The organism is Achromobacter spanius, assembly GCF_002812705.1.
GTDB classification, from domain to species: domain Bacteria; phylum Pseudomonadota; class Gammaproteobacteria; order Burkholderiales; family Burkholderiaceae_B; genus Achromobacter; species Achromobacter spanius.
Window position 1 is genome coordinate 5,071,196 of record NZ_CP025030.1, and the last position, 55,415, is coordinate 5,126,610.

The window sequence follows — 55,415 nt, forward strand, 5'->3', positions numbered from 1 at the left end:
CCGTAGCCGGTACGTTCAAGGCGATGCCTACCGCGCCGCCGCCTGCCCGCGCAATTGCGCCAGACGCTCGATGGAAGCCTCATGCCCCTGGGCAGCGGCCGTCTCGTACCAGCGCAGCGCCTCTTTCATGTCCACCTGTTCCAGCATCAGGCCCTGCATGAACTGTGCCTCGGGGTTGCCGCGTTGCGCGTCGGCCAGCAAGGCTCGCAGGGCCTGGGCGTCTTCGCGTGGCGATTCACCATAGACGTGGGCGTTGCTGCCCACCGGGTCTTCGATCAGCCCGCGCAGTGAAGGCGCCGTGTGGGCGAACTGGTGGCGCCAGAACAAGGCAACCAGCAGCGTGAACGCAATCAAAAGCAAGGTCGAGATAAACAGGCTTTTACGTGTCATGAGTCAGAAGCACATCGGCAAGCCGCAACCGCGGCATCGCCTGGTTGAAAAACATCAGCGGGCAACCGGGGCGAACCAGTATTGCCACACGCTGCTTTCGTTGGAATACCACGGCAACATTCCGATGCTGTCCGACTCGCGCTGCACGGTCACCAGCAGGCCGCCTGCCTGCGGACGGAATATCGCCACGTGGCGCCTGACGCCCATGGATTCATGTTGGCGCCAGTCGTGCCGCACGCTGACCCACAGCCGGCCTTGCGTGCAGCCGGTATAGCGGCGGATGTCGTCCGGCATGTAGAACCCGCCCTCGCCGGACTTGGCCGCCGGATCCTCGCCGCCATCCAGCATGGGCAAGCGCGCCACGGAACGCGCACCCTGCCCGTCCAGGGCCAACACGTTCCATCCCTTGCCGTCGGCCGACAGCGACACCGTCGCGGCGGGCGTAGAGCGCCATTCCGGCAAGAGCGTGTCACGCATGCCGGGCAGCGCCAAGGGATACAGGAAAAAAGTGCGCAGATCCTTCAGCGAGTACGAGGGTTCACCCGAGCGCAACTCGCCCTGGGCGCGGTAGGTGCCCGCCAAGTCCGGGCATTGGGCCGGGTCCGACGCCAGCACCACCGGCGTTTCGCTCTTGAAAGACGGCCACTTTACCGACACCTCATCCACGCGGGAAACGCCGCAGCCGCTTAGTGCAAGCGCCATCAGCCCGGCCCCCGCATACTGGGCAAGCCGCCGCGCGCGGGGTGTGGAAATAGCGGATAGGGATGGATGCATGATGTGCCTTTCTTGCCGCCGCACGGGCGGCCTACGCAGCGTGCGGCGCGATGGGTTCGAGGCCTCGCTTGGCGACGAACTATATCTGAATCCCGCATCGCCGTTGCCAAGCCTGGCGCGGCAGAGAATAATCGGCACATCGCCACCGGCCGCTTCCCATGACACCGTTCCGAGGAAAACTCCGCATCCGGCACCTGGAAATCGTGCTGACCGTCTCCGAATTGGGCAACCTGTCCAAAGCGGCGGCGCAGTTGCACAGCACGCAGTCGGGCTTGTCGCGCGCCATCGCTGAAATCGAAGAGCTGGTTGGCGCGCGCCTGTTCGAGCGCACGGCCAAGGGCACGACCTGCACGCCGCTGGGCGACGCCATGTGCCGCCATGCCCGCCTGCTGCTTACTGACTTCCGCAAGGCCGAGATTGATCTGGCCGCCGTGTCGCGCGGCGACGAAGGCAGCCTGACGGTCGGCTGCTTTTCCATGTTCGCGGGCTGGCCGGTGGCTGAAGCCGCGCGTTCATTCCGCCAGGCCTATCCGCGCATCACGCTCACCATCGAGATCGGCACGCACGAGCGCCTGATCGAAGACCTGGACGCGGGTGCGCTGGACGTGCTGATCAGCCGCTTTTCGTCCACCGTCAACCCGCAGGTATACCGGTCCACGACCTTGCTGGAAGACCCCGTCGTGCTGGGCTGCGCCACGAATCATCCGCTGGCGGGGCTGCCGGACACCACGCTGGCCGACTATGTGGCTTACCCCTGGATTACCGCGTTGCCCGGCAGCCGCATCCGTGGCGAACTGGAAATGTCGCTGCGCCAGGCCGGTTTGGCAATTCCGGATATGATCGGCGCCCTGTCCCTGGAGTTTGGCCGCGAAATGCTGCTGGACGGGCACTACCTGTGGATGCTGCCCGGCAGCGTGGCCGCCGTCCGCCAGGCGCGTGGCGAACTGATCGTGCTGCCCGCGCGCCCCGCCATCAAGAAGTCGCCCCTTGCCGCGATATGGCGGCGCGATCGCCCCAGCACCCGACAGGCGCGCGCCTTCGCGGCGCACCTGGAGCAAGCCATCCAGGCGGATCAGACCGCGCTTGCCGCGTAAAGCACACGCTCAGGCCCCCGCGCTTACGCCTCCGCAATTAATCCTCATTGATCACGCCCCTTTTTATCGGAGCACCCATGTACGACTGGCTCAACGCACTGCCCAAGGCGGAACTGCACCTGCACCTGGAAGGCTCACTGGAACCCGAGCTGCTGTTCCAGTTGGCGCAACGCAACGGGGTTGCGCTGCCCTGGCCCGACATCGATGCCCTGCGCGGCGCCTATAACTACGGCAATCTTCAGGAATTCCTGGACCTGTACTACATGGGCGCCAACGTCTTGCGCACCGAACAGGACTTCTACGACCTGACCTGGGCCTATCTCCTGAAGTGCCGCGAGCAGAACGTGGTGCACACCGAACCCTTCTTCGACCCGCAGACGCACACCGACCGTGGCATTCCCTTCGCCGTCGTGCTGGAGGGCATCAGCCGGGCACTGGAAGACGGGCGCAAGCAACTGGGCGTATCCAGCGGGTTGATCCTGAGCTTTCTGCGCCACCTGCCCGAAGAACAGGCGATGCGCACCCTGGACGAGGCCCTGCCCTATCGCGACGCCTTTGTCGCCGTCGGCCTGGACAGCAGCGAAATGGGCTTTCCGCCGCGCCTGTTCCAGCGCGTATTCGACCGCGCCCGCGCCGAAGGCCTGCCCGCCGTGGCGCACGCGGGCGAGGAAGGCCCGCCGGAATACATCTGGGAAGCGCTGGACCTGCTGAAGGTGCTGCGCGTGGACCACGGCGTGCGCGCCGCCGAAGACCCGAACCTGATCGCGCGGCTGATCGACGAACAGATCCCCCTGACCGTCTGTCCGCTATCCAACACGCGGCTGCGCGTGTTCGAACACATGCGGGACCACAACATCCTGAAGCTGTTGGACGCGGGCGTGAAAGTCACGGTGAACTCCGACGACCCGGCTTACTTTGGCGGCTATGTGAACGAGAACTTCCATGCGCTGCATGAGCATCTGGGCATGACGCAGGAACAGGCCAAGGCGCTGGCGGACAACAGCCTGGATGCGCGGATCGTGAAGTGAAGCGGTGGCCATGCGTGTTCCGCATGGCCTTGATCAAATCCGGCATGACTGCACTGCCCCGTTCATCCCTACCATTAAGCCTTCCGGCGACGGCGCCTTTCGCGCCAGCCGCATCACAACCAGGCAAGGGGCAGATATGGGTCAACCCGTCCAGGCGGCGCTGCGAGCCGGCACGCTGACCGGCGTGCGAGAAGCCAGCGGCGTGTGTCGCTACAGCGCCATTCCCTATGCGCAGGCACCCGTGGGCAGCCTGCGTTTTGCGCCGCCGCAGCCACCAACGTGGCGCGGCGAGCGCGACGCCACCCGGGCGGGGCCGGTATCGCCACAACTGCCCTCGCGGCTGCGCGAGGCCATGGGCGATTTCGATACCCCGCAATCCGAAGACTGCCTGCACCTGACGGTGTGGACGCCAGGCGCGGGCCAACAGCGCCGGCCGGTGGTCGTGTGGTTGCATGGCGGCGCGTGGCAAAGCGGTGGCGGCGCGCTGGACTGGTACGACGGTGCTGGCCTGGCGGCGCGTGGCGACCTGGTGGTCGTGGCCGTCAACTATCGCCTGGCCGCATTGGGCTGGCTCTATGTGCCGGGGCAGACCGCCAACGTGGGCCTGCTGGATCAGGAAGCCGCCATTGATTGGGTGCTGGACAACATCCAGGACCTGGGCGGTGACCCCGAACGCATCACGCTCATGGGCCAATCGGCCGGCGCGTCGTCCATCTGCGCGATGTTGGCGCGCCGTCCGCGCTTTTCGCGCGCCATTCTGCAAAGCGCCGCGCTGGGTCGGGGGTTCCGCACCGCATCCCAAGCCGACGCGCTGGGACGTGCCTTTCTACAAGCCGCCGGCGTTGATACCCTGGAAGCCGCGCGCGCGCTTCCCGTGTCCGCATTGCTGGCCGCGCAGCAGGCGCCCGCCGTGGCCGACGCGCTACGCGCCGAAGGCAGCAGCCGCAGCCAATTCGGCCCCGTTCTGGACGGACAGGTATTGCCCGAAGACATTGCACCGGCACTGCGCCAGGCCGCGTCGCGCGCGGATGTGCTGGTGGCGTATACCCGCGACGAAATGGCCGCGTTTCCCGGCCATGCCGTGGATGCGGCCAGCAGCAAGATGGGCGACGAGGTTTTCGGCGCGCCTTCCCGCCTGTGGGCGCAAGAGGCGTTGGCCCAAGGTCGCCAAGCCTGGTTGGCGCGCTTTGACGTGGCGCCTTCCGTGCGCTTCGGCGCCTGCCATTGCATTGAATTGCCCTTCGTGTTCGGCACGCTGTCGGCCTTTGCCGATGCGCCCATGCTGGCAGGGTTGGGCCAAGCTCACGCTGAACAGCTGGTGGCGCAGACCCAGCGTGCATGGATAGCGTTCATACGCGGCGATGCACCTGACTGGCCGATGGCGCCGCATCAGCAACTGCTGGCCTGAACTATCGGGCGGCGCAGCCAAGCGAATAAGCAAAGCAAACAAACCAAGCAACACAACAAGGGGAATTCCATGTTCAAGCAAACCGTGCTGGCGCTTGCGCTGCTGGCGCCATTGGCCGTTCAGACCGCGCAGGCCGCCTATCCCGACAAAGCAGTGAAGATCATCGTGTCGAATCCGCCGGGCGGGCCGGTGGACGTGATGCTGCGCGTTCTGGCCAGCAAGCTCGGCGCGGCCTGGGGCCAGCCTGTGGTGGTCGAAAATCGGCCCGGCGCGTCCGGCATCATCAGCACCAGCGCGCTGGTCAAGTCCGCGCCCGACGGCTACACCCTGGGCATGGTGGTGGCCTCGTCGGTCACCATCGTGCCCTTCGCGGTGGACAGCCTGCCGTTCGATACCGAAAAAGATCTGCAACCCATTTCACTGGTGGCGCGCACGCCGTTCATTTTCATCGTGCCCAAGGACAGCCCCATCAAGACCTGGGACGACTTTGTGCGCGAGAGCAAAACGCGCAGCCTGAGCGTGGGCTCGTTTTCAATCGGCACAGCGTTCCACCTGGTGTGGGAACAGACCGCGCGGCGCGCGGGAATCACGGCGTTGTACGTGCCATCGTCGTCATCGGGCAAGACACAAAACGATCTGATCGGCGGCCAACTGGATGTGGGCCTGGATGCGCCCTCCAGTTCGAAGGGTTTGATCGACAGCGGCCGGCTGCGTGCGTTGGCCATCACCAGCCCGCAACGTTTCGGCGGCTTGCCCGACACGCCGACGCTGAAGGAATCCGGTTTGAAGGACTACGCGCCGCAACCCTGGATTGGCCTGATGGCGCCCGCCGGCGTGCCGCAAGACCGCGTGGCGCTGATCCAGAAAGCCGTGTCGGACATCTTGAAGCAGCCGGAGATGCGCGCCCAAATGGAAACGCTGGGGATGATACCCATCGGCAGTACCCCTGCGGAACTCGCGTCCACGATCAAGGCGGATCGCGCCGATATGGCGCCGCTGATCAAGGAGTTGGGCATCAAATTGCAGTAGCAAAAATTTCACGGCTCGGAATCAAACGGGCCGGAATTTAAGCATCCGTAACAAACGCGCCGGCCGCGCCGCGCTTGGGTAAGATCCTCAGCCAATAACAGGTTAACAACCACGAGGAGACCACCCCATGCCGTCTTGCAAACCGCTGTTCCGGCTGGCGCCGCTGGCGCTCGCCGCCCATCTTCTGATCGCTGGCCCGGCCGCCGCGCAACCGGCGCCCGGCACGCAAGGCCCGCTGATGCCCGCGCCCAATGCGGCGCTGTCCGAGCAGATCGAGCAGCGCGCCCGTGCCATTGAGGACAAACTCATCGCGTGGCGCCGCGACATTCATCAGCACCCCGAATTGGGCAACCAGGAAACGCGCACCGCCAAGCTGGTCGCCGACCATCTGCGCGCGCTGGGCATGGACGTGAAGACAGGCGTGGCCGGCACGGGCGTTGTTGCGGTGCTCAAGGGTGGCAAGCCCGGCCCGGTTGTCGCGCTGCGCGCCGACATGGATGCGCTTCCCGTCAAGGAACAGGTGGACGTGCCCTTCGCGTCGAAAGCCAAGGGCACGTATCTGGGCAAGGAAGTCGACGTCATGCACGCCTGCGGCCACGACACCCACACCGCCATCCTGATGGCCACGGCTGAAGTGCTGGCCGGCATGAAAGACCAGTTGCCCGGCAGCGTGAAATTCATCTTCCAGCCCGCCGAGGAAAGCCCCGCCGACTTCGAACCCGACGGCAAGAAGATCTGGGGTGCCAAGATGATGGTGCAGGAAGGTGTGTTGGAAAATCCCAAGGTGGACGCCATCTTCGGCCTGCACGTGTCCAGCGCCTATCCGGCGGGTTGGCTGTCGTGGCGCAGCGGCCCCGCCATGGCGGCGGCGGACCAATTCTGGATCGACGTCACCGGCAAACAGACGCACGGCGCGCGCCCCTGGTCGGGCATTGATCCTATCGTCGTCAGCTCGCAGATCATCCTGGGCCTGCAGACCATTCCCAGCCGCCAGATCAACAGCATGCTGGAGCCCGCCGTCATCACCGTGGGCGCCATCCACGGCGGCAACCGCATGAACATCGTGCCGGACAGCGTGGCCATGACGGGCACCATCCGCACCTACGACGAAGGCATGAAGAAGGACATCCACCAACGCATCGCCCGCACCGCCGACATGATTGCGCAAAGCGCCGGCGCCCGCGCGGATGTGCGCGTGGTCGAGCTCTACAACGCCACCGTCAACCCACCCGCCTTGACCGAGCAAATGGGCGCGACGCTGCGGCGTGTGGCGGGCGAAGGCAACTATGGTCTGCAACCCAAGTCCACGGCGTCGGAGGACTTTTCCTTCTATCAGGAAAAGGTGCCGGGCATGTTCTTCTACCTGGGCGTCACGCCCAAGGGCACCGACGTGGACAAGGCCGCCCCCAACCATTCGCCGCGCTTTTACGTGGATGAATCGGGTTTGATCAACGGCGTGCGTGCCCTGTCCAACCTGACCATCGACTACCTGGCCCGCGCGCAACAAGGAACCTGACCAACGCCTTGCGGCCATCCCGCATTGACGCCCGGCCAGCCCCTGGATACATTGGCCGGCAACCCTGCGCCATCGACATCGATGGCGTTGCCTTTTTTACCCCGAGTGCGTTTGCGTTTGCGTCTGCGTTTAGGTGTACGTGTACGTGGACGCCTCGGGGCCAATCCGCATCAACCCAGGAATTTCCATGAACAGCTACCGCGTCGGCATCGCCGGCTTCGGCGCCATCGGCCAGGCCGTGGCGCAATCCCTGGATGCCGGGCTACCCGGCCTGACCCTTGCCGCCGTTGCGGTACGCGACCCCAAGGCCGCGCCCGACTTTGCGTGGACCCAGGCAGCACCGGTCTTCACCACCATCGATGCGCTGCACGAGCATTGCGATGTGGTGGTGGAATGCGCGCCCGCGTCGGTGTTCCGCAACATTGCCGAACCCGTTCTGCGCGCCGGCAAGAAGATGGTGGTGCTGAGTTCCGGCGCGCTGCTGCGTAACGATGACCTGATCGAACTCGCCCGCCAGCATCACGGGCAGATCCTGGTGCCGTCGGGCGCCATCCTGGGGCTGGACGCCATCACCGCCGCCGCCGAAGGCGTCATCCACTCCGTCACGATGATCACCCGCAAGCCGCCGCGCGGCCTGATGGGCGCGCCCTACCTCACCGACAACAACATCAATCTTGAAGGCCTGACCGAACCGCGCCTGATCTTCCGGGGATCGCCGCGCGAAGCCGCCACGGGTTTCCCTGCCAATTTGAACGTGGCGGTAAGCGTGTCCTTGGCGGGCATCGGGCCCGACAAGACCACGCTGGAAATCTGGGCCGACCCGTCCTTGGAACGTAACGTGCACCGTGTGGAAGTCGTGTCGGATGCCGCCATGTTCTCGATGGAAATCCAGAACATTCCGTCCGCCAACCCCAAGACCGGCCGCATCACCGCGCAAAGCGTCATCGCGGCGTTGCGCAAGCTGACCGGGCCGTTGCGCGTGGGGACCTGAGCCGAATCACGCCGCCTCGCGCAGCGCGGCCTCGTCTTGCGGCGGCGCCATCGGACCCGTCGTCCACCCGCCCACGCCGTCCAGATGCAGCCGATGGGTATGGAACGGGTCCAGCGTGCTGCGATGCCCCACGCTGACCAGCATGCACTCAGGCAAGGCGCTGCGCAGCAAGCCGTACAGCATGTGCTCCAGCCCTTCGTCCGTGGCGGACGTGGCTTCGTCCAGGAACACGATGGCCGGGCGGTTGAACAGCACGCGCGCAAACGCCACGCGCTGCTGCTCACCAATGGACAGGATGCGCGACCAATCCGCTACCTCGTCCAGCCGTTGGCTCAGATGCCCCAGGTTGACCAGTCGCAATGCATCCGCCAGCCGCGCGTCATCTTGCGGCAGCGCTTGCCCGGGATAAGCCACCGCGCTGCGCAGATCACCCAGCGGCAGATACGGCCGCTGCGACAGGAACAGGGCCGCCGTCCCCTCGGGCCGCCGCACATGGCCTTGCGCATAGGGCCACAAGCCCGCCAGCGCACGCAGCAAGGTGGTCTTGCCGCTACCGGACGGCCCCTTGATCAGCAAGGTCTGCCCCGGACGCAAACGCAGGTTCAAGCCCTGCAGCAAGGCGTGGCCGTCGGGCCGCCTGACCGTCACGTCGTTGATGTCCAGGCCGTCGGGCAAGGGTTCCGTATCCACCGAGGGCAACGCACGCGCGGCTTCGTTGGCGTCCAGAAAACCATTCAGCCGGTCCAGCGTGGCGCGGTACTGCGCAAAGCTGTCGTATGACGTACGAAAGAACGACAGCGCGTCCTGCACCTGGCCGAACGCCTGCGACGTTTGAATGACGTCACCCAGCTTGATCGCCCCGCTGAAAAAGCGCGGCGCTTGCAGGATGAAGGGAAACACCACCGCCACCTGGCTTACAGACAGGTTGAAGCCGTCGAACTTCAGACCCCGATAGACGCGCGCCCACAGATTGGCGATGTAGGCGCTAAAGCGCGTCCACAAGTTGCCGCGCTCGACCGCTTCGCCTTGATAGAACGCCACGTTCTCAGCGTTTTCGCGCAGCCGGACCAGCGCATAGCGGAAGTTGGCGGTCAGCCGTTCAGACAGGAAATTCAACTTGATCAGCGGCCGGCCGATCTTGAAGGCGAACCACGTGGCGACGATGACGTACAGGAACACCACGAACACCATGGCACGCGGAATTTCCACGCCCGCCACCGTCAAGGGGCCGGACAAGCCCCACAAGATGCCGGTGAACGCCACCAAGGACACAATCGCGCTTAACGCGCCGATGGCGAGCGTGCGCGACCCGGTCACGAACATCGAGATGTCTTGTTCGATGCGCTGGTCGGGGTTGTCCACGGGCTCATCCACGAAGTGGCCCCGGTAGTACGCGCCCGCGCCCAGCCAGTCCCGCGTGAGTCGGTCGTTAAGCCACACGCGCCAATGGATGTCGAAGGCCTGGCCCACGTAGCTGTCGGCCAACGCGCGCACCACGTGCACACAGGCCAGCACCGAAAAAATGCCTAGAAAGCGCCAGAACGCGGTCTGGTCCAGCGCTTGCAGCGCGCTGTAAAAGCCGTTGTACCAAAACGAGAACAGCACCGTCATGCGCACGGCAGCCATGGCCAACAGCAGCAGCAAGGCCAGCGTCAGCAAGGGTCGCCAACTGCGCCGGGGCGTCAGATACGGCCAGGCCAGGCGCCAGAACTTGCGACCCCAATCGGTCGTGCGCGCCAGCACCACGGCCACCACGGCCAACGCCACTGCCGTGATGCCAAACGCGCTCGCCAGCCAGATGGCGCTGTCCACCAATTGCCGCTGCCAGTTCAGATCCATCGACACGCCCCTATCAACACCGATCCTGGTTAGACGGAGCCTTTGTTCGGGGTTCCACGAAAAATGCGGTCTTAAGCGTCGCTTAAGCGTTCTGGCTGGGTAGCTGAAGGCGGAATGAAAGCATGGGCAGCGTCAGCGCGTGCCCAGGTCCAGATTGGCGAACACATCGGCCAAGCCAGGCACCGAGCGCGCGGGCCAGATGGCGCTCAGGTCGAAGCTGGGCAGTGCCTGGCCATCGCGTACTTCGCAAAAGCGCACGCCGCCAAAGTTCATCGTGCGGATCCAACTGGGCAGCAAGGCCACGCCGCATCCACCCGCCACGCAAGACAGCACCGTCAACGTGCGATTGGCCTCTTGCGCGACTTGCGCGTCGTGGCCGCCCTTGCGCATGGCGTCCAGAATGCCCGCATAGAACGCCGGCAGTTGCGCCTGCGGATACATCACCAGCCCGGCTTGCGCGATCTGCGCCATGGATACCGTGCCGTCGTCAGCCACGTCGAACTCGTCCGGCACGGCGGCCACCAGGCGGTCGCGCAACAGTTGCCGTTCGCGCATGCGCCCGCCCACCGCCACCGGCGTGTGCATCAGGCCGATGTCGATCTCGCCCGTTTGCAGCGCGTCTGCCTGCTCGGCATTGCTCATTTCGCGCAAGATCACGCGCACGCCGGGCGCTTGCCGCCGCATTTCGCGCAGCGCGCGCGGCAAGGTGTCGAACAGCGCCGACGACACCAGGCCCACCGTCAACTGCCCTGCGCTGCCGCGCCCGATCTCGCGCGCGCGGTGCGCTGCCGCGTCGATGCGGGCCACGCTGATGCGCACGTCTTCCAGAATGGCCAGCGCGGCGGGCGTGGGCGCGGCCCCCAGCCGCGACCGCTCAAAGAGGCGCACGCCCAGATCTTTTTCCATGCGGCTTAGCGCCTGGCTCAGAGCGGGTTGCGCAATGCCCAGCCATTCAGACGCACGGCTCACGCTGCCGTGGTCCACCACCGCCAGGAAATACCGCAGGTGCCGGGTTTCCATATTGATCCGATATATAAAACGCACACTTAACCAATAGAAAACTATACCTCGACTCCCTAGAATCCGGCCTATAGAAGAGCGCGCCGCAATGCCCGCGCCACGGACAGGAGACTGATTTGCCCCCGCTTTCGATCGGCGCCGCCGTCGACACCCATGCACACGTATTCCGGCAAGGCCTGGCGCTGGCCGGCACGCGCCGCCATACGCCGGACTACGACGCCACCCTGGCCGACTACCTGGCCCTGCTGGACGCGCACGGCTTGAGCCATGGCGTGCTGGTGCAACCCAGCTTTCTGGGCACCGACAACAGCCACATGGTGCAAGCGCTGCGTGCGGCGCCGGCGCGTTTGCGCGGGGTGGCGGTGGTGTCGCCGGACATCACGGACGCGCAGCTACACGCGCTGGCCGACGCCGGCGTGGTGGGCATCCGCTTGAATCTGATCGGCCTGCCCTCCCCCGCCTTGCACACCGCCCCTTGGCAGGCCTTGTTGGCCCGTGTCAATGCGCTGGGCTGGCATGTAGAAGTCCATTTGCAGGCCGCGCGTTTGCATGAGGTCTTGCCCGCGCTGCTGGCGGCGGCTTGCCGCGTGGTGGTCGACCACTTCGGCCGCCCCGATCCGGCGCTGGGTGTGTCCGACCCCGGCTTTGCCTACCTGCTGCAACACGCCGACAGCGGCCAGGTGTGGGTGAAGCTCTCCGCGCCCTACCGCAACTGGGTGGGCACTGAATGCGCCACATCCGGCCGCCAGGCCACTCAGCTTTTGCTTCAGGCCTACACGGCCGAACGCCTGATGTGGGGCAGTGACTGGCCGCACACCGAACATCGCGACGTGGCGTCCTACCCCGCGGCAACGCAATGGCTGGACGCCTGGATCGACGACCCAACGCAACGGCGTGGCGTGCTTGCGGATACGCCGTTGCAATTATTCCAATTCCAAGGAGACAAACCATGAACGCATTCTTCAAACGACTGGCCCACCGTGGCAGCGTGCTGATGGCGGCAGGCCTGCTGGCGGGCGCTGCGGGCGCCGCATCGGCGGCCTATCCCGAACGCCCGGTCACGCTGGTGGTGACGTACCCGCCCGGCGGCACCGTGGATGTCGTTGCCCGCCTGATCGGCCCGAAGCTGGCCGCCGAACTGGGCCAACCCGTGGTGATTGAAAACCGGGGCGGCGCGGGCGGCATGATCGGCGGCGCGGTCGTGGCCAAGGCGCAGCCCGACGGCTACACCTTGATGCTGGACGCCTCCAACCACGCGCAGAATCCCGCGCTGCATTCCAAGATGCAGTTCGACACGCTGACCGCCTTCGCGCCCGTTTCCTTGCTGCTGCGCGTGCCCAATGTGCTGGTCGTGACACCGTCGTATGAAGTGAAATCGGTGGCAGACCTGATCCGGCTGGGTCAGGCCGACGCCAAGGAACCGGTGTACTACGCATCGGCCGGCCCCGGCTCGGCGCAGCACCTGGCCGGTGAGTTGTTCAACCTGCTTGCCAAGACGCATCTGCAACACGTGGCCTATAAGGGCGGCGGCCCAGCCATGATCGACGTCATGTCGGGCCAGGTGCCCGTCATGTTCGCCAGCATGGGTTCGTCGTGGCAGCACGTGAAGAACGGCAAGCTGCGCGCGGTGGCGGTTGGCGGTTCAGAGCGTTCCAAGGCCGCCCCCGATCTGCCCACCATCGCCGAGTCCGGCGTGCCGGGCTACGAAACCTATGAATGGAATGCCGTGTTCGCACCGGCCGGCACGCCGCCCGCCATCGTGGACCAGGTATCGCAAGCGCTGGCCAAGGTGTTGAAGGACCCCGCCATCGCCGCGCAGTTGGCCGGTATCGGCGCGGAACCCATCGGCTCGACCCCGGCCGAACTCGACACCTTCCGCCGCGCTGAAATTGCCAAATGGCAGCGCGTCGTCAAGGAAGCCAATCTGAAACTGGACTAACGGACCTGACGAAGGGTGCGGACTAAGAGACCGGACGAACAGACTGATTCAACAGACCTGCCGGGTCTACTCAGCGCGGTTTGCTGACAGGGCCCGGTCTGCTAAAAGCCGCCGGACTTGCGGCGTCCTCACGGGCGCCGTTTTTTTTTGGATGCGTCTTACGGGGCGCTTTTTTTTCGGATGCGCGCGCGGCGCTATCATTGCGGCTTGGCTACCGTACATCGCAGAGAGCAGCAAGATGGACAAAATTCGACTCGACAAATGGCTCTGGGCCGCGCGCTTTTACAAGACGCGCAGCCTTGCCGTGCAAGAGATCGGCAAGGGCCGCGTCTTTGTCAACGACCAGGCCGCCAAACCGTCGCGCGAGGTCTCGGCCGGCGACCGCGTCACCATCCGCAAGGAAGACCCCGCGCTACACGTGCGGGTCGTTGCGGTGAGCGGCGTGCGTGGCCCCGCGCCGGTTGCGCGCCTGTTGTACGAAGAAACGCCCGACAGCATTGCCGCGCGTGAACGCGCGGCGGAAATGCGGCGCCTGGCGCCGGAACCCGCGTTGGGCATTGAAACCGGCCGCCCCACCAAACGCGACCGCCGGCTGATCGACATGATGCGGGGTAAGTAAGCATCATGAAACGCAGCTCAAGCGGCGGCCTGGTCTATTCCACCGAAACCGGCCGCATGTGTCCGACGTGCCGCCAGGCGCTTGCGCAATGCCTATGCAAAGCCGCCGCCCGCGCCACGCCCTCCGGTGACGGCGTGGCGCGCGTATCGCGCGAAACCAAGGGGCGTGGCGGCAAAAGCGTGACGGTCGTGCGCGGGCTGGCACTGGACCCGGTGGCGCTTGCCGCCCTGGGCAAGCAACTGCGCACCGCATGCGGCTCGGGTGGCACCACCAAGGATGGCGTGATCGAGGTGCAAGGCGACCACTGCGAACGCATCATCAACGCGCTGACAAGCAGCGGCCATCGCGCCAAGCGCGCGGGCGGCTGAACCTGACGAGACACTCATGAATGATTTGCCAATAAGCAGCGTGGCCAGTTGGCACGCGCATGTGTACTTCGGCGCGGCCAGCCGCGATGCCGCGTTGGCGTTGCGCGAACGCGTGCTTGCGCAGTGGGACGGCAAGATGGAAATGGGGCGCTTTCATGAGCGCCCCGTCGGTCCGCATCCGCTTTGGAGCTACCAGATTGCGTTCGCGCCCGAGCACTTCGCCGACATCGCCACCTGGCTCACCCTGAACCACGGTGAGCTGGACGTGTTCATGCATCCGAACACGGGCGATTCGCTGCGCGACCACCGCGATTGCGCGGTGTGGATCGGGCACAGCCATGTGCTGAACCTGCACGCGCTGGGCGGCTGATTTTGCGGGCGTAAAGCGCTTGCCCCGCTGGCGCGGGGCGGCTGCCCCCTTACAGCGCGCGGCCCACAATCAGCGGGTCCAGCGCCAGGCCGGGTTCACCGCTCTTGCCCTCGTAGGGCAGGCGGTTCAGCACATAGCGCATCGCGTTCAGGCGCGCGCGCTTCTTGCAATCCGACTTCACCACAATCCACGGCGCATCCGCGGTATCCGTATGCGCGAACATCGCTTCTTTGGCGCGTGTGTAATCGTCCCACTTGTCCAAGGACGCCAGGTCCACCGGGCTCAGCTTCCATTGCTTGAGCGGATGCACCTTGCGCTGCAAGAAGCGGCGACGCTGCTCTTCGCGGCTGACCGAAAACCAGAACTTCACCAGGTGGATGCCGCTGGATACCAGGTGGCGTTCAAAGTCCGGCACCTGGCGCAGGAAGTCCTGATATTCCTGTTGCGAGCAAAAGCCCATCACGCGCTCAACCCCAGCGCGGTTGTACCAGGACCGATCGAACATCACGATCTCGCCGGCGGTCGGCAGATGCTGCACATAGCGCTGGAAGTACCACTGGCCCTTCTCGGTATCCGACGGCTTTTCCAGCGCCACCACGCGCGCGCCACGCGGATTCAAGTGTTCCATCATGCGCTTGATGGTCCCGCCCTTGCCCGCCGCATCGCGCCCTTCAAACAGAATCACCACGCGCTGCCCGGTGGCCTTGACCCAGGCTTGCAGCTTCAGCAACTCCACCTGCAACTGGTACTTCTGCTTTTCGTAATTGCGGCGCAGCATGCGGTGGCGATAGGGGTAGATGCCTTCGCGCCAGTCCATCGCCAGCTCTTCGTCGGGGTTGCGCCGCGTGGCGGGCGCCTGCGTGTTGGCCTCCAACAGCGCGCGATGCACGGCGCGCGCGTCGTCGGCCGACAGTTCTTCGATGACGGAACGCAGCGCCTCGTGGGCTTGCGCTTCCGGGCCTACGGTATAGCGGCGGGCAATGTCCGCCAGCACCGACACCGTTTCCTGCCGCGCGGCGTCTTCCCGAGCCGCCACCTGAGCCGCCTGCAGCCCTGCTGCCTGGGTTGCTGCCTGATTCGCTGACTCGGTCACTGCCGGGGTCACTGCGTGCTTGCCTCGCGCCACCCGTGCCTTGTCGGCCTTGTCAGCGGACGGGCCCGTGGCCGCGGCGCTGCGGGTCGCGGCGCTGCGTTTGGCGACGCTTGGCGACGCACTGCGGCGCTTGCGCGGCGCGGCGGCAACGTTGTCCGGGGTGGCTTGCGGTGTCTTGTCTGTCATCGATCCTGTCCTTGCTGCGCTTGTCGTCTGCCCGCCGGCCAGCCCAGGGCGAGCGGCCCGTCAGGGCAAGGCGCAACCCTACCTGCTTGCATGCGGCGTGGAATTGACGAGAATCAAAGGTTGTAACATTTTTTACAACGCCAGGCGCCGCTACACTACCGAATCCTCATCGCTCCCTGCTTCTCATGTGGTCACGCATCAAGCGCTTTCTGTCCGGCCCGCCCCCGCCTGAAGATCCTTTCCGGCAAACCGTGAGCTTCGACGAGGCCGGATTCACCCGGCACTGCGAGCTGGCGCGCGCGATGGGCTTGCAAGCGTTCTGGCCTTGGGCGGACGTGCACGAGTTCGGCTTTTCGTTCCAGCGCGCGCTCTATCCCGACCCCTGGTATGGCGACTACATGGAAAGCCTGTGGTACCTGTGGGTGCGCTGCGAAGACGGCGACATGATGCGGGTGTTCATTGATGAACGGCTGCTGGACGCCGACCACTTGCCGCCCGCGCTGCTGCGCAACCTGCCTGGGCTGGACATCGGCGTGCTGCACGCCGGGCTGGCCACCGCGCGCGGCGGGCTGCGCCATTTCAAAGGTGAAGGCGAATGGGCGGCCTGGCGCCGCGATGCCGCCGGGGAATAGCGCGGCATGCGGGTGCCTGGCACGGCACTTGCTGACGTTGAATCCTTTATTCGCCTTCATTGACGTCGTCAAACCCGCTGACTACAGTCAAGCCCAATGACCCCATTTTTCGGTGCGCCATGAACTCCCAGGAAAACACGCTCTCGCCATGGAAGCGCTTACGCGCGCACCGTGGCGGGCGCGTCGCGTTAAGTGCAGGCGTGATCGTGCTGGTAGCCATCGCGGCCACCCAGGGTTGGGACCACCTGGGCGAACGTGCACAGGAAAAGGTCGCCACCGCTGAAATCCGCAAAGTCGCCGACACGCTCAGCCAGATGGTGGCGGGCGCCGAGGGCGAGCCGGAGACGCTGCCGTCCATCGACCCCACGCCCAAGGCCACGGGTTTTTATGGCGAACTGGAACGGGCCGTGAAGACCGTGGCCAGTGAACGGGTAGCGCAGCACAAGGCCTATCTGACCGAACTGAAAGACATCGGCATGCCCCGGCTGCTGGATGCGCACCGGCTGGCGCTGGACACGGGCCTGGTGGAAAGCCGGATGATTCTTGAGCAGGCCGAGCGCCTGGTGCCGAAGTATCGCGACCAAAGCATCCGGGTGCTGCAAGACATGCCGGAGCTGATCCGATCGTTGGCCATCCGCGAACCCGAAAAGCAGAAGATGATGAGCACCCTGACCTCGACCCTGGCGCGCCGCAGCGACAGCCTGGGCAAAGTCTGGCTGCTGGAAACGCGCATCCTGCACGAGTTCGGCCAGATGATTTCACTGCTGGATGACAACCGCCAGTATTGGTACGCCGACCATGACGAGCTGATGTTTGAACGCGACGGCGACTTGAAGCGGTTTCACCAGCACATGGTGCAGATCAACAAGATGGCGCTTGAACAGGAACAGTTAGGCAAGCAGCAGTTGGCGAACCTGTTCGCGGTACTGCCTTAAGCGGGTACTTCCTTAAGCGTCTGCGGTGCCGCCCGGCGCCGCGCCGTCAAAACGGCTTGACCACCACCAGCGTCACGATGACCGCGCACGCGATCACGGTGAATGGCGCATAAAGGTCCACCAGCGGCGGGCGCTTGAGCGAGCCGTTGACCATCCGGCGCAACGACGCGCTTTGCATGCCCAACAAGGCCGACAGCGCCAGCGCGCAGCCCACCTTGACCCAGATCCAGTTCATGGCGAACCAGCCGAACGTCATGGCCAGGTGCAGGCCGATCAGCCAAGACACCACCATGGCCGGCGTGGTGACCCACAGCGTCCAGCGCCGCAGCGCGCCCAGCATCTTGCGTTCTTTCGGCGCTTCGTCGCTGTCCTGCGGTTGCGAGGACAACAGGAACAACGAGACAAACAGCGAGCCGACCATCCACGTAACCACGGCCGCCACGTGGGCCATCTTCAAGAGTTGGTAGGTCATGGCGCGGGCTTGTCGCCGCCTGCTTCGGGTGTCGGTTCGGCTTTTTCGTTGATGGCGGGCGGGCCCGGGGGGCCGTTCGCCGTGGCCGGGTTCAGCGTGTCGGCCGGTGCGTCGGGCGACACCACGGGGTCGGCAGGCGGCTCGGCGGGCTTGGACGCCGCCGGCGGCGTGGGCGGTACGGGCTGAGCGGCTCCGGCAGGGCTGGGCGCAGCCGAATGGGGCACAACCTGCGGCACAACCTGGGGCGCAAGCTTGGGCGAAACATGGGGCGCCGCGGCGGCCTCGGCATCGGGCAGGAAACGCTGCAAGAGCTGGAAAAACCCTTCGTAGAACTTTGGCCGCGACACCGTCTGGCTGGCCGTCTTCACCAGCGAATCGTCGCTGGAACCAAACGGCATCGACACCTGCCCTAGCACGCTGACGCCCACGCTGGCCGAGCTGCTGGTGCGCTTGATGGAATAACGGTCTTGCACCGCATTGGCGAACACCGTGGCGCGCTGGTTGGCGCTGCCGTCCGAGGCGCAGTCGATATTGAAATTGATCTGCGTGTGCAAGCCGTCTTCACCCTGGAAGTTCTTGTGGCCGGACACCCGCGCCGGGTCGAAGCGATCGATGTTGTAGCCCTGGCTGAGCAAGGCGCGGCGGCCCGCATCGCAGGCCGTGGTGCTGGCGGTGGGAAAGGTGCGCGAGAACACGTCGTTCTGCGTGAAGTCTTCGCGTTCGTAGGCCGGTTTGGGGGAGGTACATCCCGCCAGGATCGCCGTCAGGCAGACAAACAGGGACACAGGCAGACGACGGGTAACGCAGGGCATGAGGGGTCCAGCTTTTGGCGTAAAGCGGGCATTATCGACCAGAAAGAAACCGCTGGCGAATGACTGGCCGACGATTCCCCCTGGGCCGTGATGCGTTGAAACAGTTAAATCACCCGGATACACCTCACCTCGTGTCCCGCCGCCACGGGCACGATGTCCGGCACCGCCGCCTGGCAGCGCGGCTCGGCAAAACCGCAACGCGGCGCGAACGCGCATCCGGGCGGCAAGGCAGCCAGGTCGGGCGGCGATCCGGGAATAGTCTCCAGCCGTTGGCCCTTTTGCATGGCGCCATGCGCGCGGCCCTTCAGCAAGGCCAGCGTGTAGGGATGACGCGGCGCGCGCAACAGGTCCGCCACGCTGCCCTGCTCCACGATGCGCCCGCCGTACATCACCGCCACCCGGTCGGCAATTTCCGCGGCCGCGCCGATGTCATGCGTCACAAACACGATGGACAGCCCCAACTCGCGTTGCAGCTCGCGCAGCAACAGCAGAATCTGGATCTGCACGGTGGCGTCCAGGGCGGTGGTGGGTTCGTCCGCCAGCAGCACCTTGGGGTTGCAGGACAAAGCCAGCGCAATCATGGCGCGCTGGCGCATGCCGCCGGACATTTCATGCGGATACGCTTGCAGGCGCCGCTCGGGGCTGGGAATGCGCACGCGCTCGAACAGCGACAACGCACGGGCACGCGCCTCGGCGGCGCTCTTGCCGGTGTGCCGGCGCACCATTTCTTCAATCTGCCGGCCCACGGTGTAGACCGGGTCCAGCGCCAGCAGCGGCTCCTGGAACACCATCGACACCACCGGGCCGCGCATGGCGGCAAGCTCGCGGGCGTTCATCGCCAGCACGTCGCGGCCATCAACCGTCATTTCGCCGCTGATGCGCGTGCGGCGCGGCGGGTGCAGCCGCATCAGCGCGCGCAGGGTCACGCTCTTGCCCGAGCCCGATTCGCCGATCAGCGCCACCGCTTCTCCGCGCGCCACTTCCAGGTTCACGCCATTCAAGGCATGCACGGTCTTGGCGCCCGCCTGAAAGGCTACTTCCAGATTGCGGATGCGGACCAAGGGGGATGTAGTCGCGGTCATGTCAGCGCTCCGGAAGCGGCATAGCCGGAATCGGGTTGATGGATCAGGCAACGCACGGCATGGTCGCCCTGCTGCGTCATGGCCGGCGCCTCGGCCGCACAGGCGGCGCGCGCAAACGCGCAGCGGGTGTGGAAGCGGCACCCCGAAGGCGGGTCGATCGGGTTGGGTGGGTCGCCCGACAAGGGCGCCGATTCCGTGCGCTGTCCGGGCTCCATCGACGGCATGGAACGCAGCAGCGCTTGCGTGTAGGGATGGCGCGGCGCGTCGAACACCTGATCCACCGGCCCCAGCTCCACGACTTCGCCCAGATACATCACCATGACGCGGTCCGAGATGTAGCGCACCACGTTCAAGTCGTGGCTGATGAACATATAGGTCAGCCCGAAGTCGTCCTTCAGATCCAGCAGCAGGTTCAGCACCTGCGCTTCAACCGACTTGTCCAGCGCGGACACCGCTTCGTCCAGAATCACCAGACGGGGGTGCAGGGCCAGCGCGCGCGCGATGTTCACGCGCTGGCGCTGGCCGCCCGACAATTCGTGCGGGTAACGGCCCGCAAAGCGCTGCGCATCCAGGCCCACGCGGCCCAGCAGCCCGCGCGCCACCGCGATGGCATCGCGCTTGGGGCTGCCGTGCACCAGCGGGCCGAAGGCCACGGAGTCTTCGATGGTCATGCGCGGGTTCAGCGACGAATAGCTGTCCTGGAACACCATCTGTGTCTGGCGACGGAATTCGCGCAGCGCCAGCGCGCGCGAGCCCACCGCCATGCCGTCGAACACCAGTTCGCCCTGGTCCTGTTTGATCAGCTGCATGACCAGCCGCGCGGTGGTGGACTTGCCACAACCGGATTCGCCCACCACGCCCAGCGTCTCGCCCTTCTTCACGTCGAAGTCCACGCCGTCCACCGCGCGCACCGAGTTTCCGCCCCGGCCGCGCGAGAGCGGATCGCGCTTGAGCGGAAAGTGCTTGATCAGGCCGCGCACGCTCAACAAGGGCTGAGCGGGGCCGCCCACGTCTTCGTGCGCCACGCGCACTGCGTCGATGACCGCATTCATTCCTTGACCTCCATGGCCGAGCGCAGTCCGTCGGACAGCAGGTTGAAGGACATCGACGTGATGAAGATCATCACGCCCGGCAGCGCCGCGACCCAGGGCTGGGTGTAGATGGCGGTACGCAAGGTGTTCAGCATCAAGCCCCATTCCGGCTCGGGCGGGCGCACGCCCAGCCCCAGGAACGACAGGCCGGAGGCCAGGATCATGGACACCGAGATCAGGCTGGTGGAATACACGAAGATGGGGCCCAGCACGTTGGAAAGCACATGCGCGCGCACGATGGTCAAGGGCGATGCGCCCGAGGCCCGCGCCGCGTCCACGTAGTCGCTACGCCGCACCTGCGTGGTGACGCTCTCGGCCACACGCACAATCTGCGGAATGAAGACGATGGTCAGTGAAAGAATGGCGTTGAAGATGCCCGCGCCCAAGGTGCCCGACAGCGCAATGGCCAGAAGCACCGACGGAAACGCATAGAACACGTCCACCACGCGCATGATCAGCGTGCTGGTCCAGCCGCCCGCGTAGCCCGCCAGGATGCCGATGGCGCTGCCCACCACGAAGGCGGCTATCACCGGCACGATGCCCATGAACAGCGACAGGCGCGCCCCCAGCATCAGCCGCGACAGCATGTCACGGCCCAGCTCGTCGGCGCCCAGCGGATAGCCCTCGGTGCCGATGGGCCGCAGGCGCTTGAGCATGGACGCATGGAACGGGTCCGCCGGCGTGATCCACGGCGCCAGGATGGCGATGATGATCAGCGCCAGGATGACGCCGCCGGCGGCCAGCGCCACGGGGTCGCGGCGCAAGCGGCGCAGCACGTTCGACCAATAGCCCGGCGATCTCGCCACGGGCGCCACGACCGCTGTGGCGGCCAGGCTGGCAACGGAATCGGTCATGTCAGCTCCTTTCGATGCGAGGGTCGAACAGGCCTTGCAGGATGTCGACGGCCAGGTTCAAGACCACGAAGAACAAGGCCAGCACCAGGATCGTGCCCTGCAAGAGCGGCAGGTCGCGCTGGAAGATGGCGGCGTTGAGCAGGAAGCCCGTGCCCGGCCACGAGAAAACCGTTTCGATCAGGATGGAGCCGCCCAGCAGATAGCCCAGTTGCAGGCCCATTACCGCCAAGGCGGTGGGCGCGCAATTCTTGACGACGTGCAGGAACACGCCCAGGTCGGTCAGGCCGCGCGCGCGCAGGCCCACCACGAATTCCTGCGACAGCGTTTCGGCCACCAGCGCGCGCACCGTGCGCGCGATGATGCCCATCGGTATCACCGACATCGTCACGGCGGGCAGGATCATGTGGCGGAAATGCGCCCAGTCCGGCACCCATTCGCCCGACCCGCCCGGCCCCGCGCCCGTGGGCGGCAGCCACATCAGTTGCGTCGAGAAGATGATGACCAGCACCATGCCCAGCCAGTAATGCGGCACGCTGACGCCGATGACCGACACGAAGGACGCCACGCGATCCATCGGCGAATTGCGGAAGTAGCCGCCGACAAAGCCCAGGAAGGCGCCGACGATAAAACCCAGCAGCGTGGCCAGACAGGCCAGCCGCAAGGTATTGCCCACCGCCTTGAAGACCTCGGCGGAAACGGGGCGGCCGGTGGCGATGGACGTGCCCAGGTCACCATGCAGCGCACGCCAGAGCCAGCCGGCGAATTGCTCGATCAAGGGGCGGTCAAAGCCGTAGAGCTGCATCAGTTGCCGTTGCAGGTCGGCCGACGCATCGGGAGGAAGAATGGACACCAGCGGATCGCCAGGCGCCAAATGGATCAACAGGAAACAGAGCAGCGCGACCCCCACCATGATGGGCAAGGCGTACACGATGCGCCGCAGGATGTAAGACAGCATAGGCGTCACCGGCTAGGGCGCTGGACGCCGCGCGCACAAGTCGGCGGGCGGCATCCAGCGCGTTCAGGATCAATCCATCGACATGGTGGCGATATCGATGAACCAGCTCTTGGGCTGCACCACGCCCTTGACCTTCGGCGAGATCGCGCGCGGGCCGACGTCATGCGCAATCCAGACGAACGGCGCTTCTTCGACCACGCGCGCATGCAGCTTGGCCAAGGCGGCGTCGCGTTCGGCGGGGGTGAAGGTGGTGCGCGCATCCTTGATCAAACCGTCGATTTCGGCGTTGCCGAAGTAGCCCCAGTTGTTGGAAGCCGGCGGAAAGGTCTTGGTGCTGACAAAGCGCACGATGGCAAAGAACGGGTCCATGGCCGCGAAGCTGACGTTGATGGCGTCGCTGCCGTTGGCGGACGGGTCCTTGGCGCCCTTGCGCCAGTTGGTGAACAAGGTGTTCCACTCCACCACGTCAAAGCTCACGTCGAAGTAGCAGTCTTTCAGGTTCTGCTGCACGAACTCGTTCATGGGCAGGGGCTGCATCTGGCCGGAACCCGATGCCGACGTCTGCACCTTCACCTTGATCGGCTTGGCCTGCGAATAACCCGCTTCGGTCATCAGCTTGCGCGCGGCGTCCGGGTCGTACTTGATGTCGAACTTGGGGTTGCCCCACCACGGATGGCCTGGGGGCACCGTGCCCTTGGGTTCGGCCATCATGCCGCCCAGCAGCTGCTTGAGCTCGCCCCGGTTCACACACAGGTTGGCCGCTTTGCGAACGCGCGCATCCAGCCACGGCGAGCCTTCCTTGAACGACAACTGCCACGGCCACACGTGCGGCTGTTCATTGGAATAGATGATGAAGCCACGGCTCTTGATGGCGTCGAAAGCGTCCGGCGCCGGCGCTTCAATCCAATCCACCTGGCCGGACATCAACGCGGCCGTGCGCGAGTTGGCTTCGGGCAGCGGCAGCATCACCACGCGGTCGATCTTCGGGCGGCGCTTTTCGTCCCAGTACTGGTCGTACTTCACCACTTCCAACCGTTCACGCGGCACGAACTTGGCCATCTTGAAGGGGCCCGTGCCCGAGGCATCGGCGGCGAAAGCCGCCCAGGCCTTTTGCGAACGCTCGGCCGCATCGGTGACGGACGCCGGCACCTCGGCCAGCTTCTTCTTCCACTGCGCGGGCGACGCCATGTACAGATTGGTCAGGTTGATGGGCAGGAAGGAATCCGGCTCGGACGTCGTCAATTCCACCGTCAGGTCGTCGATCTTTTTCGCGGACTTGAGGGTCGGCATGCGCGAGGCCGTCACGCCAACCTGGCTGGCGTCGAACTGCGGCGCGCTCTTGTCCAAGACCTTGCCCACGTTCCAGACCACGGCGTCCGCGTTGAAGTCGGACCCATCATGGAACTTCACGCCCGGACGCAGCTTGAACACCCACTTGGTCTTGTCCGCCGCATCCACGTCCCACGACACGGCAAGGTCGGGAATCAACACGCTGGGCCCGTCCTTCTTGGACAGGTCCCATTGCGTCAGGCCGTCGTACATCGGAATGCCGGTGAAGCGGTTTCCCTCAAAGCCTTGGTCGGGCTGGCCCAGCGTGCGGGGGATGTCGCCGGCGGTCATGCCGATGCGCAACACCTTTTCGGCATGGGCCGCGCCAGGGGCAATCACTGCAACGCCGGCCGCCGTCAACGCAAGCGCGGCGGCATAGGACTTGAGGCGGAAACTCCGTGTCTGCATGTGGTTCTCCAATGTCTTGCAAAAGGCCTTCCCCGCGAGGGTGCGGCGCGCGTGAACAGGGTTAGTACACAGATTTTGTATAAGCAATATCCGTGCCATTTTTGGAGGTGGAAGGCAGAGTCAGGGATAGTCCCAAGCCGCGTATGGCGATGCTGGGTGCGGCGTGGCGCGTGGTGCCCAGCGCTCCCGCCGTGCGAACGCATCCGTGCGCGCGTGGAAGATCAAAGCAAAGGGAATACCAGCGGGTGCCGGCGGCGTGGGGAAGATGCGGGGAGCTAGAAGCCAGATGGGCGGCAGGCACCAAGGCGGCGCGACGTGCGCGCCCCGTGCGCCGCCTTGGTGCAGCATGCACACGTACGCGCATCAGCGCGTCGGCGCATTAGCGCATCAACGCATCAACGCATCAGTTGGCGACGCCCGCTTGCGCCAGCATGGCGCGCAGCAGGACGTTGCATCCTGCCTCCAGATGATCCGGGCGCGCGTCTTCGATTTCGTTGTGGCTGATGCCGTCCTTGCACGGCACGAAGATCATGGCCGCGGGCGCCACACGGGCAACATAGACCGCATCATGCCCCGCGCCGCTGACCACGTTCATCGCCGACAAGGACAGCTCGCGCGCGCCCTCGCGCACCGACTGCACCAAGGCGGGCGTGAACGGCTGCGGCGCAAAGTACACCACCTGCTCGATCTGCGCCGTGACGCCTCGGCTGTTGGCCGCCGCATCCACCGCCGCGCGCAAGGCCGCGTCCATGGCCGAGAGCGTGGCGTCGTCCGCCGCGCGCAGGTCCACGGTCAGGCGCACCCGCCCGGGAATCACATTGCGTGAATTGGGAAACACATCCATCCAGCCCACCGTTGCACGCGCATCCGGCGCGTGCGCCAGGGCAATCTGGTTCACCGCCAGCACCAGCTCGGACGCCGCCAGCAAGGCATCGCGGCGCAGCGGCATAGGTGTGGGGCCGGCATGCGCCTCGACGCCCGTCAGCGCCACGTCGTACCAGCGTTGACCCAAGGCGGCGGTCACCACGCCGATGACCGTGTCGGCGGCTTCCAGCACGGGGCCTTGCTCGATGTGCGCCTCGAAGTAGGCGCCTACGTCATAGGCAGGGACGCCGTCCTGCCGCGCTGGCGGAACGGCAACCTGGCCCGCATAGCCGATGGCCTCCAGGGCCTGGCTGACGCTCACGCCCTCGCGGTCCTGCTGCGCCAGCGCATGCTGCAAGGTAAAGGCCCCGGCATACACGCCCGAGCCCATCATCACCGGCACAAAGCGCGAGCCCTCTTCATTGGTCCACACGGCCAGTTCCATCGGCGCCTCGGTCTGCACGCCATGGTCATTCAGCGTGCGTAGCACTTCCAGCCCGGCCAGCACGCCGTAGTTGCCGTCGAACTTGCCGCCCGTGGGCTGGGTGTCGATGTGGCTGCCCGTCATGACGGCGGGCAAGTCGTTGTTGCGGCCCGGGCGGCGCGCGAAGATATTGCCGATGGCGTCCACGCGGACGTCACAGCCGGCCTCTTGTACCCAACGCACGAACAGGTCGCGCCCCTGGCGATCCAGGTCGGTCAAGGCCAGGCGGCACACGCCGCCTTTTTCGGTACCGCCGATCTGCGCCAGATCCATCAATGACTGCCATAGGCGCGCGCCATCCACGCGCAGGTCGGCCAGCGTTTCGGTAACGGGGGCAAGGCTCATGGGGACTCCTGTTGACATGGCGGCCGCGCAAGCTCGCGGCACGGGTTCTGGTTAGGATTCGCCCGATTCTGCGCTGTGTACCAGCGCCCTGCCAAGCCCCATTTACAAGACGTTGCCCTGGCCGTGTTCGCGCGTGAGGCTCTGCCGGTAGCTGGCGCAGCCCGCCGCCAGCAGCAGCACGCACAGCACGGTCGCCCCCGCAATCAGCAGCGACAGCGACTGCCCCACCGCGCCGGGGGTGCCGAACAACCGGTCGGTCAGCAAGGCCACCGCCGTGGTGCCGAGCCCCAAGCCGATCAGGTTGGAAATCAGCAGGAACAGCGCGGAGACCTGTGCGCGAATCTGGTTGGGCGGCAGGATCTGCATGGCGGCGGTGGACGTCGGCATCGGAAACGAGGCAAAGAACATGGCGGGCAGCAGCAGCCCCACCGACAGCCACAAGCTGTCCACCTGCGTGAACGCCACCGCCGGCAGCGCCATGCCCACCGCGCCGATCACGCCCGCGCGCAACGGCGCATCGCGATAGCCCCGCTTGGCCAGCCCATCCATCAACCAGCCGCCGCAGAAGACGCCGGCCGTGTTGGCCACCAGCACCACCACGCCCAGCATGTAGCCGGTGTCCACGGGCGACATGCCGAAGCGGCGCATGTAGAACGCGGGCGTCCAGCTCAGCAGCGCGAACAGCACCATGGCGTAGAAAGAAAAGCCCAGGTAGTGGCAGAAGAAGGTGCGCCGGTGCCGCCCCAGAAACTCGAACGTGTCGCGGATGCTGGGCTTTTGCGCCTGGCCGTCGGCGGCGCGGCGCAGGCCCAGGCGCTGCGGGTCGCGCACGGTCAACAGAATCAGCAGCGCCACCAGCAAGCCGGGTAGCCCCACGATAAAAAACGTAACCTGCCAGGGCCGCATCGCGCCCACCCAGGGCACGACCACGCTGTCCACGCTTTTCAGCAGATTGATGACGTAGCCGCCGATCAGGAAGGCCATGCCGCCGCCAATGAACGACCCTATCGAATAGACGCCCACCGCGCGGCCGAGCTTGTCGCGCGGGAACATGTCGCTAAGCATGGAATAGGTGGCGGGCGACAAGGCGGCCTCGCCCACGCCCACGCCGATGCGCGCCAGGAACATGTGCGCAAAGTTGCGCGACAGGCCACAGGCAGCCGTCGCCAGGCTCCAGAACGCCACGCCGATCGCGATGATCTTCGGGCGCGAATAGCGGTCGGCCAGCAAGGCGATGGGAATGCCCATGACGGCATAGAACAAGGAAAACGCCAGACCGTGCAGCAGGCTGAACTGCGTGTCTGACAGTTGCAGATCGTGCTTGATCGGTTCGATCATCAGCGCCAGGATCTGCCGGTCGACGAAGGAAAATATGTACGCTAGCATGCATATCACCACGACGTACCACTCGTAGGCGTAGCGTCTTTTGGCCAGTGGCGGCAACGTGGCGTCAGTCATTTTTTTCCCTTGTCTTGTCCTTGTTTTGTCCATCGTTTGTAGGTCTTTGCGCCGCCTGACTCTATACGCCGCGCGCAACGACTGTTCCCACCGCGCAGGAAAGCATGTTCAACGACACCTATCCGCTGAACCGCCATTGCTTGCTGAACTCGGGCAACGCCGCCGAGGTCAAGGATCAGGTCAGCCAACACTTGTGGTCGCACCGCATGTGCGTCGCCCAGGGAAAACCCTTGCAGTCGCGGCTTTACGGCGTGTTCTTCGGCAACGCCGCGCTGTTCGATCTGCACTACGGCGCCGAAGTCGAGATCGACGCGGGCGACATCGCCAGCTACTACCTGATCCGCATCACGCTGCAAGGCTCGGGCCTGGTCACGCTGGGCAAGCGCAGCGCGGCCATGCAAGCGGGCAGCCTGACGATTTCATCGCCGTCCGAGCCCAGCATCATCAGCATCGGCCGCGACTGCCGCAACCTGATCCTGCGTGTGGAACGCCAGGCGCTTGAACATCAGTTGCAACGCCTGCTGGACCGGCCCATCAAGCACGCGCTGGTCTTCGACCTGGCGGTCGGCCCCGATTCCCCCGGCCTGGCCGCCGTGCGCGAAACGCTGGACTATCTTTGCCGGCTGTACCAGCACCCCGCCATCGATGGCGTCACGCAGACGCTGGCGGCGGGCTTTTCCGACTACCTGCTGGCCTTGCTGCTGACGCAGTTGCCGCACAACTATTCCGACGCGCTGCGCGCCGACCATCGCCAGCCCTTGCCGCAGCATGTGCGCCGCGCACGCGACTACATCGAGACCCATGTCGATGAGGCGATCTCATTGGCTGACCTGGCGGCGCATTGTGGCGTGTCCGTGCGTACGCTGCAAAACGGCTTCACGCAGTTTCTCAAGCAAAGCCCCAGCGACTACGTGCGCAACCAGCGCCTGACGCTGGTGCACGCCGCGCTGGAACAGGCCCGCGCGGGCGACAGCGTGACCGACATCCTGCTGCGCCACGGCGTAACCAGCTTCGGCCATTTCGCCACGCACTACCGCAAGCGCTACGGCTGCCTGCCATCAGACACCCTGCGCCAAAATCGTAGGATGGGTGAAGCGCGAGGCGCTATCCAGAAAAAATAGAATGGAGATCGCGCGTAACCCATCGGGCAGAGGTGGCGTTGTGGCTGGTGACGTTAAGAACTCCACCGCTGTTTGATGGGTTGCGCGCGTTGCGCAGCATTGTTCTTTTTTAAGGATTCTCGCGCTTCACCCATCCTACGGGGTTACGCGCGATGCGCAGCATTCGCGCGTAACTCATCGCTGCCTGCCATCAGACACCCTGCGCCAAAATCGTAGGATGGGTGAAGCGCGAGGCGCTATCCAGAAGAAATGGAATGGAGATCGCGCAACCCATCGCGCGGGGGTGGTGCTGTGGCTGATGGCGTTAAGAATTCCACCGTTGCTTGATGGGTTGCGCGCGTTGCGCAGCATTGTTCTTTTTTAAGGATTCTCGCGCTTCACCCATCCTACGAGGTCGCGCGCGATGCAATCCCTTGCCGGATCTGAACGGCGCTTGCGCGTTTGGCGCAGCCCGCGCCCCGCGCCACCGCTAGGATCAAGCCTTCATCGAAGGAGCTTGATCATGCGAATCAGCGTCATAGGCGGCGGACACGGCTGCTACGCGGCAGCCGCCGAACTTGCCGAAAACGGACACGAGGTGCGCTGGTGGCGCCGCGACGGCGCCGCCTTCCAGGGCTTGCGCGACGCCGGCGCGCTGACGGTCACCGACTATCGCGGCACGCGCCACGTTCCCTTGGGCACCGGCCCGGGCCACATTGCCCTGGCCGACGCCTTGCCAGAAGCGGTGGCCGACGCGCAAGTGCTGGTCATTCCCCTGCCCTGCACCACCCACGACGCGCTTGCCCCCGCCTTGGCGCCGCTGCTGCAAGACGACCAGGTGGTGTTCCTGCCACCCGGAACCTTCGGCAGCTACATCTTCGCGCGCGCGCAGAAAGACGCCGGCAACCCCGCCCGCGTCGCCTACGCGGAAACCGGCACGCTGCCCTATCTGGCGCGCAAGCACGGCAACACGGTGGTGATCAGCGGCTACGCCACGCGCCTGCCCACCGGCGTGTTCCCAAGCCGCCTGGCCGACAATGCGCTGGCGCTGCTGGGCCAGGCCTACCCCAGCATCGAGCCCATTGAAGACGGGCTGGCCGGCGCATTGATGAACGCCGGCCCCATCATCCACCCGCCGCTTATCCTGATGAATGCCGGCCCCTTGGAGCATTTCGACAAGTGGGACATCCACAACGAAGGCACGCAGCCGTCCATCCGCCGCGTGACCGACGCGCTGGACGCCGAACGCGTGGCCATCCGCGAGGCGCTGGGCTACGCCGCGCCGCACTTTCCGCTGGCCGATCACTACGCCAGCGAAGGCGACGAATGGATGTACGGCCGCGGCGCGCACGGCAAGCTGACCGACAGCGGCGACTGGCGCGAAACCATCGACCTGCACACGCACCGCTACATGCTGGAAGACACGCGGCTGGGCCTGTCATTCCTGGTATCCACCGGCCGCTGGGCGGGCGTGCCGACGCCGGTGGCGCAGGGGCTGCTGAACATCGCCAGCGCCATTACCGGCCGTGATCTCTACGCCGAAGGCCGCACGCTGGAACGCCTGGGGCTGGACCGCTTGTCGCGCGCCGGCATGGCGGAACTGCTGGAACAGGGGTGCTGACCATGGAAGACAGAATCTGCGTGATCGGCGCCGGCCGCATGGGCGAAGGCATCACCTTGTCGTACGTGCATGCCGGCCGCGAGGTGACGCTTATCGACATCAAGCCAAGAATGGCCGCCGAGCAAGCCGAGCACCACGCGCGCGTGCGGGCCAACCTGCGGCGCGAACTGGGCACCTTGAGCCGGCTGGGCCTGCTGGACGCCGCACAAGCCGACACCGCCATGCAGCGCGTGCGCCTGTGCGGGCGCGATGACGCCACCGCCGACGTGCAAGCCGCGCGCGTCGTCTTCGAAGCCGTGCCCGAACGCCTGGACGCCAAGCGCGACGCCTTCGCCTGGCTGGGGCAAGTCTGCGGGAAGGACGCCATCATCGCATCAACCACTTCCACGTTTCTGGTGACCGAGCTGGCGGAACTGGTGCAATACCCAGAGCGCTTTCTGAACGCGCACTGGCTCAATCCGGCGTATCTGATTCCGCTGGTTGAGGTCAGCCGTGGGCCGCGTACGAATGATGCCGCCTTGCAAGCCTTGCTGGACGTGCTGCGTCAGGCCGGCAAGGTGCCCGTGCAGTGCGCGCCCTCGGCGGGCTACATCGTGCCGCGCATCCAGGCACTGGCGATGAACGAAGCCGCCCGCATGGTCGAGGAAGGCGTGGCCAGCGCCGAAGACATCGACACCGCCGTGCGCCTGGGGTTCGGTTTGCGCTTTTCGGTGCTGGGCTTGCTGGAATTCATCGACTGGGGCGGCGGCGACATCCTGTACTACGCCTCGCGCTACCTTGAAGGCGAGATCGGCCCGCGCTTCGCGTCGCCGGACGTCATCGCCCGCAACATGGAACAAGGCCGCAACGGCCTGCGCGATGGCAAAGGTTTTTACGACTATGCGGGCGTGGACGTGGATGCCTACAAGATGGAACGCCTGGGGCAGTTGTGCAAGCGGCTGGAAATGATGGGGCTATTGCCGCGCGCGGGTGGTGCGCGCCAGCCGCCCCCTTAGTGCGCGTCCGCCTCAAGAATGCGATACGCCAGGCGCACGCGGGCTTCGTTCGGAATATTCCGATTGGCCAGGATCACCACGCCGACCTTCCTGGCCGGCACGAACGCCACGTAGGCGCCGAAGCCGTTGGTGGAACCGGTCTTGTTGATCCACACATCGGCGCGCGGCGCCTGCGGCGGGGTCAAGGCCTTGGCGGGGTAGCTCCGGCTGTTCAAGGTGCCGGCGTTGGCGGCCAGCAGCGCTTCCAGCGTCACGGGGTACGCCAGTTGTTCCCACGCCAGGTCCTGCGTCATCGGGCCCACGTCGTAGTAACCCACGTGCGTATCCGCCAGCGCCTTGGCCATCACGGCGTCACCAATGACGCGCTTGGCAATCTTCGCTTCCCGCGCGGCCTTGGCGCTGAATTCGCGCGGGGCAGACGCGACGCCCATGTTCGCGTCCACAAAACGGATCAGGTCGCTGGCGCTGGTCTTCACGCCGTAGGCTTCGTCGGCCAGCACGCCCGGGTTCACGCGCACCGGCGCGTTCTGCTTGTTGTAGCCCTGCGCGTAGTCGCCCATCCTGGCGGCCGGCACGTGGATATACGTGTTGGCCAAGCCCAGCATGGGCAACAGCGTCTTCTCCATGGCTTGCGCATAAGGCTCACCCAGGCTCTTGGCCGCCACCACGCCCAGCATGCCGATGCTGGGGTTGGCGTAGGTGCGGTACGTGCCCGGCGCGTAGCGCGGCGTCCACGCGGCCAGGTAGGCCATCAGCTGGGCGTCGTTCGTCACCGCGTCCGGCACTTGCAAGGGAAAGCCTCCGCCCGTGTGCGTACCCAGGTGGATCAGGTTCAGCTTGCCGAATGCCGTGCCTTGCAAGGCCGGCACGAAGCGCGCCGGGCTATCGGTCAGCGACAGCTTGCCCAGCGCTTGGGCATAGGTCGCCAAGGTGACGGTAAAGGTCTTGCTGATGGAGCCTAGCTCGAACAGCGTGTCGCGGCTGACGGGCGTGTGCGTTTGCAGCGAGGCCACGCCATAGTTCCGGAATTCATGGTGGCCGTCGCGCGTGACGGCAATCGCCAGGCCGGCCACGTCGTACTCCTGCATCAGCGCGTGCACGGCGTCATCGATATCGACGCCAGGAGGCACCGGCTCGGCACGCACGGGCTGGCTGGAGGCGGCGGATTGATCGGCCGTTGCAGGCGACGAGCCCGCCTGAACGCCGGACACGGCCACCAACGAAAACACAGCGCCGCCGGCCACGGTGGCCAGGGCTTGCAAGAAGGCGCGTCGCGCGGCGTGAAACGTCATTCCTATCGTCCTCTTGGTTTGCGCCGGCCCAACAACGCAGGCGGCGCACGCGACATAGTACTAACCCTGAATCAATTACGACAGGAACTTGGCTATTCTCTACCCCGTCGATTCAAAACCGCGTAGAAGAGATTGGCCCTTGCGGCCGGCGCCGACGGAGCAACCGCCCCGGAAACTCTCAGGCAACAGGACTGCGCGCGTCTAGACAATCTGGAGAGAGGCGCGGTGCGCGCCCACCGAAGGGGAACCCGCCGCAAAGCCGGCCGGGTGAAGCACTCAGGTATCAAAGACAGATGGGGTGCCGCATCCGTATTGGTCGCGGCCACACCGTCTGGAGCCACCATGCCTCGCATCGCCATCATTGGCGCCGGTATCACCGGCGTCACGTCCGCCTATGCCTTGTGCAAACTGAAATACCAGGTCACCGTCTACGACCGCCAGCGCTATCCCGCCATGGAAACGTCCTACGCCAACGGCGGCCAACTGTCCGCCAGCAACGCCGAGGTCTGGAACAGCACCGCGACCATTTTCAAAGGGCTGCGCTGGATGCTGCGCAAGAACGCGCCGCTATTGCTGAACCCCCGGTTCAGTTGGCACAAGTATTCGTGGCTGGCGCCGTTCATGGCGCAAATTCCCAATTACCGCGACAACACCATCGCCACCACCCGCCTGGCGATCCAGGCGCGCCAGCACCTGTTTGACATGGCCGAGGCCGAAGGCATCGACTTCGACCTGGAACGCCGGGGCATCCTGCACATCTACCATGACGCTGCCAGCTTCAAGGCGGCGCACCGCGCCAACACGCTGCTGCAAGCCGGCGGCCTGGACCGCTACGCGGTGACGGCCGACGAAGCCCGCGCCATCGAACCCACCCTGCAAACCGGATGCCACGGCGGCTTCTACACGCCATCGGACGCCACCGGCGACATCCATAAGTTCACCCGAGGCCTGGCCCGCGCCTGCGAACGCCGTGGCGTGAGCTTCGTGCAAGACGCCGACATCGGCGCCATCCGCCCGCACAACGGCGGTTACGGGCTGGAGGTGCGGCGCAACGGCGGCACCGAACGCGAACCGCACGAGGCCGACGCCATCGTGGTGTGCGCGGGATCCGCCAGCCGACAATTCGCCAAGCTGCTGGGCGACAGGTTGAACATCTACCCGGTCAAGGGCTATTCGATCAGCGTGCACCTGGACGACGCCGACAGCCGCGCCGCTGCGCCCCGCGTCAGCTTGCTGGACGAAGCCGCAAAGATCGTCACCAGCCGCCTGGGCGACCGCTTCCGCGTGGCGGGTACGGCCGAGTTCAACGGCTTCAACCTGGACATCCGCGCCGAGCGCGTGCAACCCCTGATCGACTGGACCCGCAAGCATTTTCCCAACGTAATGACATCGCGCGTCGTGCCGTGGTGCGGCCTGCGCCCCATGACGCCCAACATGCTGCCGCGCGTGGGGCCGGGCAAGCGCCCGGGGGTGTTCTACAACACCGGGCATGGGCACTTGGGCTGGACGTTATCGGCGGCGACGGCGCAGGTGCTGGCGGAGGGCGTCAGGGCGGCGTTTCCTTCGTCACCAACAGCGCATGCGGGTTGATGGCCCCGCCGTCATAAATTCCGTAATGCAGATGCGGCGGCGTTCCTTGGGCATTCCCCGTATTGCCGACATAACCCAGCACATCGCCCGGCGCCACCAATTGCCCGCGTTCAATGTCGGCGTAGCCGTCCAGATGCGCGTAGTAATGCCGTTGGCGGCCAGGGCCCAGCACCCATACCACCTGGCCGCCAAGCTTGTTCGTGCCCACCTGCATCACGACGCCTTCGGTCGTGGACAGCACGGGCGTGCCACGGGGGGCAAAGATGTCGATGCCTTCATGACGCCGGCCGTTCGACCGGGCGGCGCCCCAGGTGTCGGAAAGGCGCGCGGCGGACACGCCCTGCACCGGTACGGGCAATGACGTAGGGGCTTGCTGCCAAGCAAGGCGCGCCATATGCCACGGCGCGCGCGCCGCGTCGGGCAAGCGCGGCCACGCCCAGACCGCCAGCGCGGCCAACAAGGAAAGTACAACGATGCGCCTGATGAAGCGCAAGACAGGGTTGGCGTTCATGAACGGTTCGACGCCAAGCGGTCGGGGGGGTTCCCTGGTGTCAGGCAAACACCAGGCACACCGGCGTGGGCACCTGGGCCACCACGTCGGGGTTGTCCAGGCGCCCCGTTGCGGCTTCGATACGCAAGCGCAGGATCGAATCGCCCTTCTGGTTCAGCGCATACAACGCACCGCCATCCGGCGACATGCTCAGCGCGCGGGGAAAGCGCAGCCCTTCGGTCCAGACTTGCAGCGGCGTCAGCGCGCCGTCCGCGCCTATGCCAAAGACGGCAATGCTGTCCGCCTGCGGGTGATCGTTTTGCACGCGGCGGGTTGAAACATACAGAAAGCGGCCGGACGGATGCATGAGCAGCGCCGCCGCGTTACCCGTGCCGGTAAAACCGACGGGCGTGGCCGGGACGGTGTGGCGGTGTTCCAGCACACGGCCCGCGACGGCGTCATACCCGTGGCACGACACGCTGGCATCGAGCTCATTGACGACATACAGCAGCGCGCCGTCGGGATGCAGCGCCAGATGACGTGGCCCGCTGCCCGGGGGCAGTTCAGTGCGCCCGGAGAGCGACAAGTTGCCGTCTTCCAGCGTGAATGCATTGATGCGGTCGCTGCCCAGGTCGGTAGCCAGCACGCGCTGGCCAGTGGGGTCGAACAGCACCATGTGCGGGTGGGCGGACTGCTGTTCGGGACGCGGGCCGGAGCCGGTTTCCTTGACGATGCCCGACACCGCGCCCAGCGAACCATCGCGCTGGATGGGCAGCACGTTGTAGGTGCCGCCCAGGTACTGCGCGGTGACCAGATGCTTGCCGTCCGGCGATACCGCCAGGTGCGCTGGCGCGGTGCTGGATAGGGACAGCGGCTGCCGGTTCAACAATCGCAGGCTGCCATCCGAGACATCGATGGCATAGGCCTCGGCCGTGCCCCGGGGCAACCCTTGCCAGTGTTCGATCTCGTTGATGGCATACAGAAAGCGCCGCGTGGGATGCACGGCCAGATAGGACGGGTTGTCGCTTTCCATTACCTGGACCAGCCGCCAGCCTTGCGCGCGCATCGCAAACACGTGGATGCCCGCGGACGGTGGCCCGCCTGCCGTGCCGCCCGGCGCATCGTGCGTGTACGTGCCCACATAGGCAAAGCCGGCGGGATCGGCTAGGGATGCAAGCGATGCGGAAGATGTGGCCGATGCCGACGCGCCCATCGCGGACAGCCACGGCGCCGCCGCGCTCGCGGCCGACAAGCCACCGGCAAGCTGGATGAAGGATCTGCGCGGCGCGCTGAAGAAGGTGTTCATGGCAGGCTCCGGCAAGGCGAATCGTGCGTCATCACGGGCGCACCGACATCGCATGGTGGAAGACATTATTCGGATCGTAGCGGCGCTTGACCTGTTGCAGGAAAGGATAAAGCTCGCCCTTTCCGTAATACAACTGCGGCCAAAAGGCATGCGCAAGCATGTCGCGGTCGGGGTAGTTGATGTAGCAGCCTTGATACCTATCCCCCGGATACGGCGTGCCCGCAAACTCGGACAAGGCGGACGAGGCCGCCGGATCCGTATACACATCGCGGTAGAAGTCCGTCATCCAGCGCAAATGGATGGCGTCCTGGTCGGCGTGGGTCCAGTAGGTTTGGTATTGCAGCTTCATGACCGATTCACGCTGATGCACGGCGGTGTCGCGCAGGCGTTCGGGCCGGTTGATGGCGCCGCCATATGAGTCCACCTGCAACAACGACTGGCGCAGGTCGGCGCCGGGCATGTCGTGGGTCAGATGCGCATAAATGCGCGCGGATTCATGCGCGCTGAAGTTGCGCTTCATGTAGGCCGACTTGTATTTGCCGCGCTGATTGGGCCCCGAACCATTGAGCGTTTGCGTGGCCGCCAGCCAGTCGTAGCGGATAACCGTATGCGGCTCGCTGCAAAGCAGGTCGCCGCCCATGCGCGGGCGTGGCAGGCCCGGCGTGGTGGCGCGCGCGGCAACCGGCGCGCACGCACGGAAGCGGTCCAGGAAATCTTGCAGCACCGTCAGATCTCGGCAGGTGCCGTCTGGGTTGCAGAACTGCACGATCATCACGATCTGCCCCGCCGCCTGATGCGTGAGCTTCAGCAACGAGAACATGCCCCAGGTGTCGGCGGCCCTGCCCCGCGTTTCCCAATAGCTGCCGTAGATGTCCAGCAGTTGCGCAAAGCGCCGAGGCGTCATGCCGGCCCAGTCGAATGCGACGGTGGCGATAGCCACTTCGCGCGGGGCCTGCGGCAATGTGGCGAAACCATAGCTGGTGATCACGCCGAAGTTTCCGCCACCTGCGCCTCGGCAGGCACGAAACAGGTCTGCGTCGCGCGTGGCGTCCACGGTGCGCGGTACGACGTTGCCGCCCGCGTCCACGGTCAGGATGTCGACCGCGCTCAACCAGTCGCACGCCAGCCCTTGCAGGCGCGACAGCAGGCCGTAGCCGCCGCCTGTGATGTGGCCGCCCGCCGCCACCGAATAGCAGGAACCGCCGGGCAAGGACACGCCATGACGCTTGTACAGGTCCAGGTCGCCGTTCCAGTTCTGCGAACCAGCCGCAATGCGCAGCAGCCCGTCGGATGACGGCGGCACGCGGTCCAGCAGGCTGAGGTCCAGGATGGCGCCGCCCGGATTGTTCGACACGAAGTCCTCATAACAATGGCCCCCGCTGCGTATCGTGGGGCGCTTGCCCTGGGCCACGATGCGGGCCAGGGCGCGGGCCGCGTCATCGGGCGTTTCACAGAGTTCGATGCGCGCGGCCGCATCGCCGGGCTGGGCGGGCCACCGCAGGTTGAAGCCCTTTTTCAGGGTCTTGTAGCGGGGATCGTCGTGGGTCACGCTGATGCTCATGTCGGCTTGCCTCCCGGGCCTGGGAGTCAGGCCGCGACGCATCAAGGATAGGCCGAGAGCACTCCGAACATCTGTAAGAGAAGTCCGATTTTCTACTGATACCGTTCGCGATATCCCACCGGCGACATGCCGCAGTATTTATTGAAAATATCGCGAAACGCCTTGGTGTCGTTGTAGCCCACTTCGTACATGACTTCGGCCACACTCTTGCGCGAACTTTCCAGCCGTTTCTTGGCCGCTTCCACTCGCACGCGTTGCAGGTATTCCACGATGCTGTTGCCCGTGGCCTGCCGAAAGCGCCGTTCCAGCGTGCGGCGTCCCATGGCGTGGCGGCCGGCCAGATCTTCCACGGTGATTTTCTCCGTGTAGCGGCCTTCGATATAGGTCTGCACGGCGCGCACCACCTCGTCGGCGTGAGCCTTCTGGCCCATGAACACCGCGAACGGCAATTGGCTCTGGCGGCTCCAGTCCAGTTGGAAATACTTGGCGCACCAGATGGCGGTGTCGCGGTCGGTATATTTTTCGATCAGGTGCAGCACCAGATGCGCCGCGGAAAATGCGCCGCCGCTGGTGTAGACGCCGTTCTCGGCCATGACGACACGGTCGCTGATCCAGCGGACATTCGGAAAGAGGCTGGCGTACAGGTTTTGCGCCACCCAATGCACTACCGCCTGCTGTCCGTCCAGCACGCCGCCCGCGGCCAACAACGCGGCGCCCACGCACAAACTGGCCACTTCGCCGCCGTTACGATGATGCGTCGACAACCAGTCGATCAGCTCGCGGTTGGACTGGACCACGTCGGACACGGTGCCCAACAATGGCGGCGCAATGCAGATGTCGATGTGCGGCGCGTCAGCCAGCACCAGATCGGCCTGCACCTTGATGCGCCCCTCGTCCAGGCTGACCTCGCGCGTGAGCGCCAGGGTGCGCACGTGGAATTGGGGTTCGCGCCCTTGCGCGGCCAGGTAGTTGTTGGCCACCAGGAAGCCGTGGCGCGCGGTTTCCAGGGACGCAATGTTGGTGCCCGTGGGCAGAAGAAACGCGACGTTTTTCATGACGCTAAGCATACGCCCGCGCGTTGACGCAATCTACCCGCAAGAATGTCGCAATCCCCTATCTGAAAGCGTCGTCTATCCCGATAAAGTGGCGTTTACGGCCTGGGAGGCCGGACGGCGGCAGGCGTGGCCAGCGGGCGCGCCCCGCCGATACAACAACAGCGACCAAAGGAGTGTGCGATGGAAGAATACGTAGATGGTTTCTTGCTGCCGGTGCCCAAGGCCAATCTGGCCGACTACAAGAAGATGGCAGAACAGGCCAAGGTGGTTTGGCTGGATCATGGCGCGCTGGATTACCGCGAATGCGTGGCCGATGAACCGGGCGGTGAAAACATGCGCTCGTTTGCGGAAGCCGCAGGCGTGAAGGATGGGGAAACGGCGGTCTTCGCCTGGATTCTGTATGCAAGCAAGGCCGACCGCGACCGCATCAACCCGCTGGTCATGGCCGACCCCCGCTTGGCCAATATGAGCGGTTGCGAAAACGTGTTCGATTTCAAGCGGATGTGCTGGGGCGGATTCAGCACTTTGGTAAGCAAATAAAAAAAGTGGCGCGGCGTGTCGATATCGGCACCGCCCGTTCGTCGTATAGGCAGGGACCAGCCGGCGTGCGGCGCCGCTCCGTCCCCCACTCACCCCCCGACAATTTCCGGAGACGCACCATGGCTACGCCCGCCACCACGCCCATTCCCGCCGGCATGCACACGCTGACCGCGCACATCATCTGCGAAGGCGCCGCCGACGCCATCGCCTTCTACAAAAAAGCCTTCCACGCCGAGGAGCTTGCGCGCTTGCCCGGCCCGGGTGGCAAGATCATGCACGCGGCCGTGCGCATCGGCGATTCCGTGCTGATGCTGATGGATGATTTTGCCGAATGGGGCAGCCTGGGGCCGAAGGCGCTCAAAGGCACGCCCGTCACGCTGCACCTGTACGTGAAGGACGTGGACGCCGCGATGAAGCAAGCGCTGGACGCCGGCGCCACCATGGCGATGCCGGCCGAGGATATGTTCTGGGGCGACCGCTACGGCCAGGTGGTGGACCCGTTTGGTCACCGCTGGTCGATCGCCACGCACCAGTTCGACTACACGCCCGAAGAAATCCAGCAGAACATGGCCAAGATGGGCGAGATGTCGGGTTGCGGCGAGGCCGCCAAGAAGTAAACCTGCCTGGCAGGCGGTGGGCACGCAGGGTCTGCGTTTGCTCAACGCCTTGCCTGCGTTTGCTCAACGCCTTGCCTGCGTTTGGTTGCCGCTTATTGCGAGTACGGCCCCAGGAAATCCAGCTTGGCGAGCTTCACGCCCGCATTGCGCAGGATCGCGTAGGCGGTCGTCACGTGGAAGTAGAAGTTTGGCAGCGCAAAGCTCAGCAGATACGTGTCGCCCTTGAACTCGGGCTTGAAGTCGCCGAAGTTGATGACGATCTGCCGGTCTTCGGCGCCGTCGAACTGCTCGGGCGTCACGCTTTGCAGATAGGCGATCGTGTCCTGGATGCGTTGCTGCAATTGCGCAAACGTGGTTTCGTCATCGGGAAACTTGGGCGCCTGCCCTTGCGACAAGCGCTGCACGGCGAACTTGGCCGCATCGCTGGCGCGCTGGATCTGGCCCGACAAGGGGTACATGTCAGGCGCCAGCCGCGCGTTGACCAGATCAGCGGGGTCGGTGCCCGCCGCCTCGGCATGGGCAAGGCCCTTTTCCAGCAGGCTGGCCAGCACGGTCAAGCCGCGGATGAACACGGGCACGGATGCCTGATAAACAGAAAGCGTCATGGCAGGAAATTCCAAAGGGGTTCGTCTGGTGGGCGCCGCGCGGAATGCGGCAAGCGCCAGGGATGCGGCGATGTTACTGCCGCCGCGCGCGGTTTCCCTGGCATGCGGGCTCGACATATCCATTCCCGAAATCGGAACAATCCTGCCTAGGGTTTTGGCCGGCCCGCGCCCACGCGGCGCAAGCCCTGGAAGAACCGCCACACCAGCGCCGACGCATCCGGCCCGCCCCGGGCGTGATACTTCTCCGAGGCGTCGCCGCCGCTCCAGGCATGCTCCAGCCGTGTGATCTCACATAAGCGCAACACGGCTTTACGGCCGCGCAGCAAGTCCACGCGGCGGTAGGCCTTGTCGGTGCCCAAGCCCAGCACGCGCTCAACCGGCACGTCTTCGGGGCGCAGGTCGTTCAGTGCGCGGAACTGCTCGAACAATTGTTTGGCGTTGCGCGGCGCCACCGCAGGGTCCAGTTGACCTTGAAGAATCAGCGCGGGCATGCCCAGTTGAAACACGGCCGGGTCCGACACGCTTGCCAGCATCGGCAGCAAGGGCTTGACCGAGCCGCGCCGCATGGTGCTGATGCCGCCCGTGGCACTGTGGGCGTCGCCCACCACCGGCCCGGAATGCATCGCCACCGCTGCGATCAACGACGGATGGCGCAAGGCCACCAAGGCCGCCATGCCCGCGCCCGCGGACAGGCCGGCCACGTACACACGCTCGGGGTCCAGGCCGTGCCGCGCCACTTCCGACTGGATCAGCGCCGCGATCAAATCGGCCTCGGCGCCACCATGAGCGTCGTCGGGCTGGAACCAGCGCCAGCAGCGCTGCACCTGGCGCGTCATGGATTGCTGCGGATACAGCACCATGAAGCCGCCGGCGTCCGCCCATTGGTTCATGCGGGTACCACGCGCGAACGCCAGCGCGGTCTGGCGACAGCCATGCAACATCACCACCACGGGCATGCCCGTGGGCGGCGCGGAAGCCGGGGTATAGCGCGCAAAGCTCAGTTGGCGCCCCTGTCCATCGGAAAACTGCCGGGAGCCTTCCCAGCGCCCGCTACCCAGCGATGGGGCCACGGGCTGCCGTGGAGTAGACGTGGCCGGCGCTGTTTTGGCCGCCGTCTTGGCCGCCGCCTTGCGCGCGGGCTTGGGCGTCGCCATGCGCATCGCCGTGCGTTGCAGCTTGCTCAGCTTCTTTGCCGCTTTGAAAAACAGACTGGTAAAACTGCGCGCCATTGGTAGGCCTCGGCCAGTAAACCTGCTAGAACCTCCCGGCCAAGCCGGGGCCGCCCGTCAGCCATTGCAAACGGGACACCAACGCAACGGCGATGGTCAGAACGGTAAGAGTATCTGTTGCGCTGACGCCGATGCGCCAACGCGGGTGCGAGCCCAGGAAAAAGAACAAGGCGTCCGCCTCTGCGGGCGGTTGGACAGCCGCATGAAATGTATCACAGGGTAACTGTGGAGGAGGTCGGATCCCATTGATCGCGTGCGCTGGGCTTGCACAATATCAAGCCCCACCCGCATCCCCCGTGCCCACCACCCCGCCACCCATTGAGCCCACCGCCCAAAGCGCTTATGGTTGTAGCCTTGCATCAATAAGACGTATTCATGTTTCCCAACGACCGTCCCCAAACCTTCGGCGAAGAAATCGCCAACACCATCAGCCACGGCATTGGCGCCGTGGGCGCTTTGGCCGCCGCGCCCATCCTGATTGTGGCGGCAGTCCGTCAGGGCGATGCCGCCTTCATCGCGGCCGCGGCGGTTTTCGCGGCGTCGATGTGTTTGCTGTATCTGGCATCCACGATTTATCACGCCTTGCCGCTGTGCCGAGCCAAGCAGATCTTCAACGTGCTGGACCACTCGGCCATTTACCTGCTGATTGCCGGCACCTATACGCCGTTTGCCTTGGGCGCGCTGCGTGGTCCCTGGGGCTGGACCTTGTTTGGGCTGGTGTGGGCGATGGCGTTGCTGGGTGTGGGGTTGAAGGCCAGCAAGCGGCTGAACCGCCCTGCCCTGTCCACCGGCTTGTACCTGGCCATGGGGTGGCTGGTGATCATCGCGGTCAAACCATTGATTGAAAGCGTGCCCACTGGCGGGCTTGCCTGGCTGGTGGCGGGCGGGCTGGCGTATACGGGCGGCGTCGTCTTCTTCGTGTTTGACAACCGCTGGCGCTACAGCCATTTCATCTGGCATCTGTTCGTGCTGGCGGGCACGGTCTGCCACTTTTTTGCGGTGCTTTGGTACGCGGCCTGAGCTTCGCGCGACGCCCCCACGTGGCGCCCCGGCTCTAGCGATGCCGTAGATAGTCAGTGGGCGCGCGCCCCAACACGCGGCGGAACATCGTTGAAAAGGCGGCGGGGCTTTGATAGCCGAAGTCCAGCGCAATGGCGGTGACCGATCCACCGGCCGCCAGGCGCGCCAGCGCCAAGACCACGCAAGCACGTTGACGCCATTGCGCAAACGCCATGCCCGTCTGCTGACGGAAATATCGGCTGAAGGTACGCGGACTCATATGCAGGCGGTCTGCCCAGGTTTGCGGCGGCATGCGGGCATCCGGCGCGGCAATGAAAGCACGACATAGCGGCGCCAGCTTCTTGTCGCGCGGCAGCGGAATATGCAGCGGCAACACGGGCGCGCGTTCCACCTCGTGCAGCAGCAAGGCCGCCAGCGCGCCGTCGCGGCCCGTGTTGTCATAGGCCGCGGGCATGTCTACCGCGTCCAACAACAACTGCCGCAACAGCGGCGACACCTCGATCACTTCGCATACATCCTGATCGGCGCGCGCCGCGCCCGGTTCGATATACGCGCTGCGCGTGCTGACGTCCCACATGCGCACCTGATGGGTCACGCCGGCGGGGATCCACACCGCGCGCTGCGGCGGCACCACCCAATTGCCGTCGCGCGTGACCACATGCATGACGCCGGTTGCGCCATACAGCAGTTGCGCCCGCCGATGCGCATGCGCCGGCAGCACATGACCGGGCGGGTAGTCGTTGCCGATGGCGACCACCGCGCGGTCCAGCGCGTCGTAGCGGTCGATATGCGTATTGCGCATGCGATAAGAAGGGTTTGGCCGAAACTCAAACATTATTGTCCAAAGCGCGATAACCAGCCACCGCCCCACGCCGTATCGTCCTGGCTTGTTCTTCAGGATGACAACCATGCTTTATCTATTACTGGCGTTATTCGGCGGACTCAGCGGTGTCACCACCGTGTTGTTCGGCTTTGGCGGCGGCTTTGTCGTGGTGCCCGTGCTGTATGGCGCACTGACCGCCATGCATGGCGCAAATTCAGGTGCAAACTTCGGTACAACAACGGGCGCCATCGACCTTATCGGCCAGTCCGCGATGCATATCGCGGTAGCCACGTCCACGTGCGTGATGGTGGTGAACGCCTTCGCCGCAACGCGCAAGCATCAGCGCGCGGGCAACCTTTTGCGCGCGTACATCTGGCCGCTGGCGGCGTATATCGCCGTGGGTGCGCTGCTGGGCGCGTGGGCCGCCACGCGCGCCAGCGGCGACCTGGTGCGCTGGGCCTTCATCGCCTACCTGGCCGTGACCATCCTGGACTGCCTGCTGCGCCAAGGCTTCTTGGCGCAAGCCGACGGCCGCGCGCCCGTGCCGCTGGGCCGGGGCGTTGTGGTGGGTGGCGGCGTGGTGATCGGCGCCATCGCCACGTTTCTGGGTGTGGGTGGCAGCGTGATGACGGTGCCGCTGCTGCGCCGTCGCGGCCTGCCCATGGCCCAGGCAGCGGCGATGGCAAACCCGTTGACCTTGCCGGTGGCCATCGTGGGCACCGTGGCCTACATGGCGGCGGCGCGCGGCCTGCCGGCCCCGCTTGCGCCGTGGATCATCGGCTATGTCGACCTGTTGGCTTTCGCGGTGCTGGCGCTGGGCTCGTTGGCGGGCATCCGGCTGGCGGCCCCGCTGATTCCCCGCATTCCCGACCGCCTGCACGCACGCGTCTACATCGCGCTGCTGGCGCTGGTGTTGGTGAGCATGCTGGTGATCTGACGGGCCGTCTTCGACGCCCTGGCGCAAAGCGACGGACCATGACTTCGTAGGATGGGTGAAGCGCGCGGTGTCGGTGGCAAGATCGCCGGGGCAGCATCGCGCGCAACCCATCTGGCAGCGGTCCGATTTTTATCCACCGGCGGGTGATGGGTTGCGCGCGTTGGGCGCTTGGGTTTTTCTGGACGTCTCCTCGCGCTACACCCATCCTACGATCGCCCGCACCGCAACGTCACGCAGGCGCACACCTACCGAAACATCGCGGCCAGCAGCCACTACGAAACCGCGCAAAACGTTTCCGTGGCCGCCGCAGGGGCCGCCCTCCTGCAGGGACCCGCCCGCTCGTGGCCTGCCGACACAGGAAAACACATCGCGAAACTTGCCCCTTGGCGCTTGCGGTCTTCATCATGGTCGGACACTTAACCGGAACACGGAGGTTTCATGCAGCGTTCCACTTACGCATTCCTATCCGCCGCCATTCTGACGACGGCGCTGTCCGGTGCTCCCGCGATGGCGCAGAGCGCCAGCCAGCCGGCCGCTCAGCCGCAGATGGTGCCCGCCATCACCCAACCCACCGATCAGCAACTGCAGCGCTTTGCGTCGGCATCGCAGAAGGTGTCCGGCGTGGTCGACGAATACCGTCCCAAGGTCGACGCCGCGAAAACGAACGACGACAAGCAAAAGGTTGTTCAGGAAGCCGACGCGAAGATGGTGCAACTGGTGCGCGCCGACGGCCTGACGGTTGAAGAATTCAACGGCATCGGCCAGGCCGTGCAGCAGGACCCGCAGTTGAAGCAGAAGGTGATGAACCTGAGCCAGGGCAAGTCCAAGTAAGGTCATGAGAGCATGACCGGCCGAACCGGGGATTGTTCGGCCCGCGCCACGCGCTTTCAAAGTGCGTGGCGCTTTTCATTTCAAGTGCGGGGCGCTTTTCGTTTAGCGTGCGTGGCGCCTCTCAGTTCAACTGCGCGACGCTTTTCGCTTCGAGTGCGTGGGCCGTCCGCCCGCTGATCAGGTCTTCAGGCGATAACCCGTCTTGAAGATCCAGCGCACGCCGATCAGGCATGCCAGCAGGAACACCAGCGTCATGCCCACGCTGACCCCCAGGCTGACGTCCGATACGCCATAGAACGCCCAGCGAAAGCCGCTGACCAGGTAGACCACCGGATTGAACAAGGTCGCGGTCTGCCAGAACGGCGGCAGCATCTTGATGGAATAGAAGGTGCCGCCAAGGAAGGTCAGCGGCGTGACGATCATCAGCGGAATGATCTGCAGCTTCTCAAAGCCGTCGGCCCACACGCCGATGATGAAGCCGAACAGGCTGAAGGTTACGGCGGTCAGCACCAGGAAGCCCAGCATCCAGAAGGGGTGGGCAACCTCGAACGACACGAACAGCCGCGCCGTGGCCAGCATGATCAGCCCCAGGATGATGGACTTGCTGGCGGCCGCCCCCACATAGCCCATGACGATCTCGACATACGAGATGGGCGCGGAATGGATTTCATAGATGGTGCCGGAAAACCTCGGCATGTAGATGCCGAACGAGGCGTTGGCGATGCTTTGCGTCAACAGCGACAGCATGATCATGCCGGGCACGATAAACGCGCCGTAGCTGACGCCGTCGATCTCGACCATGTGCGAGCCGATGGCCGACCCGAACACCACGAAATACAGCGACGTGGAAATGACGGGCGACAACACGCTTTGCATCAGCGTGCGCCAGGCGCGGGCCATTTCAAACAGGTAGATAGCGCGAATGGCGTAGAAGTTCATGATTGACCGTGTACCAGGCTGACGAAGATGTCCTCAAGCGAGCTTTCGGATGAACTCAAATCGGTGAATTCAATCTGGAGCCGGCTCAGGTCCTGCAGCAACTGTGAAATCTGGCCGCCGCCCTGGTTGTCATAGGTGTAGACCAGCTTGTAGCCGTCGGCGGACAGGTCCAGCTGATAGGCGTCCAGCGCGGTGGGAATGCCCGGCAGCGGCGCCTTCAGGGTCAGGCTCAGTTGGCGCTTGCCCAGCTTGGCCATCAGCGCGTTCTTTTCTTCCACTAGGATGATCTCGCCCTGGCGGATCACGCCGATGCGGTCGGCCATTTCCTGCGCTTCTTCGATGTAGTGCGTGGTCAGGATGATGGTGACGCCGCTTTCACGCAGCCGCCGCACCATTTCCCACATGCCGCGCCGCAATTCGACGTCCACGCCCGCGGTGGGCTCGTCCAGGAACAGAATGGCTGGTTCATGCGACAGCGCCTTGGCGATCATCACGCGGCGCTTCATGCCGCCCGACAAGGCCATGATGCGGCTGTCCTTCTTGTCCCACAGCGACAGATCGCGCAGCACTTTTTCTATGTAGGCCGGGTTGGCCGGCTTGCCGAACAGGCCCCGGCTGAACGTGACCGTGTTCCACACGCTTTCGAATGCGTCGGTGGAAATTTCCTGGGGCACGAGTCCGATCTTGGAACGCGCGGCGCGAAAGTCCGACACGATGTCATGGCCATCGGCCAGCACCCGGCCGTCGGACGGGTTGACGATGCCGCAGATGATGCTGATCAGCGTCGTCTTGCCCGCGCCGTTCGGCCCGAGCAAGGCGAAGATTTCACCGCGCTGAATGTCCAGGTTGACGCCCTTGAGCGCCTGGAATCCCGAGGCGTATCGCTTGGATAAACCCTGAATTGATATAACCGGCTGCACACAAGCCCCCAACGTGATCGATAGCCGGGGATTTTACTCGTTACACCAGGGCCGCTTGGTCGGCCTGGTGGAACGCTGTGTTTGACATCTGGCGGCTACCGCCCCCAGCCCAGCACCAGGGGGTCCAGCCGGCGGGCGGTTTCCAGCAGGCCCTGGCGCACCTCGTCGCGCATCGGCGGGAACGGATGCCGGGGCGCGTCGCAATCAATCACCCCGCCCGCCTTCATCAAGGCCTTGGCCGTCAGAATGCCGCCCTGGCGGTTTTCGTAGTTGATCAGCGGCAGCCAGCGTTCATACAGGCGGTAGGCCTCGTCGCGCTGGCCCGCGCGATGCGCCTCGATGATGGGGCGGATGCCGTCGGCAAAGCCGCCGCCCGTCATCGAGCCCGTGGCGCCGGCATCCAGGTCCGGCAGCAACGTGATGGCCTCTTCGCCATCCCACGGGCCTTCGATGGCGGCCCCGCCCAGCGCAATCAGGTCACGCAGCTTCGAGGCCGCGCCCGCGGTTTCGATCTTGAAATACGACACCTGTTCGATCTCGCGCGCCATCTTCGCCAGCAGCGCGGCCGACAGCGGCGTGCCCGCCACCGGCGCGTCCTGGATCATGATGGGGATATCCACCGCGTCCGATACCTGCTGGAAAAAGGCTTGGATCTGCGCTTCGGGCACCCGGATCGTCGCGCCGTGATACGGCGGCATGATCATCAACATGGCGGCGCCCTGGTCTTGCGCGCGCCGGCTGCGCGCCGCGCAAACGCGCGTGCCGAAGTGCGTGGTGGTCACGATGACCGGCACGCGGCCGCCTACGTGTTCAAGTATGGTCCGCGTCAGCACCTCGCGCTCGTCGTCCGACAGCACGAACTGCTCCGAGAAATTGGCCAGGATGCACAGGCCGTCCACGCCAGAATCGATCATGAAGTCCACCGCGCGCTTCTGGCTGGGCAGGTCCAGCTCGCCCGATTCGGTGAACGTGGTGGGCACCACCGGGAAAATGCCGCGATAGCGCGGCGCCTGGGATGTCGCGGACAAGGGCTTGGTCAGGGTCATCGTCATGGCGGCTTACTCGATGATGTTGAAATCGTTCAGGTATTCGGTCTTCAGCGTCAGCCCCAGCCCCGGCGTGTTGTCGTCCAGATCGATAAACCCTTCCTTGGCCACGGGCTCGCCGTCGAAGAGGTAGTAGAACAGCTCGTTGCCGACTTCCACATCAAACATCGGGAAGTACTCGCTCATGGGGGAAGCCAGCGTGCTCATCGTCAGGTGGTAGTTGTGCATCTGGCCGGCATGCGGAATGACCGGCACGCTGTAGGCTTCGCACAGCGCGTTGATCTTGTGCGCCGCCGTGATGCCGCCCACGCGGTTGGTGTCGTACTGCACCACCGACACGGCCTTCCTGTCCAGCAGTTGCTTGAAGCCATACAGCGAAAATTCGTGCTCGCCGCCCGAGATCGGAATCGAGGTCAGTTGGTTCAGCTCGGCGTAGCCGTCGATGTCATCCGCAATCACAGGTTCTTCCAGCCATCGCGGTTCAAACTTCTCAAGCTTGGGCAGGATGCGCTTGGCGTATTCCAGGTTCCAGCCCATATAGCATTCCAGCATCAGGTCGGTGTCGTAGCCGATGACTTCGCGGATGGCCTCCACCGATTTCAGGTTCTCGACCACGCCCTTCTGCAAATGCGCGGGCCCGTAGCCAAAGCGCATCTTGAACGCGGTAAAGCCCTGGTCCAGATAGGTCTGCGCCTCGTCCTGCATGGCTTTCAAGTCGGTGCGATACAGCTTGGAGTAGTAGACGGGAATCTTCTCCTTGGTGCGTCCGCCCAGCAGCTTGAAAACGGGCTTGCCCACCGACTTGCCCAGGATGTCCCAGATAGCCAGGTCCACGCCGGAAATCGCCGCCATCGTCACGCCCTTGCGGCCCCACGCATGCGTGGCGCGGTACATGCGCTGCCACAGGTATTCGTAGTCCCAGGGGTCCTGGCCCACTACCAGGGGCGCCAGGTACTGGTCGATGATGGCCTTGGCCACGCGCGGGGCCAAGGCCACATTGCCCAGCCCGACGATGCCGTCGTCCGTTTCCACTTCCACCACCGTCCAGCCGTGAAAGCGAAACGTGCTCATGGTTTCCTCGCGTGAATACAGCAGGTCCATGGCGTTGGAGCAAAAATTGCCTTGCGGCGGCACGGTCTTGCCGGTCCATTCAAAGACACGGGCGCGGACAGATTTGATCTTCATGGTGGGGTCCTGTTCAAACGATAGAGGTTCGGTGCGATGCGCCCATGCGGCAGGCGATCAAAAACGCCTGCCAGGTAGCATCCACATTGGCACGGCCAAGGCCGGCGATGTCGTAGGCGGTGCCGTGCGCGGGCGTGGTGATGGGTATGGGCAGGCCGCCCTGCACCGTGACGCCGCGGGAAAAGCCCAGCAGCTTGATCGCGATCTGCCCCTGGTCGTGATACATGGTGACAATCGCCTGGAACTGTCCGGCCTGCGCCTTCAGGAAAATGGTGTCGGCGGGAAACGGCCCCTGCACCGGCAGCCCTTCCTGGTTCATCTGCCACACGGCCGGCTCGATGATGTCGACTTCTTCGCGCCCGCAGGTGCCGCCGTCGCCGCCGTGCGGGTTGAACGCCGCCACCGCCACGCGCGGCGCGGCGATGCCGTTGGCCTGCAAGGACCGATAGATCAGTCGCGTGGCGGCCTTGATGCCTTCGATGCTGAGCGCGGCCGCGGCGTCCTTGAGCGGAATGTGGGACGACACGCGCGACGTCCACAGATCGCCCAGCGTATTGAATTCACAGAAGTAGCCGGTCACGCCCAGGTACTGCGCAAAGTGATGCAGCTCGTCGTCGTGCCGCAAGCCGCCCTGCTTCATGGCGAACTTGTTCAAGGGCGCAAAGCAGATGGCGTCGATATGCCCATCGCGCGCCGCGTCCATGCAAGCGTTAAGCACTTGCAGCACCGACGCACCGCCGGGCGCCTCGGCCTGCCCCACGGTTACCTGGTCGGGCCGCACGGTGTCCATGGCCAGCCATGCGGGCTGGCGGGTATCGGCGCGGCCCCGCACGGCAACCATGCTGTCCACGGCTTGCGTCGGCACCTGCACGCCCGCCACGCGCTGGCCTTCGCGCCACAGCCAGGCATCCCCCACCAGCACGATGTTGGCGCGTTCGCACGCCTCGGGCCGGGCCAGCAGGCGGGCGATCAGCTCGGCGCCGATGCCGGCCGGGTCGCCCAGGGTCAGGGCAATAACGGGTTTTTGCTGCGTGTCCATGTCAGGTCATTCCACGGAAATGTTGTTCTTCTTGATGATGCTGGCGTAGCGCTGGTTTTCAGCTTTATGGAACTGCGCGAACTGCGCCTGGCTCATCGGCGTAATGTCCGCCCCGATCGCCAGCAGCCGGGCCTGCGTTTCAGGCAGGGCCAGAATCTGGTTCACGTCGTCGTGGATGCGCGTCTGGATAGCGGCGGGCGTGTTGGCCGGCATGTAGATGCCGTACCACGCGCTCATCTCCACGCCGGGCACACCGGCCTCGGCCATGGTGGGCACGTCGGGAAGCTGGGGATTGCGGCGAGCGCTAAGCACCGCCAGCGCGCGCACCTTGCCGCTCTTGATGTGCGGAATGACGGACGACGCCGTTTCAAACGCGATCTGCACCTGTCCGCCCATCAGGTCGACCATGGCGGGGCCGCTGCCGCGATACGGAATGTGCGTCATCTGCACGCCCGTGGCGTCCTTGAACAACTCGGCGGCAATGTGCTGCGTGCTGCCCGCGCCGCTGCTGGCGAAATTGAATTCGCCAGGACGGCGCTTGATCAGCGCAATCAGCGCCTGGACGGAATCGGCCGGCACCTGGTTATTGACCACCAGGATGTTCGGCACCGCCCCCACGAACACCACTGGCGTCAGGTCGCGGTCATTGTCGTAACCCAGCTTCAGCAGATGCGGAGCGATGGCGTGGGCGGTCGACACCCCCATCACCATGGTGTGGTTGTCGGCCGACTTCGCCGCCTGGTCTGCCGCCAGTGTGTTGGAGGCGCCCGGCTTGTTTTCCACCACCACGATCTGTTTCAGCATCGGACCCAGGCGGTCGGCCACGGCGCGCGCCATGGCGTCGGTACCGCCGCCAGGCGCGGACCCCACCAGCAAGCGCAGCGGTTTGTTCGGCCAATCGGCGTTTTGCGCCTGGGCGGGGGTCAGGGTTGTCAGGCACAGCGCGGCGGCCGCCAGGGCGGCGCGGATCTTATGGATCTTCATGGTTTGTCTCCTTGATGTTTCTTCGCCGCTTACGGCTTTTGTTGTGAAGCCATCTTAGAAACATCGCCTGTTTCCGTAAAATGAAACTTTTGCACCAATCGTTCACTACAGGCGATCAATCATGGACCGCACTTTGAATGTTCCCGCCCTGCTCTCGCGGCTGCGCATGCGCCAGATCGTGCTGTTGCTGGCCATCGACGAACGCGGCACGCTGCGGGCCGCGGCGTCGCAACTGAACATGACCCAATCGGCCGCCAGCAAAATGCTGCACGAACTGGAATTGGCGCTGGGGCAGCCGCTGTTTGAACGGGTGGGACGCGGGCTGGCGCAGACGCCGGCCGGCGCTTGCGTCATGGGGTATTTCCGGGGCATGCGCGGCACCATGTCGTCGCTGGCGCGCGAGCTAGACGAACTGCGGCTGGGCAGCGCCGGCAAGCTGTTCATCGGCAGCATCATGGCGGCCTCGCCCGGGCATCTGACCGATGCGCTGCTGCGCTTGAAGCAGACCTATCCGCTGCTGGCCGTGGAAATCGTCACCGGCACCAGCGACCTGCTGATCGCCCGCTTGAACGAGGGCAAGCTGGATGTGGTGATCGGCCGCATGCTGACCCTGTCGGATCGCAACTACGTGTTCCGGCCGATCGGCGACGAGGCGCTGTCGGTGATCGCGGCGGTGGACCATCCGCTGGCCATGCCGCAGTCCGTACAGAAGCGCTTGGACTTTGAGGCGATGCTGGCATATCCGTGGATTCTGCAACCGCACGGCAGCCCGATGCGCGACGTGATCGAACAGGAATTCCGGTCGCACAACGTGGCGACCCCGCCCGGGCTGATTGAATCGGCGTCCATCCTGACGACCACCAACCTGGCAATGAAGTCGCACATGCTGGGCGTAATTCCGGAATCGGTCGCCAGCCGGTACGCAGCGCATGGCCTGTTGGCGATCCTGCCCTACCAGATCCGCCAATCGCTGACCGCCTTCGGCAGCATCGTGCCGCGCGACCGGCCTTTGAGCGCGGCCGGGCAGCACTTTATCGACTTACTGCACGACAATTCACGATGATGCTTGCGCGTTAGCAGAAAATTAGCGGAATTTAGAAAAATTCACCAGCGCCGCGACGTACAATCGCCGATTGCGCAACCCGCGCGTTTTATCCGAGGTTTCCCCGTGAGTGCATTGCCCGCCTGTCCGTCCTGCCAATCCGAATACACCTACGAAGACGGCGGCCTCTACATCTGCCCGGAATGCGCGCATGAGTGGTCGGCCCAGGACACCGCCGCCGCCGTCGCCGATGAGGCCCGTGTCTACCGCGATTCAGCCGGCAACGTGCTTCAAGACGGCGACACCATCACCGTCATCAAAGACCTGAAGCTCAAGGGTTCCAGCGGCGTGGTGAAGATGGGCACGAAGGTCAAGGGCATCCGCCTGGTCGACAGCGACCACGACATCGATTGCAAGATCGACGGCTTTGGCCAGATGAGCCTGAAGTCGGAATTCGTGAAGAAGATCTGACGCCACGCGCCCACCCTGGCGGCACCACGCCGCGCGGGTGGGCGGATCAAGGCTGCCGGTTCAAAGGTCTTCGTCTTCCGCCGCCTTGGGCATCAGATACGCCGTGAGCGTGCTGGACATGCCTGCCATCACCCACAGCACGAAGAACGACACCGTGTAGAAGCCGACGCGCCCGGTCGGCACGTGGCCGAAGATCGCCACATCCAAGGGGTCGATCAGCGCGAATATCAGCGCGCTGCCTATCCCGGCCGCCAGGAACGACGGCCACAGAATCCACATCAATGAACGCAGGCCCATCTGTGCTCTCCCTGCTTAAGGCTTGGCTTGCGCGGCGCCCGCGCCCTCGCTCGCCTGGGGTGAAACCTGTTCGATGACCAGGCCGCGCTTGACCACGCCGTCCTGGATAGGCTCGTGGATGAAGTTGCTGTAGGCGAAGTAGATCGTGACAAAGCACCCGATCATGGCCGCGAACGGGCCGGCCATCAGGATCCAGGGCCAGGGTTCCTGGTACCAGGGCTTCGGGGTCGGGGCGTGTTGGGCAAGTGTCATGTGCAGTCCTTGGCGGGCTTAGTCGGGTACGTAGAAACTGGCGGGCTCGTCGGTCTGGATGGACCGGTTTTCGCCGTCGTGGCCGCGCGCGCGCAGCGTGATGGGATGGGCGCCGGGTTCAACACCCGCGGGCGCCCGGATCACCATGGGCACCAGCTTGTTGGCCGCCGCTTCGACGTCGACCGTGTCCGAGCCCTGGCGGCCGGCCATCACTTGCAGGCCGGGCATGCCATCGGCCGACAGGCGCAGACGCATTGGCGTGTCCGACGTATTGATGATCTGCAAGCGGTAGACGTTTTCAATCTGACCACCCGCCACTTCGCGCCCCAGCGCGCCCCGGTCGCGGATGACATCGACCCGCAAGGGGTTGCGCATCGCCAACGAGGCAACAAACGCCACGGCCAGAATCAGGATCAGCGTGCCGTAGATCAGCACGCGCGGGCGCAACAGATGTGAACGCGCGTTTTGGGCGCTCAGGCCATCCTGCATGGCGCGGTCCGACGTGTACCGGATCAGGCCGGGTTCGTACTGCATCTTGTCCATGACTTGTTCGCAGGCGTCGATACAGGCGCCGCAGCCGATGCACATGTATTGCAGGCCGTCGCGGATGTCGATGCCGGTGGGGCAGACCTGCACGCACAGGCTGCAATCCACGCAATCGCCCATGCCGGCCGCCTTGTGGTCGACCTTGCGCGAGCGTCCGCCGCGCGGGTCGCCACGGCGCTTGTCATAGGTAACGACGAAGGTGTCCGGGTCCACCATGACGCTCTGGAAGCGGGCATAGGGGCACATGTACTTGCACACGGACTCGCGCATGAAGCCGGCGTTGCCCCAAGTGGCAAAGCCGTAGAACAGCATCCAGAACCATTGCCACGGGCCCAGTTGCAGCGTGAACAGTTCATGGCCCAGTTCACGGATGGGCGCGAAATAGCCGATGAAGGTGGACCCCGTCCACCAGGCCAGCGCAATCCACAAGAAGTGCTTGGTGATTTTCAGGCGCGCCTTGCGCAGGCTCCACGGCGACTCGTCCAGGCGGATGCGCGCAATGCGGTCGCCTTCGACCTTGCGCTCGATCCACATGAAGATTTCGGTGTAGACGGTTTGCGGACAGGCGTAGCCGCAGAACAGCCGGCCCGCCACGGCGGTGAACAGGAACAGCGCCAGCGCCGAGATGACCAGCAGCACGGCCAGGTACACGACGTCTTGCGGCCACAGCACCAGCCCGAACAGATAGAACTTGCGCGCGCCCAGGTCGAACAACACGGCTTGCCGGCCGTTCCATTGCAGCCAGGGCAAGCCATAGAAAATAAGCTGGGTGATGAAGACGAACGCAATGCGCCAGCGGGCGAAGATGCCGCTGACGGATCGCGGATAGATCTTGCTGCGCACGCCCGCCAGCGTCTGCTCCAGGGTTTCGGCCCCGGGGCGTGGCGGCCGCGTGTGCGGGCGCCAGGGCGGCGGGTCGCCGCCAGGCGGCGTGCCCACGCTTGCGGTTGACCCATCATCCATATGCTGCTCCGTACGGTGTATCCGATGATGTGGGGCCGACCGTGCGTGGCCCGCCCCACCTAAGCGCCGCTGGCCTACTTATTTGGCCAAGGGCGCGGTGCCGACTGCGACGGTGCCAAGCGCCGAGGTCCCAGCCGCAGGGGTATCGACCGCCTTGGCATCAGCCGCCTGCGCTTCTCCCGCAGCGTCGGGCTTGTTCGACAGGCCCCACACCCAGGCCGTCAACACCTTGATCTGTTCAGGATTCAGGATGTGTTCGTGCGCGGGCATGCGGTTGTCCCGACCGTCCAGGATGGTCTTCACGATCGACGCTTCCGAAGACCCGTACAGCCACACGTCGTCGGTCAGGTTGGGCGCGCCCACCAGTTGGTTGCCCTTGCCGTCGACACCATGGCAGGCCACACAGAAGTTGCCGAACTCGCGCTTGCCGCGAAACACGCGGATGGGGTCCGCCGTCAGGCCCGACAAGGAACGCACGTACTGCGCGATGTCGCCCGCCGCCTTGGCATCAATGGCGGCCTTCCAGGGCGGCATCACGCCGTGGCGGCCTTCCTTGATGGTCTTCATGATGACTTCGGGCGAACCGCCGTGCAGCCAGTCGCCGTCGGTCAGGTTCGGAAAGCTGGGGCCGCCCTTGGCGTCCGAGCCATGGCATTGCGCGCAGTTGTTCAGGAACAGGCGCTGGCCGATTTCACGGGCGCCCGCGTCCTGTGAGATCTGCGGCACGGTCATGG

Annotated in this window: 56 protein-coding genes and 1 riboswitch (1 of these 57 cut by a window edge); of the genes, 24 read left to right on the forward strand and 32 right to left on the reverse strand. The window is 65.1% G+C overall.

All coding sequences use genetic code 11. The annotated features are described in order from the left end of the window. Positions 1–27 precede the first annotated feature (27 nt). Both CVS48_RS22875 and CVS48_RS22880 read right to left on the reverse strand, forming a co-directional pair. Positions 28–390: an SEL1-like repeat protein gene (locus tag CVS48_RS22875; protein ID WP_100856434.1), complete on the reverse strand. Its 363-nt coding sequence runs from the start codon at positions 388–390 to the stop codon at positions 28–30. 54 nt (positions 391–444) lie between these two features. Continuing rightward, positions 445–1,164 (reverse strand): hypothetical protein, encoded by a 720-nt coding sequence (locus tag CVS48_RS22880; protein ID WP_242001186.1) that lies wholly within the window; start codon positions 1,162–1,164, stop codon positions 445–447. 158 nt (positions 1,165–1,322) lie between these two features. Between CVS48_RS22880 and CVS48_RS22885 the strand changes: the two genes are divergently transcribed. The 6 genes from CVS48_RS22885 to CVS48_RS22910 all read left to right on the forward strand — a co-directional run bounded on the left by CVS48_RS22885 (position 1,323) and on the right by CVS48_RS22910 (position 8,230). After that, positions 1,323–2,258 carry a LysR family transcriptional regulator gene (locus tag CVS48_RS22885; protein ID WP_100856436.1) on the forward strand — a complete coding sequence of 312 codons (936 nt, stop codon included), beginning with the start codon at positions 1,323–1,325 and terminating at the stop codon, positions 2,256–2,258. Between the two features lie 77 nt (positions 2,259–2,335). Beyond that, positions 2,336–3,286, forward strand: a complete 951-nt coding sequence (locus tag CVS48_RS22890; protein WP_100856437.1) for an adenosine deaminase — start codon at positions 2,336–2,338, stop codon at positions 3,284–3,286. Between the two features lie 136 nt (positions 3,287–3,422). Next, positions 3,423–4,694 (forward strand): carboxylesterase family protein, encoded by a 1,272-nt coding sequence (locus CVS48_RS22895; RefSeq protein ID WP_100856438.1) that lies wholly within the window; start codon positions 3,423–3,425, stop codon positions 4,692–4,694. A gap of 69 nt (positions 4,695–4,763) precedes the next feature. Beyond that, positions 4,764–5,723: a Bug family tripartite tricarboxylate transporter substrate binding protein gene (locus CVS48_RS22900; RefSeq protein ID WP_100856439.1), complete on the forward strand. Its 960-nt coding sequence runs from the start codon at positions 4,764–4,766 to the stop codon at positions 5,721–5,723. Positions 5,724–5,850: 127 nt separating this feature from the next. Next, complete coding sequence (locus CVS48_RS22905) at positions 5,851–7,239, forward strand: amidohydrolase (RefSeq protein WP_100856440.1); 1,389 nt, start codon at positions 5,851–5,853, stop codon at positions 7,237–7,239. A 187-nt stretch (positions 7,240–7,426) separates the two neighbouring features. After that, positions 7,427–8,230, forward strand: coding sequence for an aspartate dehydrogenase (locus CVS48_RS22910; protein ID WP_100856441.1), 804 nt, complete (start codon positions 7,427–7,429; stop codon positions 8,228–8,230). A gap of 6 nt (positions 8,231–8,236) precedes the next feature. Here the strand turns inward: CVS48_RS22910 and CVS48_RS22915 are convergent, their stop codons facing one another. Next, positions 8,237–10,069, reverse strand: coding sequence for an ABC transporter ATP-binding protein/permease (locus CVS48_RS22915; RefSeq protein ID WP_100856442.1), 1,833 nt, complete (start codon positions 10,067–10,069; stop codon positions 8,237–8,239). Positions 10,070–10,201: 132 nt separating this feature from the next. Continuing rightward, positions 10,202–11,089, reverse strand: coding sequence for a LysR family transcriptional regulator (locus CVS48_RS22920; RefSeq protein WP_100856443.1), 888 nt, complete (start codon positions 11,087–11,089; stop codon positions 10,202–10,204). 116 nt (positions 11,090–11,205) lie between these two features. Here CVS48_RS22920 and CVS48_RS22925 point away from each other — a divergent pair, with 116 nt between their 5' ends. The 5 genes from CVS48_RS22925 to CVS48_RS22945 all read left to right on the forward strand — a co-directional run bounded on the left by CVS48_RS22925 (position 11,206) and on the right by CVS48_RS22945 (position 14,385). Beyond that, positions 11,206–12,042 (forward strand): amidohydrolase family protein, encoded by an 837-nt coding sequence (locus CVS48_RS22925; RefSeq protein WP_100856444.1) that lies wholly within the window; start codon positions 11,206–11,208, stop codon positions 12,040–12,042. Then, positions 12,039–13,028: a tripartite tricarboxylate transporter substrate binding protein gene (locus CVS48_RS22930; RefSeq protein WP_100856445.1), complete on the forward strand. Its 990-nt coding sequence runs from the start codon at positions 12,039–12,041 to the stop codon at positions 13,026–13,028. The genes CVS48_RS22925 and CVS48_RS22930 overlap by 4 nt, the downstream gene beginning before the upstream one ends. A gap of 238 nt (positions 13,029–13,266) precedes the next feature. Continuing rightward, positions 13,267–13,647, forward strand: a complete 381-nt coding sequence (locus tag CVS48_RS22935) for an RNA-binding S4 domain-containing protein (RefSeq protein ID WP_100856446.1) — start codon at positions 13,267–13,269, stop codon at positions 13,645–13,647. Between the two features lie 5 nt (positions 13,648–13,652). Then, entirely contained in the window at positions 13,653–14,015 is a 363-nt protein-coding gene (locus CVS48_RS22940; protein ID WP_100856447.1) for a translation initiation factor Sui1, read from the forward strand. Between the two features lie 16 nt (positions 14,016–14,031). Continuing rightward, the gene (locus CVS48_RS22945; protein WP_100856448.1) at positions 14,032–14,385 is read left to right on the forward strand and encodes a DOPA 4,5-dioxygenase family protein; all 354 of its coding nucleotides are present in this window, start codon (positions 14,032–14,034) and stop codon (positions 14,383–14,385) included. 49 nt (positions 14,386–14,434) lie between these two features. Here the strand turns inward: CVS48_RS22945 and ppk2 are convergent, their stop codons facing one another. Next, positions 14,435–15,664: a polyphosphate kinase 2 gene (ppk2, locus tag CVS48_RS22950; RefSeq protein WP_100856449.1), complete on the reverse strand. Its 1,230-nt coding sequence runs from the start codon at positions 15,662–15,664 to the stop codon at positions 14,435–14,437. Between the two features lie 185 nt (positions 15,665–15,849). Here ppk2 and CVS48_RS22955 point away from each other — a divergent pair, with 185 nt between their 5' ends. Beyond that, a complete protein-coding gene (locus CVS48_RS22955) occupies positions 15,850–16,296 on the forward strand; it encodes a hypothetical protein (protein WP_100856450.1) in 447 nt (148 codons plus the stop codon). 119 nt (positions 16,297–16,415) lie between these two features. Then, positions 16,416–17,231: a hypothetical protein gene (locus CVS48_RS22960; protein ID WP_100856451.1), complete on the forward strand. Its 816-nt coding sequence runs from the start codon at positions 16,416–16,418 to the stop codon at positions 17,229–17,231. Positions 17,232–17,277: 46 nt separating this feature from the next. Here the strand turns inward: CVS48_RS22960 and CVS48_RS22965 are convergent, their stop codons facing one another. From CVS48_RS22965 to CVS48_RS23005, 9 genes are all read right to left on the reverse strand, one after another. Beyond that, the gene (locus tag CVS48_RS22965; RefSeq protein ID WP_100856452.1) at positions 17,278–17,703 is read right to left on the reverse strand and encodes a CopD family protein; all 426 of its coding nucleotides are present in this window, start codon (positions 17,701–17,703) and stop codon (positions 17,278–17,280) included. Further along, the gene (locus tag CVS48_RS22970) at positions 17,700–18,515 is read right to left on the reverse strand and encodes a DUF2242 domain-containing protein (protein ID WP_242001185.1); all 816 of its coding nucleotides are present in this window, start codon (positions 18,513–18,515) and stop codon (positions 17,700–17,702) included. The genes CVS48_RS22965 and CVS48_RS22970 overlap by 4 nt, the downstream gene beginning before the upstream one ends. A gap of 104 nt (positions 18,516–18,619) precedes the next feature. Next, complete coding sequence (locus CVS48_RS22975) at positions 18,620–19,597, reverse strand: ABC transporter ATP-binding protein (protein ID WP_100856453.1); 978 nt, start codon at positions 19,595–19,597, stop codon at positions 18,620–18,622. Continuing rightward, a complete protein-coding gene (locus CVS48_RS22980; protein WP_172616224.1) occupies positions 19,594–20,649 on the reverse strand; it encodes an ABC transporter ATP-binding protein in 1,056 nt (351 codons plus the stop codon). The genes CVS48_RS22975 and CVS48_RS22980 overlap by 4 nt, the downstream gene beginning before the upstream one ends. Beyond that, complete coding sequence (locus CVS48_RS22985) at positions 20,646–21,542, reverse strand: ABC transporter permease (protein WP_100856454.1); 897 nt, start codon at positions 21,540–21,542, stop codon at positions 20,646–20,648. Before CVS48_RS22985 ends, CVS48_RS22980 begins: the two co-directional genes overlap by 4 nt. A 1-nt stretch (position 21,543) precedes the next feature. Next, positions 21,544–22,497, reverse strand: coding sequence for an ABC transporter permease (locus CVS48_RS22990; RefSeq protein ID WP_100856455.1), 954 nt, complete (start codon positions 22,495–22,497; stop codon positions 21,544–21,546). A 69-nt stretch (positions 22,498–22,566) separates the two neighbouring features. Next, the gene (locus CVS48_RS22995) at positions 22,567–24,234 is read right to left on the reverse strand and encodes an ABC transporter substrate-binding protein (protein ID WP_100856456.1); all 1,668 of its coding nucleotides are present in this window, start codon (positions 24,232–24,234) and stop codon (positions 22,567–22,569) included. Positions 24,235–24,637: 403 nt separating this feature from the next. Next, positions 24,638–25,927 (reverse strand): Zn-dependent hydrolase, encoded by a 1,290-nt coding sequence (locus tag CVS48_RS23000; RefSeq protein ID WP_100856457.1) that lies wholly within the window; start codon positions 25,925–25,927, stop codon positions 24,638–24,640. Between the two features lie 102 nt (positions 25,928–26,029). Beyond that, positions 26,030–27,385, reverse strand: coding sequence for a spinster family MFS transporter (locus CVS48_RS23005; RefSeq protein ID WP_100856458.1), 1,356 nt, complete (start codon positions 27,383–27,385; stop codon positions 26,030–26,032). Positions 27,386–27,489: 104 nt separating this feature from the next. On the opposite strand from CVS48_RS23005, the gene CVS48_RS23010 reads away from it, so the two are divergent. The 3 genes from CVS48_RS23010 (at position 27,490) to CVS48_RS23020 (ending at position 31,101) form a co-directional block, all read left to right on the forward strand. After that, on the forward strand, positions 27,490–28,506 hold the full coding sequence (locus CVS48_RS23010) for an AraC-like ligand-binding domain-containing protein (protein WP_100856459.1): 1,017 nt from the start codon (positions 27,490–27,492) through the stop codon (positions 28,504–28,506). 502 nt (positions 28,507–29,008) lie between these two features. Continuing rightward, the gene (locus tag CVS48_RS23015) at positions 29,009–30,106 is read left to right on the forward strand and encodes an NAD/NADP-dependent octopine/nopaline dehydrogenase family protein (RefSeq protein WP_100856460.1); all 1,098 of its coding nucleotides are present in this window, start codon (positions 29,009–29,011) and stop codon (positions 30,104–30,106) included. Between the two features lie 2 nt (positions 30,107–30,108). Beyond that, positions 30,109–31,101 (forward strand): 3-hydroxybutyryl-CoA dehydrogenase, encoded by a 993-nt coding sequence (locus tag CVS48_RS23020; protein WP_100857818.1) that lies wholly within the window; start codon positions 30,109–30,111, stop codon positions 31,099–31,101. Here CVS48_RS23020 and ampC read toward each other — a convergent pair. After that, positions 31,098–32,393, reverse strand: a complete 1,296-nt coding sequence (ampC, locus tag CVS48_RS23025; protein ID WP_100856461.1) for a class C beta-lactamase — start codon at positions 32,391–32,393, stop codon at positions 31,098–31,100. The genes CVS48_RS23020 and ampC overlap by 4 nt on opposite strands. Positions 32,394–32,506: 113 nt before the next feature. Further along, positions 32,507–32,597: riboswitch (glycine riboswitch) on the forward strand. A gap of 138 nt (positions 32,598–32,735) precedes the next feature. Between ampC and CVS48_RS23030 the strand changes: the two genes are divergently transcribed. After that, positions 32,736–33,983: a D-amino acid dehydrogenase gene (locus CVS48_RS23030; RefSeq protein ID WP_100856462.1), complete on the forward strand. Its 1,248-nt coding sequence runs from the start codon at positions 32,736–32,738 to the stop codon at positions 33,981–33,983. Here CVS48_RS23030 and CVS48_RS23035 read toward each other — a convergent pair. The 4 genes from CVS48_RS23035 to CVS48_RS23050 form a co-directional block, all read right to left on the reverse strand. Beyond that, positions 33,940–34,494, reverse strand: coding sequence for a M23 family metallopeptidase (locus tag CVS48_RS23035; RefSeq protein ID WP_100856463.1), 555 nt, complete (start codon positions 34,492–34,494; stop codon positions 33,940–33,942). The genes CVS48_RS23030 and CVS48_RS23035 overlap by 44 nt on opposite strands. 40 nt (positions 34,495–34,534) lie before the next feature. Then, positions 34,535–35,779 carry a lactonase family protein gene (locus CVS48_RS23040; protein ID WP_100856464.1) on the reverse strand — a complete coding sequence of 415 codons (1,245 nt, stop codon included), beginning with the start codon at positions 35,777–35,779 and terminating at the stop codon, positions 34,535–34,537. A gap of 31 nt (positions 35,780–35,810) precedes the next feature. Next, the gene (locus tag CVS48_RS23045; RefSeq protein ID WP_100856465.1) at positions 35,811–37,340 is read right to left on the reverse strand and encodes an FAD-binding oxidoreductase; all 1,530 of its coding nucleotides are present in this window, start codon (positions 37,338–37,340) and stop codon (positions 35,811–35,813) included. A gap of 92 nt (positions 37,341–37,432) precedes the next feature. Next, on the reverse strand, positions 37,433–38,407 hold the full coding sequence (locus CVS48_RS23050) for a GlxA family transcriptional regulator (protein ID WP_100856466.1): 975 nt from the start codon (positions 38,405–38,407) through the stop codon (positions 37,433–37,435). Positions 38,408–38,575: 168 nt separating this feature from the next. Here CVS48_RS23050 and CVS48_RS23055 point away from each other — a divergent pair, with 168 nt between their 5' ends. Continuing rightward, positions 38,576–38,935: a DUF1428 domain-containing protein gene (locus CVS48_RS23055; RefSeq protein ID WP_100856467.1), complete on the forward strand. Its 360-nt coding sequence runs from the start codon at positions 38,576–38,578 to the stop codon at positions 38,933–38,935. 119 nt (positions 38,936–39,054) lie between these two features. Next, positions 39,055–39,552: a VOC family protein gene (locus tag CVS48_RS23060; RefSeq protein ID WP_100856468.1), complete on the forward strand. Its 498-nt coding sequence runs from the start codon at positions 39,055–39,057 to the stop codon at positions 39,550–39,552. Between the two features lie 92 nt (positions 39,553–39,644). Here the strand turns inward: CVS48_RS23060 and CVS48_RS23065 are convergent, their stop codons facing one another. Beyond that, complete coding sequence (locus CVS48_RS23065; RefSeq protein ID WP_100856469.1) at positions 39,645–40,157, reverse strand: DUF1993 domain-containing protein; 513 nt, start codon at positions 40,155–40,157, stop codon at positions 39,645–39,647. A 146-nt stretch (positions 40,158–40,303) separates the two neighbouring features. Then, complete coding sequence (locus tag CVS48_RS23070) at positions 40,304–41,386, reverse strand: extracellular catalytic domain type 1 short-chain-length polyhydroxyalkanoate depolymerase (RefSeq protein ID WP_100856470.1); 1,083 nt, start codon at positions 41,384–41,386, stop codon at positions 40,304–40,306. A gap of 375 nt (positions 41,387–41,761) precedes the next feature. Here CVS48_RS23070 and trhA point away from each other — a divergent pair, with 375 nt between their 5' ends. Next, on the forward strand, positions 41,762–42,406 hold the full coding sequence (gene trhA / locus CVS48_RS23075) for a PAQR family membrane homeostasis protein TrhA (RefSeq protein WP_100856471.1): 645 nt from the start codon (positions 41,762–41,764) through the stop codon (positions 42,404–42,406). A gap of 34 nt (positions 42,407–42,440) precedes the next feature. On the opposite strand, the gene CVS48_RS23080 is transcribed toward trhA, so the two are convergent. After that, complete coding sequence (locus CVS48_RS23080) at positions 42,441–43,208, reverse strand: AraC family transcriptional regulator (RefSeq protein ID WP_100856472.1); 768 nt, start codon at positions 43,206–43,208, stop codon at positions 42,441–42,443. A 106-nt stretch (positions 43,209–43,314) separates the two neighbouring features. Between CVS48_RS23080 and CVS48_RS23085 the strand changes: the two genes are divergently transcribed. Further along, the gene (locus tag CVS48_RS23085; protein WP_100856473.1) at positions 43,315–44,166 is read left to right on the forward strand and encodes a sulfite exporter TauE/SafE family protein; all 852 of its coding nucleotides are present in this window, start codon (positions 43,315–43,317) and stop codon (positions 44,164–44,166) included. Between the two features lie 438 nt (positions 44,167–44,604). Further along, a complete protein-coding gene (locus CVS48_RS23090; protein ID WP_100856474.1) occupies positions 44,605–44,997 on the forward strand; it encodes a DUF4168 domain-containing protein in 393 nt (130 codons plus the stop codon). 177 nt (positions 44,998–45,174) lie between these two features. Here CVS48_RS23090 and CVS48_RS23095 read toward each other — a convergent pair whose 3' ends face one another. The 6 genes from CVS48_RS23095 to CVS48_RS23120 form a co-directional block, all read right to left on the reverse strand. Continuing rightward, positions 45,175–45,936, reverse strand: a complete 762-nt coding sequence (locus CVS48_RS23095; protein WP_050445042.1) for an ABC transporter permease — start codon at positions 45,934–45,936, stop codon at positions 45,175–45,177. Further along, positions 45,933–46,856 (reverse strand): ABC transporter ATP-binding protein, encoded by a 924-nt coding sequence (locus CVS48_RS23100; RefSeq protein WP_100856475.1) that lies wholly within the window; start codon positions 46,854–46,856, stop codon positions 45,933–45,935. The genes CVS48_RS23095 and CVS48_RS23100 overlap by 4 nt, the downstream gene beginning before the upstream one ends. A gap of 95 nt (positions 46,857–46,951) precedes the next feature. Next, positions 46,952–47,908 (reverse strand): dihydrodipicolinate synthase family protein, encoded by a 957-nt coding sequence (locus CVS48_RS23105; protein ID WP_242001184.1) that lies wholly within the window; start codon positions 47,906–47,908, stop codon positions 46,952–46,954. Between the two features lie 6 nt (positions 47,909–47,914). Further along, positions 47,915–49,087: an L-rhamnonate dehydratase gene (locus CVS48_RS23110; protein WP_100856476.1), complete on the reverse strand. Its 1,173-nt coding sequence runs from the start codon at positions 49,085–49,087 to the stop codon at positions 47,915–47,917. 13 nt (positions 49,088–49,100) lie between these two features. Beyond that, the gene (locus tag CVS48_RS23115) at positions 49,101–50,126 is read right to left on the reverse strand and encodes a 4-hydroxythreonine-4-phosphate dehydrogenase PdxA (protein ID WP_100856477.1); all 1,026 of its coding nucleotides are present in this window, start codon (positions 50,124–50,126) and stop codon (positions 49,101–49,103) included. A gap of 6 nt (positions 50,127–50,132) precedes the next feature. Continuing rightward, positions 50,133–51,110, reverse strand: coding sequence for a Bug family tripartite tricarboxylate transporter substrate binding protein (locus CVS48_RS23120; RefSeq protein WP_100856478.1), 978 nt, complete (start codon positions 51,108–51,110; stop codon positions 50,133–50,135). A gap of 121 nt (positions 51,111–51,231) precedes the next feature. Here CVS48_RS23120 and CVS48_RS23125 point away from each other — a divergent pair, with 121 nt between their 5' ends. Together CVS48_RS23125 and CVS48_RS23130 are read left to right on the forward strand one after the other, a co-directional pair. Further along, the gene (locus tag CVS48_RS23125) at positions 51,232–52,173 is read left to right on the forward strand and encodes a LysR family transcriptional regulator (RefSeq protein ID WP_100856479.1); all 942 of its coding nucleotides are present in this window, start codon (positions 51,232–51,234) and stop codon (positions 52,171–52,173) included. A gap of 105 nt (positions 52,174–52,278) precedes the next feature. Beyond that, positions 52,279–52,623 (forward strand): zinc ribbon domain-containing protein YjdM, encoded by a 345-nt coding sequence (locus CVS48_RS23130; RefSeq protein WP_100856480.1) that lies wholly within the window; start codon positions 52,279–52,281, stop codon positions 52,621–52,623. 60 nt (positions 52,624–52,683) lie between these two features. Here the strand turns inward: CVS48_RS23130 and CVS48_RS23135 are convergent, their stop codons facing one another. The 4 genes from CVS48_RS23135 to ccoP form a co-directional block, all read right to left on the reverse strand. Beyond that, a complete protein-coding gene (locus CVS48_RS23135; protein ID WP_100856481.1) occupies positions 52,684–52,920 on the reverse strand; it encodes a hypothetical protein in 237 nt (78 codons plus the stop codon). A gap of 15 nt (positions 52,921–52,935) precedes the next feature. Further along, a complete protein-coding gene (locus CVS48_RS23140) occupies positions 52,936–53,172 on the reverse strand; it encodes a FixH family protein (protein ID WP_100856482.1) in 237 nt (78 codons plus the stop codon). Positions 53,173–53,190: 18 nt separating this feature from the next. Further along, a complete protein-coding gene (gene ccoG / locus CVS48_RS23145) occupies positions 53,191–54,681 on the reverse strand; it encodes a cytochrome c oxidase accessory protein CcoG (protein ID WP_100856483.1) in 1,491 nt (496 codons plus the stop codon). A gap of 78 nt (positions 54,682–54,759) precedes the next feature. Continuing rightward, positions 54,760–55,415 carry the 3' portion of a cytochrome-c oxidase, cbb3-type subunit III gene (ccoP, locus tag CVS48_RS23150; protein WP_242001183.1) on the reverse strand. Its footprint extends 364 nt past the window's final position, so the window shows 656 of its 1,020 coding nt (coding positions 365–1,020); its start codon lies off the right edge, out of view; the stop codon is at positions 54,760–54,762.

Excerpts from the sequence above, each read along its gene's own strand:
- CVS48_RS22875 (WP_100856434.1), bottom strand. The coding sequence starts at position 390 with ATGACACGTAAAAGCCTGTTTATCTCGACCTTGCTTTTGATTGCGTTC.
- CVS48_RS22880 (WP_242001186.1), bottom strand. The coding sequence starts at position 1,164 with ATGCATCCATCCCTATCCGCTATTTCCACACCCCGCGCGCGGCGGCTT.
- CVS48_RS22885 (WP_100856436.1), top strand. The coding sequence starts at position 1,323 with ATGACACCGTTCCGAGGAAAACTCCGCATCCGGCACCTGGAAATCGTG.
- CVS48_RS22890 (WP_100856437.1), top strand. The coding sequence starts at position 2,336 with ATGTACGACTGGCTCAACGCACTGCCCAAGGCGGAACTGCACCTGCAC.
- CVS48_RS22895 (WP_100856438.1), top strand. The coding sequence starts at position 3,423 with ATGGGTCAACCCGTCCAGGCGGCGCTGCGAGCCGGCACGCTGACCGGC.
- CVS48_RS22900 (WP_100856439.1), top strand. The coding sequence starts at position 4,764 with ATGTTCAAGCAAACCGTGCTGGCGCTTGCGCTGCTGGCGCCATTGGCC.
- CVS48_RS22905 (WP_100856440.1), top strand. The coding sequence starts at position 5,851 with ATGCCGTCTTGCAAACCGCTGTTCCGGCTGGCGCCGCTGGCGCTCGCC.
- CVS48_RS22910 (WP_100856441.1), top strand. The coding sequence starts at position 7,427 with ATGAACAGCTACCGCGTCGGCATCGCCGGCTTCGGCGCCATCGGCCAG.
- CVS48_RS22915 (WP_100856442.1), bottom strand. The coding sequence starts at position 10,069 with ATGGATCTGAACTGGCAGCGGCAATTGGTGGACAGCGCCATCTGGCTG.
- CVS48_RS22920 (WP_100856443.1), bottom strand. The coding sequence starts at position 11,089 with ATGGAAACCCGGCACCTGCGGTATTTCCTGGCGGTGGTGGACCACGGC.
- CVS48_RS22930 (WP_100856445.1), top strand. The coding sequence starts at position 12,039 with ATGAACGCATTCTTCAAACGACTGGCCCACCGTGGCAGCGTGCTGATG.
- CVS48_RS22935 (WP_100856446.1), top strand. The coding sequence starts at position 13,267 with ATGGACAAAATTCGACTCGACAAATGGCTCTGGGCCGCGCGCTTTTAC.
- CVS48_RS22940 (WP_100856447.1), top strand. The coding sequence starts at position 13,653 with ATGAAACGCAGCTCAAGCGGCGGCCTGGTCTATTCCACCGAAACCGGC.
- CVS48_RS22945 (WP_100856448.1), top strand. The coding sequence starts at position 14,032 with ATGAATGATTTGCCAATAAGCAGCGTGGCCAGTTGGCACGCGCATGTG.
- ppk2 (WP_100856449.1), bottom strand. The coding sequence starts at position 15,664 with ATGACAGACAAGACACCGCAAGCCACCCCGGACAACGTTGCCGCCGCG.
- CVS48_RS22955 (WP_100856450.1), top strand. The coding sequence starts at position 15,850 with ATGTGGTCACGCATCAAGCGCTTTCTGTCCGGCCCGCCCCCGCCTGAA.
- CVS48_RS22960 (WP_100856451.1), top strand. The coding sequence starts at position 16,416 with ATGAACTCCCAGGAAAACACGCTCTCGCCATGGAAGCGCTTACGCGCG.
- CVS48_RS22965 (WP_100856452.1), bottom strand. The coding sequence starts at position 17,703 with ATGACCTACCAACTCTTGAAGATGGCCCACGTGGCGGCCGTGGTTACG.
- CVS48_RS22970 (WP_242001185.1), bottom strand. The coding sequence starts at position 18,515 with ATGCCCTGCGTTACCCGTCGTCTGCCTGTGTCCCTGTTTGTCTGCCTG.
- CVS48_RS22975 (WP_100856453.1), bottom strand. The coding sequence starts at position 19,597 with ATGACCGCGACTACATCCCCCTTGGTCCGCATCCGCAATCTGGAAGTA.
- CVS48_RS22980 (WP_172616224.1), bottom strand. The coding sequence starts at position 20,649 with ATGAATGCGGTCATCGACGCAGTGCGCGTGGCGCACGAAGACGTGGGC.
- CVS48_RS22985 (WP_100856454.1), bottom strand. The coding sequence starts at position 21,542 with ATGACCGATTCCGTTGCCAGCCTGGCCGCCACAGCGGTCGTGGCGCCC.
- CVS48_RS22990 (WP_100856455.1), bottom strand. The coding sequence starts at position 22,497 with ATGCTGTCTTACATCCTGCGGCGCATCGTGTACGCCTTGCCCATCATG.
- CVS48_RS22995 (WP_100856456.1), bottom strand. The coding sequence starts at position 24,234 with ATGCAGACACGGAGTTTCCGCCTCAAGTCCTATGCCGCCGCGCTTGCG.
- CVS48_RS23000 (WP_100856457.1), bottom strand. The coding sequence starts at position 25,927 with ATGAGCCTTGCCCCCGTTACCGAAACGCTGGCCGACCTGCGCGTGGAT.
- CVS48_RS23005 (WP_100856458.1), bottom strand. The coding sequence starts at position 27,385 with ATGACTGACGCCACGTTGCCGCCACTGGCCAAAAGACGCTACGCCTAC.
- CVS48_RS23010 (WP_100856459.1), top strand. The coding sequence starts at position 27,490 with ATGTTCAACGACACCTATCCGCTGAACCGCCATTGCTTGCTGAACTCG.
- CVS48_RS23015 (WP_100856460.1), top strand. The coding sequence starts at position 29,009 with ATGCGAATCAGCGTCATAGGCGGCGGACACGGCTGCTACGCGGCAGCC.
- CVS48_RS23020 (WP_100857818.1), top strand. The coding sequence starts at position 30,109 with ATGGAAGACAGAATCTGCGTGATCGGCGCCGGCCGCATGGGCGAAGGC.
- ampC (WP_100856461.1), bottom strand. The coding sequence starts at position 32,393 with ATGACGTTTCACGCCGCGCGACGCGCCTTCTTGCAAGCCCTGGCCACC.
- CVS48_RS23030 (WP_100856462.1), top strand. The coding sequence starts at position 32,736 with ATGCCTCGCATCGCCATCATTGGCGCCGGTATCACCGGCGTCACGTCC.
- CVS48_RS23035 (WP_100856463.1), bottom strand. The coding sequence starts at position 34,494 with ATGAACGCCAACCCTGTCTTGCGCTTCATCAGGCGCATCGTTGTACTT.
- CVS48_RS23040 (WP_100856464.1), bottom strand. The coding sequence starts at position 35,779 with ATGAACACCTTCTTCAGCGCGCCGCGCAGATCCTTCATCCAGCTTGCC.
- CVS48_RS23045 (WP_100856465.1), bottom strand. The coding sequence starts at position 37,340 with ATGAGCATCAGCGTGACCCACGACGATCCCCGCTACAAGACCCTGAAA.
- CVS48_RS23050 (WP_100856466.1), bottom strand. The coding sequence starts at position 38,407 with ATGCTTAGCGTCATGAAAAACGTCGCGTTTCTTCTGCCCACGGGCACC.
- CVS48_RS23055 (WP_100856467.1), top strand. The coding sequence starts at position 38,576 with ATGGAAGAATACGTAGATGGTTTCTTGCTGCCGGTGCCCAAGGCCAAT.
- CVS48_RS23060 (WP_100856468.1), top strand. The coding sequence starts at position 39,055 with ATGGCTACGCCCGCCACCACGCCCATTCCCGCCGGCATGCACACGCTG.
- CVS48_RS23065 (WP_100856469.1), bottom strand. The coding sequence starts at position 40,157 with ATGACGCTTTCTGTTTATCAGGCATCCGTGCCCGTGTTCATCCGCGGC.
- CVS48_RS23070 (WP_100856470.1), bottom strand. The coding sequence starts at position 41,386 with ATGGCGCGCAGTTTTACCAGTCTGTTTTTCAAAGCGGCAAAGAAGCTG.
- trhA (WP_100856471.1), top strand. The coding sequence starts at position 41,762 with ATGTTTCCCAACGACCGTCCCCAAACCTTCGGCGAAGAAATCGCCAAC.
- CVS48_RS23080 (WP_100856472.1), bottom strand. The coding sequence starts at position 43,208 with ATGCGCAATACGCATATCGACCGCTACGACGCGCTGGACCGCGCGGTG.
- CVS48_RS23085 (WP_100856473.1), top strand. The coding sequence starts at position 43,315 with ATGCTTTATCTATTACTGGCGTTATTCGGCGGACTCAGCGGTGTCACC.
- CVS48_RS23090 (WP_100856474.1), top strand. The coding sequence starts at position 44,605 with ATGCAGCGTTCCACTTACGCATTCCTATCCGCCGCCATTCTGACGACG.
- CVS48_RS23095 (WP_050445042.1), bottom strand. The coding sequence starts at position 45,936 with ATGAACTTCTACGCCATTCGCGCTATCTACCTGTTTGAAATGGCCCGC.
- CVS48_RS23105 (WP_242001184.1), bottom strand. The coding sequence starts at position 47,908 with ATGACGATGACCCTGACCAAGCCCTTGTCCGCGACATCCCAGGCGCCG.
- CVS48_RS23110 (WP_100856476.1), bottom strand. The coding sequence starts at position 49,087 with ATGAAGATCAAATCTGTCCGCGCCCGTGTCTTTGAATGGACCGGCAAG.
- CVS48_RS23115 (WP_100856477.1), bottom strand. The coding sequence starts at position 50,126 with ATGGACACGCAGCAAAAACCCGTTATTGCCCTGACCCTGGGCGACCCG.
- CVS48_RS23120 (WP_100856478.1), bottom strand. The coding sequence starts at position 51,110 with ATGAAGATCCATAAGATCCGCGCCGCCCTGGCGGCCGCCGCGCTGTGC.
- CVS48_RS23125 (WP_100856479.1), top strand. The coding sequence starts at position 51,232 with ATGGACCGCACTTTGAATGTTCCCGCCCTGCTCTCGCGGCTGCGCATG.
- CVS48_RS23135 (WP_100856481.1), bottom strand. The coding sequence starts at position 52,920 with ATGGGCCTGCGTTCATTGATGTGGATTCTGTGGCCGTCGTTCCTGGCG.
- CVS48_RS23140 (WP_100856482.1), bottom strand. The coding sequence starts at position 53,172 with ATGACACTTGCCCAACACGCCCCGACCCCGAAGCCCTGGTACCAGGAA.
- ccoG (WP_100856483.1), bottom strand. The coding sequence starts at position 54,681 with ATGGATGATGGGTCAACCGCAAGCGTGGGCACGCCGCCTGGCGGCGAC.